At 63.1% G+C, this 56,899-nt stretch carries 56 protein-coding genes (2 of these 56 cut by a window edge); 18 read left to right on the forward strand and 38 right to left on the reverse strand.

From position 1 onward, the window contains the following. The 20 genes from BTHE68_RS12920 to BTHE68_RS13015 all read right to left on the reverse strand — a co-directional run. Positions 1–161 carry the 5' portion of an AMP-binding protein gene (locus BTHE68_RS12920; protein ID WP_162066624.1) on the reverse strand. Its footprint begins 1,570 nt before the window's first position, so the window shows 161 of its 1,731 coding nt (coding positions 1–161); its start codon is at positions 159–161; its stop codon lies beyond the left edge, outside the window. A 276-nt stretch (positions 162–437) separates the two neighbouring features. After that, positions 438–863: a F0F1 ATP synthase subunit epsilon gene (locus tag BTHE68_RS12925; RefSeq protein ID WP_029672474.1), complete on the reverse strand. Its 426-nt coding sequence runs from the start codon at positions 861–863 to the stop codon at positions 438–440. Between the two features lie 74 nt (positions 864–937). Then, a complete protein-coding gene (gene atpD, locus BTHE68_RS12930) occupies positions 938–2,332 on the reverse strand; it encodes a F0F1 ATP synthase subunit beta (RefSeq protein WP_162066625.1) in 1,395 nt (464 codons plus the stop codon). Between the two features lie 44 nt (positions 2,333–2,376). Then, positions 2,377–3,270 (reverse strand): F0F1 ATP synthase subunit gamma, encoded by an 894-nt coding sequence (gene atpG, locus BTHE68_RS12935; RefSeq protein WP_162066626.1) that lies wholly within the window; start codon positions 3,268–3,270, stop codon positions 2,377–2,379. 64 nt (positions 3,271–3,334) lie between these two features. Further along, positions 3,335–4,876, reverse strand: a complete 1,542-nt coding sequence (gene atpA, locus BTHE68_RS12940; RefSeq protein ID WP_162066627.1) for a F0F1 ATP synthase subunit alpha — start codon at positions 4,874–4,876, stop codon at positions 3,335–3,337. A 58-nt stretch (positions 4,877–4,934) separates the two neighbouring features. Further along, on the reverse strand, positions 4,935–5,477 hold the full coding sequence (locus tag BTHE68_RS12945; RefSeq protein WP_162066628.1) for a F0F1 ATP synthase subunit delta: 543 nt from the start codon (positions 5,475–5,477) through the stop codon (positions 4,935–4,937). Positions 5,478–5,479: 2 nt separating this feature from the next. Further along, a complete protein-coding gene (locus BTHE68_RS12950) occupies positions 5,480–5,950 on the reverse strand; it encodes a F0F1 ATP synthase subunit B (protein WP_162066629.1) in 471 nt (156 codons plus the stop codon). A gap of 133 nt (positions 5,951–6,083) precedes the next feature. Continuing rightward, the gene (gene atpE, locus BTHE68_RS12955; RefSeq protein ID WP_007180033.1) at positions 6,084–6,353 is read right to left on the reverse strand and encodes a F0F1 ATP synthase subunit C; all 270 of its coding nucleotides are present in this window, start codon (positions 6,351–6,353) and stop codon (positions 6,084–6,086) included. Positions 6,354–6,443: 90 nt separating this feature from the next. Next, positions 6,444–7,295: a F0F1 ATP synthase subunit A gene (gene atpB / locus BTHE68_RS12960; RefSeq protein WP_162066630.1), complete on the reverse strand. Its 852-nt coding sequence runs from the start codon at positions 7,293–7,295 to the stop codon at positions 6,444–6,446. Between the two features lie 177 nt (positions 7,296–7,472). Then, on the reverse strand, positions 7,473–8,006 hold the full coding sequence (locus BTHE68_RS12965; protein ID WP_232077882.1) for an ATP synthase subunit I: 534 nt from the start codon (positions 8,004–8,006) through the stop codon (positions 7,473–7,475). A gap of 222 nt (positions 8,007–8,228) precedes the next feature. After that, positions 8,229–9,365, reverse strand: coding sequence for an SLC13 family permease (locus tag BTHE68_RS12970; protein ID WP_162066632.1), 1,137 nt, complete (start codon positions 9,363–9,365; stop codon positions 8,229–8,231). A 13-nt stretch (positions 9,366–9,378) separates the two neighbouring features. Further along, complete coding sequence (locus BTHE68_RS12975) at positions 9,379–10,281, reverse strand: ParB/RepB/Spo0J family partition protein (RefSeq protein ID WP_162066633.1); 903 nt, start codon at positions 10,279–10,281, stop codon at positions 9,379–9,381. Between the two features lie 45 nt (positions 10,282–10,326). After that, positions 10,327–11,109 (reverse strand): ParA family protein, encoded by a 783-nt coding sequence (locus BTHE68_RS12980; RefSeq protein ID WP_162066634.1) that lies wholly within the window; start codon positions 11,107–11,109, stop codon positions 10,327–10,329. A 76-nt stretch (positions 11,110–11,185) separates the two neighbouring features. Further along, positions 11,186–11,851, reverse strand: coding sequence for a 16S rRNA (guanine(527)-N(7))-methyltransferase RsmG (gene rsmG, locus BTHE68_RS12985; RefSeq protein ID WP_162066635.1), 666 nt, complete (start codon positions 11,849–11,851; stop codon positions 11,186–11,188). Continuing rightward, positions 11,848–13,812 (reverse strand): tRNA uridine-5-carboxymethylaminomethyl(34) synthesis enzyme MnmG, encoded by a 1,965-nt coding sequence (gene mnmG / locus BTHE68_RS12990; protein WP_162066636.1) that lies wholly within the window; start codon positions 13,810–13,812, stop codon positions 11,848–11,850. The genes rsmG and mnmG overlap by 4 nt, the downstream gene beginning before the upstream one ends. 158 nt (positions 13,813–13,970) lie before the next feature. Further along, entirely contained in the window at positions 13,971–14,738 is a 768-nt protein-coding gene (locus BTHE68_RS12995; protein ID WP_162066880.1) for an ABC transporter ATP-binding protein, read from the reverse strand. Further along, a complete protein-coding gene (locus BTHE68_RS13000) occupies positions 14,738–16,510 on the reverse strand; it encodes a branched-chain amino acid ABC transporter ATP-binding protein/permease (RefSeq protein ID WP_162066637.1) in 1,773 nt (590 codons plus the stop codon). The genes BTHE68_RS12995 and BTHE68_RS13000 overlap by 1 nt, the downstream gene beginning before the upstream one ends. Before the next feature lie 4 nt (positions 16,511–16,514). Continuing rightward, the gene (locus tag BTHE68_RS13005) at positions 16,515–17,570 is read right to left on the reverse strand and encodes a branched-chain amino acid ABC transporter permease (protein ID WP_162066638.1); all 1,056 of its coding nucleotides are present in this window, start codon (positions 17,568–17,570) and stop codon (positions 16,515–16,517) included. 147 nt (positions 17,571–17,717) lie between these two features. Next, positions 17,718–18,890, reverse strand: coding sequence for an ABC transporter substrate-binding protein (locus BTHE68_RS13010; RefSeq protein ID WP_162066639.1), 1,173 nt, complete (start codon positions 18,888–18,890; stop codon positions 17,718–17,720). A gap of 263 nt (positions 18,891–19,153) precedes the next feature. Continuing rightward, entirely contained in the window at positions 19,154–20,332 is a 1,179-nt protein-coding gene (locus BTHE68_RS13015; RefSeq protein WP_162066640.1) for an ABC transporter substrate-binding protein, read from the reverse strand. On the opposite strand from BTHE68_RS13015, the gene BTHE68_RS13020 reads away from it, so the two are divergent. Further along, on the forward strand, positions 20,277–20,441 hold the full coding sequence (locus BTHE68_RS13020; protein WP_162064597.1) for a hypothetical protein: 165 nt from the start codon (positions 20,277–20,279) through the stop codon (positions 20,439–20,441). The two genes, BTHE68_RS13015 and BTHE68_RS13020, sit on opposite strands and share 56 nt — an antisense overlap. 410 nt (positions 20,442–20,851) lie before the next feature. Here the strand turns inward: BTHE68_RS13020 and BTHE68_RS13025 are convergent, their stop codons facing one another. The 6 genes from BTHE68_RS13025 to BTHE68_RS13050 form a co-directional block, all read right to left on the reverse strand. After that, positions 20,852–21,823, reverse strand: coding sequence for a branched-chain amino acid ABC transporter permease (locus BTHE68_RS13025; protein WP_162066881.1), 972 nt, complete (start codon positions 21,821–21,823; stop codon positions 20,852–20,854). After that, entirely contained in the window at positions 21,823–22,707 is an 885-nt protein-coding gene (locus BTHE68_RS13030; RefSeq protein ID WP_061174086.1) for a branched-chain amino acid ABC transporter permease, read from the reverse strand. The genes BTHE68_RS13025 and BTHE68_RS13030 overlap by 1 nt, the downstream gene beginning before the upstream one ends. Positions 22,708–22,803: 96 nt before the next feature. Next, positions 22,804–24,024, reverse strand: coding sequence for an ABC transporter substrate-binding protein (locus BTHE68_RS13035; protein WP_162066641.1), 1,221 nt, complete (start codon positions 24,022–24,024; stop codon positions 22,804–22,806). Positions 24,025–24,106: 82 nt separating this feature from the next. Further along, the gene (locus BTHE68_RS13040) at positions 24,107–24,868 is read right to left on the reverse strand and encodes an ABC transporter ATP-binding protein (protein ID WP_162066642.1); all 762 of its coding nucleotides are present in this window, start codon (positions 24,866–24,868) and stop codon (positions 24,107–24,109) included. Beyond that, positions 24,865–25,644, reverse strand: coding sequence for an ABC transporter ATP-binding protein (locus tag BTHE68_RS13045; protein ID WP_008352429.1), 780 nt, complete (start codon positions 25,642–25,644; stop codon positions 24,865–24,867). The genes BTHE68_RS13040 and BTHE68_RS13045 overlap by 4 nt, the downstream gene beginning before the upstream one ends. Before the next feature lie 370 nt (positions 25,645–26,014). Next, positions 26,015–27,691: a GMC family oxidoreductase gene (locus BTHE68_RS13050; protein WP_162066643.1), complete on the reverse strand. Its 1,677-nt coding sequence runs from the start codon at positions 27,689–27,691 to the stop codon at positions 26,015–26,017. Between the two features lie 124 nt (positions 27,692–27,815). Here BTHE68_RS13050 and BTHE68_RS13055 point away from each other — a divergent pair, with 124 nt between their 5' ends. Together BTHE68_RS13055 and BTHE68_RS13060 are read left to right on the forward strand one after the other, a co-directional pair. Then, positions 27,816–28,718 (forward strand): LysR family transcriptional regulator, encoded by a 903-nt coding sequence (locus BTHE68_RS13055; protein WP_162066644.1) that lies wholly within the window; start codon positions 27,816–27,818, stop codon positions 28,716–28,718. 116 nt (positions 28,719–28,834) lie between these two features. Next, a complete protein-coding gene (locus BTHE68_RS13060; RefSeq protein WP_162066645.1) occupies positions 28,835–29,365 on the forward strand; it encodes a class IV adenylate cyclase in 531 nt (176 codons plus the stop codon). Here the strand turns inward: BTHE68_RS13060 and BTHE68_RS13065 are convergent. After that, positions 29,323–29,826 (reverse strand): Lrp/AsnC family transcriptional regulator, encoded by a 504-nt coding sequence (locus BTHE68_RS13065; protein WP_061174092.1) that lies wholly within the window; start codon positions 29,824–29,826, stop codon positions 29,323–29,325. The genes BTHE68_RS13060 and BTHE68_RS13065 overlap by 43 nt on opposite strands. A 248-nt stretch (positions 29,827–30,074) precedes the next feature. After that, positions 30,075–30,305 (reverse strand): DUF3717 domain-containing protein, encoded by a 231-nt coding sequence (locus BTHE68_RS13070; protein WP_061174093.1) that lies wholly within the window; start codon positions 30,303–30,305, stop codon positions 30,075–30,077. A 169-nt stretch (positions 30,306–30,474) separates the two neighbouring features. Here BTHE68_RS13070 and BTHE68_RS13075 point away from each other — a divergent pair, with 169 nt between their 5' ends. Then, a complete protein-coding gene (locus BTHE68_RS13075; RefSeq protein ID WP_014192702.1) occupies positions 30,475–31,161 on the forward strand; it encodes a response regulator transcription factor in 687 nt (228 codons plus the stop codon). Positions 31,162–31,241: 80 nt separating this feature from the next. Beyond that, a complete protein-coding gene (locus BTHE68_RS13080) occupies positions 31,242–32,699 on the forward strand; it encodes a sensor histidine kinase (protein WP_162066882.1) in 1,458 nt (485 codons plus the stop codon). Positions 32,700–32,754: 55 nt separating this feature from the next. Here BTHE68_RS13080 and BTHE68_RS13085 read toward each other — a convergent pair whose 3' ends face one another. The 8 genes from BTHE68_RS13085 to BTHE68_RS13120 form a co-directional block, all read right to left on the reverse strand. After that, the gene (locus tag BTHE68_RS13085; protein ID WP_162066646.1) at positions 32,755–33,225 is read right to left on the reverse strand and encodes an SET domain-containing protein; all 471 of its coding nucleotides are present in this window, start codon (positions 33,223–33,225) and stop codon (positions 32,755–32,757) included. A 180-nt stretch (positions 33,226–33,405) separates the two neighbouring features. Then, complete coding sequence (locus BTHE68_RS13090) at positions 33,406–34,518, reverse strand: NADH:flavin oxidoreductase/NADH oxidase (RefSeq protein ID WP_162066647.1); 1,113 nt, start codon at positions 34,516–34,518, stop codon at positions 33,406–33,408. 96 nt (positions 34,519–34,614) lie between these two features. Beyond that, positions 34,615–35,337 (reverse strand): glutamine amidotransferase, encoded by a 723-nt coding sequence (locus BTHE68_RS13095; protein ID WP_162066648.1) that lies wholly within the window; start codon positions 35,335–35,337, stop codon positions 34,615–34,617. Between the two features lie 131 nt (positions 35,338–35,468). Continuing rightward, positions 35,469–36,113, reverse strand: a complete 645-nt coding sequence (locus BTHE68_RS13100) for a MarR family winged helix-turn-helix transcriptional regulator (RefSeq protein WP_162066649.1) — start codon at positions 36,111–36,113, stop codon at positions 35,469–35,471. A gap of 705 nt (positions 36,114–36,818) precedes the next feature. Next, positions 36,819–37,931 (reverse strand): YbdK family carboxylate-amine ligase, encoded by a 1,113-nt coding sequence (locus tag BTHE68_RS13105; protein ID WP_162066650.1) that lies wholly within the window; start codon positions 37,929–37,931, stop codon positions 36,819–36,821. Positions 37,932–37,972: 41 nt separating this feature from the next. Further along, a complete protein-coding gene (locus tag BTHE68_RS13110) occupies positions 37,973–39,175 on the reverse strand; it encodes a cation:proton antiporter (protein ID WP_162066651.1) in 1,203 nt (400 codons plus the stop codon). Between the two features lie 821 nt (positions 39,176–39,996). Next, positions 39,997–41,796, reverse strand: coding sequence for an FAD-dependent 5-carboxymethylaminomethyl-2-thiouridine(34) oxidoreductase MnmC1 (mnmC1, locus tag BTHE68_RS13115; protein ID WP_162066652.1), 1,800 nt, complete (start codon positions 41,794–41,796; stop codon positions 39,997–39,999). Between the two features lie 18 nt (positions 41,797–41,814). Further along, the gene (locus BTHE68_RS13120) at positions 41,815–42,861 is read right to left on the reverse strand and encodes a VTT domain-containing protein (RefSeq protein ID WP_162066653.1); all 1,047 of its coding nucleotides are present in this window, start codon (positions 42,859–42,861) and stop codon (positions 41,815–41,817) included. A 297-nt stretch (positions 42,862–43,158) separates the two neighbouring features. On the opposite strand from BTHE68_RS13120, the gene BTHE68_RS13125 reads away from it, so the two are divergent. After that, positions 43,159–43,437 carry an HU family DNA-binding protein gene (locus BTHE68_RS13125; RefSeq protein WP_008352404.1) on the forward strand — a complete coding sequence of 93 codons (279 nt, stop codon included), beginning with the start codon at positions 43,159–43,161 and terminating at the stop codon, positions 43,435–43,437. A gap of 90 nt (positions 43,438–43,527) precedes the next feature. Here BTHE68_RS13125 and BTHE68_RS13130 read toward each other — a convergent pair whose 3' ends face one another. Both BTHE68_RS13130 and BTHE68_RS13135 read right to left on the reverse strand, forming a co-directional pair. Then, complete coding sequence (locus tag BTHE68_RS13130; RefSeq protein WP_162066654.1) at positions 43,528–44,802, reverse strand: GTP-binding protein; 1,275 nt, start codon at positions 44,800–44,802, stop codon at positions 43,528–43,530. Positions 44,803–44,938: 136 nt separating this feature from the next. Beyond that, positions 44,939–45,382, reverse strand: coding sequence for a lytic transglycosylase domain-containing protein (locus BTHE68_RS13135; protein WP_061174317.1), 444 nt, complete (start codon positions 45,380–45,382; stop codon positions 44,939–44,941). 599 nt (positions 45,383–45,981) lie between these two features. Here BTHE68_RS13135 and gspD point away from each other — a divergent pair. The 12 genes from gspD to BTHE68_RS13195 all read left to right on the forward strand — a co-directional run. Continuing rightward, the gene (gspD, locus tag BTHE68_RS13140) at positions 45,982–48,348 is read left to right on the forward strand and encodes a type II secretion system secretin GspD (RefSeq protein ID WP_162066655.1); all 2,367 of its coding nucleotides are present in this window, start codon (positions 45,982–45,984) and stop codon (positions 48,346–48,348) included. Beyond that, a complete protein-coding gene (gspE, locus tag BTHE68_RS13145) occupies positions 48,345–49,832 on the forward strand; it encodes a type II secretion system ATPase GspE (RefSeq protein WP_162066656.1) in 1,488 nt (495 codons plus the stop codon). The genes gspD and gspE overlap by 4 nt, the downstream gene beginning before the upstream one ends. A 3-nt stretch (positions 49,833–49,835) precedes the next feature. Next, the gene (gene gspF, locus BTHE68_RS13150; RefSeq protein WP_162066657.1) at positions 49,836–51,053 is read left to right on the forward strand and encodes a type II secretion system inner membrane protein GspF; all 1,218 of its coding nucleotides are present in this window, start codon (positions 49,836–49,838) and stop codon (positions 51,051–51,053) included. Then, complete coding sequence (locus tag BTHE68_RS13155; protein WP_061174104.1) at positions 51,053–51,466, forward strand: hypothetical protein; 414 nt, start codon at positions 51,053–51,055, stop codon at positions 51,464–51,466. Before gspF ends, BTHE68_RS13155 begins: the two co-directional genes overlap by 1 nt. Positions 51,467–51,624: 158 nt before the next feature. Continuing rightward, positions 51,625–52,095: a type II secretion system major pseudopilin GspG gene (gene gspG / locus BTHE68_RS13160; RefSeq protein ID WP_162066658.1), complete on the forward strand. Its 471-nt coding sequence runs from the start codon at positions 51,625–51,627 to the stop codon at positions 52,093–52,095. Beyond that, positions 52,067–52,588: a GspH/FimT family pseudopilin gene (locus BTHE68_RS13165; protein ID WP_232077883.1), complete on the forward strand. Its 522-nt coding sequence runs from the start codon at positions 52,067–52,069 to the stop codon at positions 52,586–52,588. Before gspG ends, BTHE68_RS13165 begins: the two co-directional genes overlap by 29 nt. Continuing rightward, positions 52,585–52,977, forward strand: a complete 393-nt coding sequence (gspI, locus tag BTHE68_RS13170; protein WP_502710559.1) for a type II secretion system minor pseudopilin GspI — start codon at positions 52,585–52,587, stop codon at positions 52,975–52,977. The genes BTHE68_RS13165 and gspI overlap by 4 nt, the downstream gene beginning before the upstream one ends. Then, complete coding sequence (locus tag BTHE68_RS13175) at positions 52,955–53,614, forward strand: PulJ/GspJ family protein (protein WP_162066659.1); 660 nt, start codon at positions 52,955–52,957, stop codon at positions 53,612–53,614. The genes gspI and BTHE68_RS13175 overlap by 23 nt, the downstream gene beginning before the upstream one ends. Next, positions 53,611–54,723, forward strand: coding sequence for a type II secretion system minor pseudopilin GspK (gspK, locus tag BTHE68_RS13180; protein ID WP_162066660.1), 1,113 nt, complete (start codon positions 53,611–53,613; stop codon positions 54,721–54,723). Before BTHE68_RS13175 ends, gspK begins: the two co-directional genes overlap by 4 nt. Positions 54,724–54,759: 36 nt before the next feature. Further along, the gene (gene gspL, locus BTHE68_RS13185; RefSeq protein WP_162066661.1) at positions 54,760–56,097 is read left to right on the forward strand and encodes a type II secretion system protein GspL; all 1,338 of its coding nucleotides are present in this window, start codon (positions 54,760–54,762) and stop codon (positions 56,095–56,097) included. Continuing rightward, positions 56,094–56,597, forward strand: coding sequence for a type II secretion system protein M (locus BTHE68_RS13190; protein ID WP_162066662.1), 504 nt, complete (start codon positions 56,094–56,096; stop codon positions 56,595–56,597). Before gspL ends, BTHE68_RS13190 begins: the two co-directional genes overlap by 4 nt. Next, positions 56,594–56,899: the 5' portion of a type II secretion system protein N gene (locus BTHE68_RS13195; RefSeq protein ID WP_162066663.1), read on the forward strand. The gene runs 474 nt beyond the window's last position; only the first 306 of its 780 coding nucleotides appear in the window; its start codon is at positions 56,594–56,596; its stop codon lies beyond the right edge, outside the window. The genes BTHE68_RS13190 and BTHE68_RS13195 overlap by 4 nt, the downstream gene beginning before the upstream one ends.

A 56,899-nucleotide genomic window follows, 5' to 3' on the forward strand; every position in this document is an offset into this window, starting at 1 on the left:
CGGAACACGACGGCCGGGCGGTCGGGAAACCGGCTCACCGTTTCGAGAAAAAAGCGCGAAACGGTTGCGTTCGTCAACGGGATGTCGGTCGCGCCGCAAACGTGGGAAATGCCGTCGCGCGGTTCGATCTGCGCGCCGGCTTGCGTCGGTTCAATTGCCATCGATGGTCTCCGCCATGGTGAGTCGCCGCCCGATGAAGGCTAAATGGAGGCCATTGTGCATCGCAAAGACGCGCGCGGGCATTGAGTGTTTCCCCGCAATGCCGATTTGCCACCGGCCACAAAAATCGCGCTGAATCAGACACTTATCGACGAATCAAACGCGGTCTACATAACCGATATGCAGTTTTGCGCGCGCGATTTGCCGATTTGGAGCATAAAAAAAGCAGCCCGAAGGCTGCTTTTTTGTACTGCTGAACGCCGCGCGGCGCGTCACGCTCAGTGCTTCGCGTGCGCCTTGCGCAGACGCTGAATCGCTGCGAGCTGAGCCGTCGCGTAAGCGAGTTCCGCTTGCGCGGTCGCGTACTCGAGTTCCGAGGTGTTGTTCTGAATCGCTTCCTCGGCACGCTTCTTCGCCTGCTCCGCTTTCGCTTCGTCGAGATCGGCGCCGCGGATGGCGGTATCGGCGAGCACGGTCACGATGCCCGGCTGGATTTCGAGAATCCCGCCTGCAACGAACACGAACTCTTCCGAGCCGTCTTCCGCCTCGATGCGCACCGCGCCCGGACGAATACGCGTGATGAGCGGCGTGTGGCCGGGCAGAATGCCCAGTTCACCCGCTTCGCCCGGCAGCGCGACGAACTTCGCCTGGCCCGAGAAGATCTGCTCTTCCGCGCTGACGACGTCTACCTTGATGGTTGCCATTTATGTCGACTCCTGGTGAGTGTTGTTCGCGGACGCCAGCCGTCAGACTGACGCCCCAGAGACACACCCGACCTTTACTGGATCTTCTTGGCCTTTTCGAAGGCTTCGTCGATCGTGCCGACCATGTAGAACGCCTGCTCCGGCAGATGATCGCACTCACCTTCGACGATCATCTTGAAGCCGCGGATGGTTTCCTTCAGCGGCACGTACTTGCCCGGCGAGCCCGTGAACACTTCCGCAACGTGGAACGGCTGCGACAGGAAACGCTGGATCTTGCGCGCGCGCGCGACCGACAGCTTGTCTTCCGGCGACAGTTCGTCCATGCCCAGAATCGCGATGATGTCGCGCAGTTCCTTGTAGCGCTGCAGCGTTTGCTGCACGCCGCGCGTGATCGAGTAATGCTCTTCGCCGATCACGTTCGGGTCGATCTGACGCGAGGTCGAATCGAGCGGGTCCACTGCCGGATAGATACCCAGCGAAGCGATGTCACGAGACAACACGACGGTTGCGTCCAAGTGGCCGAAGGTCGTAGCCGGCGACGGGTCGGTCAAGTCATCCGCAGGGACGTACACGGCCTGAACCGACGTGATCGAGCCGGTCTTGGTCGACGTGATGCGCTCTTGCAGCTTGCCCATTTCTTCAGCCAGCGTCGGCTGATAGCCCACTGCCGAAGGCATACGACCGAGCAGTGCGGACACTTCCGTACCCGCCAGCGTGAAACGGTAGATGTTGTCGACGAAGAAGAGAACGTCGAGACCTTCGTCACGGAAGTGCTCGGCCATCGTCAGACCGGTCAGCGCGACGCGCAGACGGTTGCCCGGCGGCTCGTTCATCTGGCCGTACACCAGCGCCACTTTGTCCAGAACGTTCGAGTCCTTCATTTCGTGATAGAAGTCGTTCCCTTCACGGGTACGCTCACCCACGCCCGCGAACACGGAATAACCGCCGTGTTCCTTCGCGATGTTGTTGATGAGTTCCATCATGTTCACGGTCTTGCCCACGCCTGCACCGCCGAACAGACCGACCTTGCCGCCCTTCGCGAACGGGCAGATCAGGTCGATAACCTTGATGCCGGTTTCGAGCAGTTCCGTCGACGGCGACAGCTCGTCGAACTTCGGCGCTTGCTGGTGAATCGAGCGCACCGTGGTCGAATCGATCGGGCCCGCTTCGTCGATCGGACGGCCAAGCACGTCCATGATGCGGCCCAGCGTCGGCTTGCCGACCGGCACGCTGATGGGCTTGCCCGTGTTCTTGACCATCGTGCCGCGGCGCAGACCGTCGGATGCACCCAGACAGATGGTGCGCACCACGCCGTCGCCCAGCTGCTGCTGGACTTCGAGCGTCAGTTCGGTGCCTTCCAGAATGAGCGCGTCGTAGATCTTCGGCATGTGCGCACGCGGGAATTCCACGTCGATAACGGCGCCGATGCACTGTACGATCTTGCCTTCTACCAAAGCAGTAGTACTCATCGCATTTCCTTTAGATACTATGTTCTTTCACGCGGTCAGCAAAATCAGACCGCTGCGGCGCCGCCGACGATTTCCGACAGTTCTTTCGTAATCGCGGCCTGGCGGCTCTTGTTGTAGACGAGCTGCAGTTCGTTGATCACGGTCTTCGCATTGTCCGAAGCGGCCTTCATCGCGACCATCCGCGCCGATTGCTCCGACGCCATGTTTTCCGCGACTGCCTGATAGACGAGCGCTTCGACGTAGCGCACGAGCAGCTCGTCCACCACGGTTTGCGCGTCCGGCTCGTAGATGTAATCCCACGAGGTCTTCGGCGTCTCGCCTTCGGCTTGCTTGTCCGCTTCCTTGTGCAGGTCTTCCGCCGACAACGGCAGCAGCTGCTCGATCACCGCTTCCTGCTTCATCGTGTTGATGAAGCGCGTGTACGCCAGGTACACCGCGTTGATCTTGCCTTCCGAGTACAAGTCGAGCTGCACCTTGATCGCGCCGATCAGCTTTTCCAGATGCGGCGTGTCGCCCAGTTGCGTGACTTGCGACACGACACTGGCCTTCAGGCGATTCAGGAACCCGAGACCCTTGCTGCCGATCGCCGACGCCTCGATCTTGACACCGCTCTGATCGAGTTCCTTGATCTTGAGCAGCGACGCACGCAGCACGTTCGTGTTCATGCCGCCGCACAGACCCTTGTCGGTCGTGACGAGGATCAGGCCGGCCGTCTTCACGCCCTTGTTCTCGACCATGAACGGGTGGCGATACTCAGGGTTCGCCTTGCTCATGTGCGATGCGATTGCGCGGACCTTGTCGGCATACGGACGGGCGGAACGCATGCGTTCCTGGGCGCGGCGCATCTTCGATGCGGCGACCATTTCCATCGCTTTCGTGATCTTGCGCGTGTTCTGCACGCTCTTGATCTTGCCGCGAATTTCCTTCATTCCAGCCATTGCTTACTCCTTGATCGAAGCCGCGCGATGTTCAGGGACATCGCGCGTTGCTCCTCAGTCCCGATCAATAAGCGCCCGACTTCTTGAAGTCCTTCAGCGCGGCATGCAGTGCGCCTTCGTCGTCCTTCGACAAGTCTTTATTGTCTTCGATGCGCTTAATCAGATCGGCGTGGCTGGTCTTCAGGAATTCGCGCAGGCCCTTTTCGAAAGGCAGAACTTGCGAGACTTCGAGATCGTCCAGATAGCCGTTGTTGGCTGCGAACAGCGCAACCGACAGTTCCCACACTTGCAGCGGTTGATACTGCGGCTGCTTCAGCAGTTCCGTCACGCGGCGGCCGCGTTCGAGCTGCTTGCGGGTGGCTTCGTCCAGGTCCGATGCGAACTGCGCGAACGCAGCCAGTTCACGATACTGCGCGAGGTCGGTACGGATACCGCCCGACAGCTTCTTCACGACCTTGGTCTGAGCCGCACCACCGACGCGCGACACCGACACGCCCGCGTTGATCGCGGGACGGATACCGGCGTTGAACAGGTCGGTTTCCAGGAAGATCTGGCCGTCGGTAATCGAGATCACGTTCGTCGGAACGAACGCGGTCACGTCGCCGGCTTGCGTTTCGATGACGGGCAGTGCCGTCAGCGAGCCGCTCTTGCCCTTCACTTCGCCGTTCGTGAACTTCTCGACGTAGTCTTCCGAGACGCGAGCCGCACGCTCGAGCAGACGCGAGTGCAGATAGAACACGTCACCCGGGTACGCTTCACGGCCCGGCGGACGGCGCAGCAGCAGCGAAATCTGGCGATACGCCCACGCTTGCTTGGTCAAATCGTCATAGACGATGAGCGCGTCTTGCCCGCGATCGCGGAAGTATTCGCCCATCGTGCAGCCGGCGTACGGCGCGAGGTATTGCATCGCGGCCGATTCCGAAGCCGAAGCCGCCACGACAATGGTATAAGCCATCGCGCCGGTTTCTTCGAGCTTGCGCACCACGTTCATGATCGACGAAGCCTTCTGGCCGATCGCGACGTAGATGCAGAAAAGGTCCTTGCCCTTCTGGTTGATGATCGCGTCGACGGCCACCGCGGTCTTGCCGCACTGACGGTCGCCGATGATCAGCTCGCGCTGGCCACGGCCGATCGGCACCATCGAGTCGATCGACTTCAGACCCGTTTGCACCGGCTGCGACACCGACTTACGCCAGATCACGCCCGGCGCGATCTTTTCGATGGCGTCAGTGGCCTTCGCGTTGATCGGGCCCTTGCCGTCGATCGGGTTGCCGAGCGCATCGACCACGCGGCCGATGAGTTCCGGACCAACCGGCACTTCGAGAATGCGGCCCGTCGTCTTGACGATGTCGCCTTCCGAGATGTGCTCGTACTGACCGAGAATAACGGCGCCGACCGAGTCACGTTCGAGGTTCAGCGCAAGGCCGAAGGTGTTGCCCGGGAATTCGAGCATTTCGCCCTGCATCACTTCCGACAGGCCGTGGATACGCACGATGCCGTCGGTCACGGAGATCACGGTGCCCTGGTTGCGAACGTCCGCGCTCGCTTCAAGGCCCTGGATCCGGCTCTTGATCAGCTCGCTGATCTCAGAGGGATTGAGTTGCATTATTCGCTCCTGATAGTCAATTCTGTTGCGTGCCAGCTAAGGCGCTTCTTTGGAAGCGTCAGGCGGTCAGAGCCGTCTGCATGCTGGCGAGGCGCGCGCGGACCGAGGTATCGAGCACTTCGTCGCCAACCGTCACGCGAACGCCGCCGATCAGCGACTGATCGACTTCGACGATCGGTTTCAGCTTGCGCTGGAACTTGCGTTCGAGGCTTGCAACGAGGTCGTTCAACTGTTCGCCTTCGAGGGGGAACGCGCTCACGATGTGAGCATCGGCAGCACCTTCACGGGCGTTCTTCAGCTCGTCGAACTGGACGGCGATTTCCGGCAGCAGCGGCAGGCGATGGTTCTCCACCAGCATGCCGACGAAGTTCTTCGCTTGAGGCTGGCTCTGCGCGAGCGGCGAGTTCACTGCGGCGAGCAGGAGATCGACGATTTGCTGACGGCTCACCTTCGGGTTCGAAGCGACCGTTTCCACTTCGGGCAGACGCGCAACCTGTGCCAGCTCCTCGACGAAGGTGGACCAGCCCGCGAGATCGCCGCTTTCGGCCACGCGGAACAGCGCTTCTGCGTAAGGACGAGCGATGGTTGCAAGTTCGGCCATGATCAGAGCTCGGCTTTGAGTTGATTCAGCAGATCGGCGTGAGCCTTCTGATCGACTTCGCGCTTCAGAATCTGCTCGGCGCCTTTCACAGCCAGTGCCGCGACTTCAGCGCGCAGCGTCTCGCGCGCCTTCACGACCTGCTGGTCGGCGTCCGCCTTGGCTTGCGCGACGATGCGCGCGGCTTCGGCCTGGGCGTTCGCCTTGATTTCGTCCGCGACTGCGGCCGCGCGCTTTTCAGCGTCGGCGATGCGTTGCTGGCCGTCGTTGCGCGCTTGCGCGAGTTCCTGGTCCACGCGCTTGTGCGCGGCTTCGAGTTCCGCTTTGCCCTTGTCGGCGGCGGCGAGGCCGTCGGCAATCTTTTTCGAGCGCTCGTCGAGGGCGTTGATCAACGGGGGCCACACGAACTTCATCGTGAACCACGCGAGGATCAGAAACACGACCATTTGCGCAAACAGGGTTGCGTTGAGATTCACGGTGTTTCCTTAAACGTTGCTTGATCGGAGGTGAAACGGTTAAAAGGCGCTCATCGGCTTGTTGAGCTCGATCAGCGCCTCATCCGTTCCGTTCAGGCGTCTTTAAAAGTCAGACGCACAGTTCCGAGGAACCTCAGCCTGCGAGCTTCGAGAGCAGCGGGTTCGCGAACGCAAACAGCATTGCCACACCAACGCCGATCAGGAACGCCGCGTCGATCAGACCAGCCAGCAGGAACATCTTGGTCTGCAGCGGGTTCATCAGTTCCGGCTGGCGGGCGCATGCTTCAATGTACTTGCCGCCCATCAGACCGATACCGATACAGGCGCCGATTGCACCCAGGCCGATGATGATGCCGATACCGATGGCGGTCAGACCCTGGATGTTGGCGATGAAAGCTTGCATGATCACTCCTTTGATTTAAAGACTTTGGAACTGGATTTATAAAAAACGAAAACCTGAAAACTGAACGATTCCGGAACGTGCCGTCACGCGTCAGTGTGAGTCATGCGCCTGGCCGATGTACACCAGCGTCAGCATCATGAAAATGAACGCCTGCAACAACACGATCAGAATGTGGAAGATCGCCCAGACCGTGCCCGCGACCACATGGCCGAGGAAGCCGAGAACGGAGGTGTCCGCACCGAACGTCCACATGCTGCCCAGAAGGGCGATCAGCAGGAACAGCAGTTCGCCGGCGTACATGTTGCCGAAGAGCCGCATGCCGAGCGAAACCGTCTTGGCGACGAACTCGATGATGTTCAGCGCGAGGTTCGGAATCCACAGCAGCGGATGCGCGCCGAACGGAGCGGACAGGAGTTCGTGCACGAAGCCGCCTGCGCCCTTGATCTTGAAGTTGTAATAGATCATCAGCACGAACACGCCGAGCGCGATGCCGATGGTGCCGTTCAGGTCAGCCGTCGGCACGATGCGATGATGCGGCAGGACCTGTTCGAGACCCAGCCAGCCGATGACGCGGCCCGGCAAGTCGACGGGGATGAAGTCGAGCGAGTTCATCAGGGCGACCCAGACGAACACGGTCAGTGCGAGCGGAGCGATGAAGCGGCGGCTGCCGTGGATCATCGACTTCGACTGGTCTTCAACCATTTCGACCAGCATCTCGATGGCGCACTGGAAACGGCCGGGAACACCGGACGTCGCCTTGCGCGCTGCAAGACCGAGAATGAGAATGGTCACGAGACCGCACACAATCGACCAGAACAGCGTGTCGAGATTCCAGACGTGGATGTCGAAGATCGACGTCTGTGTCTGCGTGGAAAGATTCTGCAAGTGGTGCGCAATGTACTCGGACGGATCCAGAGCGTGCGTTCCTTCGCTAGCTGCCATATCGTTAAAGCCACCCAAATTGTCAAAAATCTTTCGCCGCCTGTCGCCGCCGAGCCGCCGCATCGCGTCGCGGCTCCGGTTCGAGAGGCCCGAGTGCGGAATGTGATCCGCACCTGTTCATATCCGATGCTACTTGCAACCCGTGCTGCAGGCACTTACCTGGGACGTCAAGAATCGTCACCGAAGCGCCATTGCAACCCAGTAAGTCTTCAGGGCGACGATGTACGTAACGAGCAAGGGCAGCCACAACGCGCTCTTGTACCAGTACGCGACCGCCACGAACATGGCAATCGTCGCTCCCATCTTGAGCGCCTCGCCGATCATCCAGCTCATGATCGTCTCGGCGCCGCTCCTCGCTTTCAGGCGCGAGGCGAACAAGGCGCTCGGCACCCAGCAGATTGCTCCCCCCAGAAATGCGGACAGCGCAGCATCGCCCGGCGGCTTGTAGAACAGCCACCACAACAGCGTCGCACCCAGGGACAAAACCATTTGCGCTGCCACAACTCTAAAAGGCGTGACACGCGATGGACGACTCACCTCAGGGCCAAACAGCTTCTCTGCCTGATCCCGCGTGAGCGGAACGATATTGTTTTCTTGCGCTTCGGCATCCCACGAGTCGTTCGACGAACCGCGCGGCTGATTTCCGGAGGCGTTCGCCTCGCCGGTTGCGTGAGCGTCCGGCGCTCGATTTTCCTCTCGCACCGTCTTCAAACCTTCAACCAAAAGTCCGGGAAATCACCCTGCGCTTTCGCAGCGCTTTCGAGGTGGCCTAGCTGATAAATCCGGGCGATTGTAAGCGATTGTTGTCGCGGATTCAATAGTTTAGGTGTGTCAAAAGCCAAGCAGACGAACCTTAAAAAACGGTCTCAAAAGTGAGACTTTCCTTGCAATTGCAAGGACATTATCAGTCGATGGAAGAGCTTCCGATCAGCGTCAAACGAGCACCCAACCGATGACCATCGCCACGATCCAGAACGGTATCGACACGATGTGAAATGGCATCCACATGCCTTTTTCGCCCGACAGTCTGACCGCGATCAAATTGGCCAGCGAGCCGATCGCCACGCCGAAGCCGCCGACGCTCACGCCGAAAGCGAGCGCGCGCCAATCCTTGGAGAACTCCGCGAGAACGATGGCGGCGGGTACATTGCTGATCGCCTGCGAAAGCACGGCGCCGGCCGCGTATGCGCGCACCGGCGTCCCGATGCCGAGATGCGCGATCGCCGCGTGAATCGACGGCAACGCGGCCGCGCTACGCAGCACGATGAACATCAACACGAAGATGAGCAGCAACAGCCAGTCGATCCGAAACACGACTTCGCGACGCCACAGCAGAAAGACGATCGCGAGCGCGGCGAGCGCGGGGCCGGCGTGATGCGCGTCGGCGAGAGCGACGAACGCGGCGAACGCAAGCACGCTGACGCCGCACAGCACGCGATCGACGCGATGTTCTTCGACATCGCCGGACAGATCGAGCGGTGCGGCGCGGAACATCGCGAAGGTGACGACGCCGAGCAGCGCCATCAACGCGGCGCACAGCGGCAACAGCGCCCATACGAACGCCGGAAAGCCGACGCCGCTCGTCTGCCATAGAAAGAGGTTCTGCGGGTTGCCTAGCGGCGTGAGGACCGATCCTGCATTGACCGCCAGTGCGATCACGATGACGAGCCGCTTGATCGGCAGCGGCGCGAGTTTGTGCAGCGACAACGCGAGCGGCACGACGGCGAAGAGCGCGACATCGTTGGTCAGTACCGTGGACAGACCCGCTGCCAGCGCGACGAGCAGCAGCGCGAGGGTTCGCTCGCCGTGAATGTGATGCACGAGCCGATGCGCCGCCCACATCAGGAATCCTGACAATTCGATCGCCTTTGTCAGGATCAGGAGACCGGCGAGCGTGAGCACCGTCTGCCAGTCGACGAGACCCGGCAGCGACATCAAGGGACGCGGATGCGCGATCTGCAGCGCGATCAGCGCGACGACGAGTATCGACAGAACCGGCTCTTTGGAGACGGCTCGCCAGATACGCGCGAAGAAATCGGACCGTGGACGGTCGGCGTTGTATTCGGACAAGTGGCGCGCGAAATCAGGCTGTGGGCGTGGTGGTTTCGATGCTGCCGCGCAGCTTCGTCAGGATGCCTTCGAGCGAGTCGAGATTGCCGAAGTCGATCGTGACCTTGCCACGCCCTCTTCCACCCAGCTTGATCTTCACATTCGCGGACAGCAGATCGGACAGCTCTTCTTCCAGACGGCGCGTATCACGTCCGCCGTCGTTCGCGGCGCGCGCTTTTGTCGCAGGCGCTTCTTTGGTCGTCGCGGCGACGAGGCGTTCGGTTTCACGCACCGACAGACGGCGGTTCACAACGTGATTGGCGAGCTGGATCTGCGTGGCGGCGTCGACTGCGAGCAGCGCGCGCGCGTGACCCATGTCGAGGTCGCCGGCGAGCAGCATCGTCTGCACGGGCGTCGCGAGGTTCAACAGGCGCAGCAGATTCGACACCGCGCTGCGCGACCGGCCGACCGACTCGGCGGCCTGTTCGTGCGTGAAGCGGAATTCGTCGAGCAGACGCTGGATGCCCTGCGCCTCTTCCAGCGGGTTCAGGTCCTCGCGCTGAATGTTCTCGATCAGGGCCATCGCAGCGGCCGCCTGATCTGGCACGTTTTTTACCAGAACCGGAACTTCATCGAGACCGGCCATGCGCGCGGCGCGAAAACGTCGCTCGCCCGCGATGATTTCGTAGTGATCGTCGCCGACCGAGCGCACGAGAATGGGTTGCATCAGCCCTTGCGCGCGAATGCTCGCGGCGAGCTCCTGGAGCGCGCCTTCGTCCATCCGGGTACGCGGCTGATACTTGCCGGCCTGCAGCTTGTCGAGCGGCAGCACCGTGGGCATGCCTTCGCCGCGCACGGCTTCCGTGATGTCGACGCTGCCGCCGAGCAATGCATCCAGGCCACGGCCCAACCCCTTCTTCTTCATCACAGCGCTCATTTCGGTTCCTCCGTCGGCGTTCTCTGCCGCATCGAATGGGTTTGCTTAGTTGACGACGTCGAGCGCGCGCACGCGCTCGATCATTTCCGTGCCGAACTGGATATACGCCTGCGCGCCACGCGAAGACTTGTCGAACACGACGCCCGGTAGCCCGTAGCTCGGCGCTTCGGCGAGGCGCACATTTCGCGGGATCACAACGTCGAACAATTTGCTGCCAAAGTGTTCCTTCAATTGATCCGACACTTGCTGCTGCAACGTAATTCGGGGATCGAACATTACGCGCAGAAGGCCGATGACCTTCAGATCGCGATTCAGATTCGCGTGGACCTGCTTGATGGTATTGACAAGATCGGATAGCCCTTCCAGCGCGAAGTACTCGCACTGCATCGGAATCACGACGCCGTGGGCCGCGCACAGCGCATTGAGCGTCAGCAAGGAAAGCGCCGGGGGGCAATCGATCAGCACAAAGTCATAGTCATCGACTACTTCGGCAATCGCGACGCGCAGAATACGTTCGCGATTCTCCATATCCACGAGTTCGACTTCGGCGCCCGCCAGTTCGCGATTGGCCGGCAGCACGTCGTAATTGACGGCGGGTGGACGCACGCGCGCCTCACGAAGCGTGACGCCATCGACCAGCACTTCATAGACGGTGTTCTCGCACGCTGCCTTGTCGATGCCGCTGCCCATTGTCGCGTTGCCCTGCGGATCGAGGTCGATCAGCAGCACGCGCTGATCGAGCCCTGCGAGGCTTGCCGCGAGATTGACCGCTGTCGTGGTCTTTCCAACGCCGCCCTTCTGATTTGCGACGCAGAAGATTTTTGCCATCGTTTAGAGTCCTCGTTTCTTCGCTGTCAGAAGATCAGCGTGGCTGGAATGCCGAATGGAACCGCACGGCGGACCGTTATTCTGGCTCGACGGCAATCTCGACCAGATGCCGCTCCGCATCGAGCATCGGAACGATCAGGCGCTCGATACCGAGCACCTTGGCGCCTGCCGGGAGACGCGTGGCTTCGGCATCGGGCCTCACACCCTTCATTGCCAGAATCCGCCCATCATCGGCTACCAGATGACGCGAAAGTGTAACGAAATCGGAGAGCTCTGCGAATGCGCGCGACACGATTACGTCAAATTTTTCCGGCACTTCGATACCCGGACGCAAACTTTCGACGCGCCCCGTCACAACCGACAGATTGCTCAGACCTAACTGCACCTTCACTTGCGACTGAAATGCCGTTTTCTTGTGAACGATGTCGTTCAACGTGACACGCAATTCCGGCAAGGCGATCGCCAGCACGATACCAGGCAAACCGCCACCCGAACCAACGTCAAGCACTGCCGCAGGTTTACGCGCTGACACAGCCGGCATGATGGCAAGCGAGTCCAGGATGTGCTGGATCACCATCTGCTGCAGATCGCGGATCGCCGTCAAGTTATACACGGCATTCCACTTGCCGAGGAGCGCAACGTAATTGAGCAGTGTCTGTTTTTGCGATGACGACAGCGCAAGGCCAAGTGCGGCGACGCCCTTTTCGAGCGTCGTCGCCAAGATTAGATTGCCTTCCGTCATTGAACCGCCGTCGGGTTCGCGGATGCGGAATCGTCGCCGGCCGAATTGCGGCCACGACGGCCAGCGCCGCGCTTCAGATGAACCATCAACAGCGATATTGCGGCCGGAGTGATGCCGGAGATGCGTGACGCCTGCCCGATCGTCTCTGGGCGGTGCTGCAACAGCTTTTGACGCGCTTCAAAGGACAAGCCACGGACATCGTTATAGTCGAGGCCTTCGGGCAAGCGCGTATTCTCCTGCGCGCCGTTGCGGACGATTTCGTCGGCTTGGCGATCGATGTAGCCCTGATACTTCACGCCGATTTCGATCTGTTCCTTGATCTGGGCGGCGAGCACCAGGTCTTCGGCAAGCGCCGCTTCGGGACCACATGTGCCATCGCGGAGCGCGCAGACACCGTCATAGGAAACGCCCGGGCGGCGCAGAAGATCCGCCAGGCTATATTCGTGATCGATCGGCTTGCCCAACAAGGCGGTGGCCTCCTCCGCTGACAATGTCTTCGGATTAACCCACGTCGAACGAAGCCGCTGTGTTTCACGTGAAACAGCGTCGCGTTTGCGGCTGAATGCATCCCAGCGGATGTCGTCGACAACACCCAACTCGCGCCCAATCTCGGTGAGACGCATGTCCGCGTTGTCCTCACGCAGCGAGAGACGATATTCGGCACGGCTAGTGAACATCCGATACGGCTCCGACACGCCACGCGTGACGAGATCGTCGACGAGAACGCCCAGATAGGCCTGATCGCGGCGCGGAGACCACGCCTCTTTCCCCTGCACTTGCAGTCCGGCATTGATGCCCGCGAGCAAGCCCTGCGCAGCAGCTTCTTCGTACCCTGTCGTGCCATTGATCTGTCCGGCGAAGAACAAGCCCCCGATGGCCTTGGTTTCCAGCGAAGCCTTCAGCGCGCGTGGATCGAAATAGTCGTATTCGATCGCATAGCCAGGACGCAGGATGTGCGCGTGCTCCAGACCGCGCATCGACCGGACGAGATTGAGCTGGACATCGAACGGCAGGCTGGTCGAAATGCCATTCGGATAGAACTCGTTCGTCGTCAGCCCTTCCGGTTCCAGGAAGATCTGGTGCGCGTCTTTCGAAGCAAAACGATGAATCTTGTCCTCGATCGACGGGCAATAGCGCGGTCCGACGCCTTCGATGACGCCCGTATACATCGGTGAGCGGTCGAGACCGGAGCGGATTATGTCGTGCGTTTGCGAGTTCGTATGTGTGACCCAGCACGGCATCTGCTGCGGATGCTGCTCCACCCGTCCGAGAAACGAAAACACCGGAATTGGATCAAGGTCACCAGGCTGCTCTTCGAGTTTCGAAAAATCGATCGTACGACCGTCGATACGCGGCGGCGTGCCGGTCTTGAGCCGGCCTTGCGGGAGCTTCAACTCCTTCAAGCGTGCCGACAAGGAAACCGCTGCCGGATCGCCCGCGCGTCCACCGACATAATTGTTCAACCCGACGTGAATCTTCCCATCGAGGAAGGTGCCGGCCGTCAGCACCACGGCTCGGGAGCGGAAACGAAGGCCAACCTGCGTCACTGCGCCGACCACGCGATCGCCTTCGACCATGAGATCGTCGACGGCCTGCTGAAAGAGCCACAAATTCGCCTGATTTTCGAGCCGATGACGGATCGCCTGCTTGTAGAGGAGACGATCAGCCTGGGCGCGCGTCGCCCGCACCGCCGGACCTTTCGACGAGTTGAGGATGCGAAACTGGATGCCCGATTCGTCCGTCGCGGCAGCCATGGCGCCGCCAAGCGCGTCGACTTCCTTGACGAGATGGCCTTTGCCGATCCCGCCGATCGACGGATTGCAGCTCATTTGGCCCAACGTCTCGATGTTGTGGGTCAAAAGTAGCGTTTTGCAGCCCATGCGCGCCGAAGCGAGCGCGGCCTCAGTGCCTGCGTGACCGCCGCCAACGACGATCACATCAAATTCTGTGGGATAAAGCATCGGAGATCTCGTGTACGAACGACACGAACCTGAAGAAGGAATAGCTTCGAATTATAACGGCTTCCTTCCTGCCTCGAATTCGATCGACCGTCCACAGGCGAAAAAAATGGCGTGTTTCACGTGAAACACGCCATCTCCGGGCACTATGTGTGTCGCGTTTAGGCGACTTTTTTCGTCAGGCCAAGGTAGGTTTCGATGACTTGCGGATCGTGTTGGAGAACGTCGGCCTTTCCTTCAAGTGCGAATTCACCGGTCTCGAGCACGTAACCATAGTCAGAAATCTGCAGCGCGGCGCGCGCGTTCTGCTCGATCAACAGGGTCGCGACACCCGTTTGACGCAGCACGCTGATGATATGGAAGATCTCCTTAACGATCAACGGCGCGAGACCGAGGCTCGGCTCATCCAACATAAGCAGCTGAGGCTTTCCCATCAAAGCGCGCCCGACCGCAAGCATCTGGCGCTCTCCGCCCGACAGTGTTCCTGCCGCCTGTTTCCTTCGTTCCTTCAAACGAGGGAACAGCTCGAAGACGTGCTCGAGTTGGTCAAGAAAGTTACGCTCTCCCGCCCGCTTGCGCCGATATGCACCTAGCACGAGATTGTCTTCCACAGCCATCGTGGCGAACAATTCGCGTTTTTCGGGCACGAGGCACATGCCACGAGCGACACGGCGCTCGATCGGCAGGACCGACACCTCTTCGCCGAGGTAGCGCACGCTGCCTTTCGAATGACCCGTTTGCGGCAACGCGCCCATGATCGCGTTGAGAAGCGTCGACTTGCCGGCACCATTCGGCCCGATCACGGAGACGATCTGCCCCGGTCCGACCGTGAGCTTGCCGCCGTGCAACGCCTCCACCTTGCCGTAGCGCACGGACAAGCCATCCACCTGCAGGATCGCGTTTTCCACCGCGTTCGAATCCTTCGCCATCATTCCACCCCGCCCAGGTACGCTTCGAGCACCGCCGGATCTTTCTGCACGTCCTTCGGCAGACCTTCCGCTATCTTCGTGCCGAACTCCATTACTACGAGTCGATCCGTCAGATTCATCACGAAGTCCATGTCGTGTTCGACCAGAAGAATGCTCATGCCTTCGGCGCGCAGTTTTCGCAGCAACTCGGCGAGTTGCAGTTTCTCCTGATAACGCAAACCCGCAGCTGGTTCGTCCAGCAGCAGCAGCGTCGGATCGCAGCAGAGCGCCCGCGCGATTTCGAGAATCCGCTGCTGACCGAGCGCCAGACTGCCCGCCTCACTGTAAATATGTTTCTCCAGCCCGACGCGCGCGATCTGCTTCGCGGCCTCGGCCATCAATCGCGCCTCCTCCGCCGCATTCAAGCGCACGACGCTGCGCCACACACCTGTATTGCCACGCAAGTGCGCGCCGATCGCCACGTTCTCCAGAACAGTCATCCCTGGCAGCATCTTGACGTGCTGGAACGTCCGTCCGATGCCGCGCTTGACGATTTCACGTGAAGTGAGTTTCTCGATCCGCTCGCCGTGGAAACTGATCGCGCCGCTGGTCGCCTGAAGCACGCCGGTGACGAGATTGAAGGTCGTGGATTTGCCTGCGCCATTCGGTCCGATCAAACCGATGATCTCGCCCGCCTTCACTTCGAAGCTGACATCGTTGACCGCGACCAGCCCGCCGAACTGCTTGCGCGCCTTCTCGACCACGAGCAATCGCTCTCCCGCCGCCGGTTTGCTGCGCTGCGGCAATGCATCGCCGTGATCGGGTACATGAGCACGCGGTCCGCGTGGAAACAGCCGTGCGACGAACGGCCAGACACCCTGTCTCGCGTACTGCAGCAGCAACACCATCACAACGCCAAAGACGATGATCTCAAAATTGCCGTTCGCCCCGAGCAGCTTGGGCAGCAGCGTCTGAAGATAGTCCTGCAGAACGGTGAGGATCGTCGCGCCGAGAATCGCACCCCAGACATGCGAGACGCCACCAACCACCGCCATGAACAGGAACTCGATGCCGTGATTCAACCCGAACGGCGTCGGGTTCACGGCGCGCTGCAAGTGGGCGTACAGGAAGCCCGATACGGCCGCCAGAACCGCCGCGTAGATGAAGATAACCACGCGCATCCAGGCGGTGTTGACGCCCATCGCTTCGGCCATGGTGCCACCGCCGCGCAGCGCGCGAATCGCACGGCCGGGCCGGCTATTAAGCAAATTCTGAACGGAGATCACCGCGAGCAGCACGACGACCCAGATCAGGTAGTAGATGCTGCGGCCCGACTCCAATTGCCATCCGAACAGATTCAGCACGGGAATGCCGTTGATGCCGTCGTACTTGCCGAGCAGTTCCATATTGCCGAACAGATAGAACAGCGACAGCCCCCACGCAATCGTCCCGAGCGGCAGAAAATGCCCGGAAAGGCGCATCGTGATAAGCCCGAGCAGCAGCGCGATGAACGCCGTCAGCACCACGCCCGCGATCAGCGCCAGCCACGGCGACACGCCGTAACGCGTCGTCAGGAAAGCCGTCGCATACGCGCCCACGCCGACGAACGCGGCCTGTCCGAAGCTCGTCATCCCGCCGATGCCCGTCAGCAGCACCAGCCCGATCGCGACGATCGAATACAGCCCGATGTAGTTCAGCAGCGTGATCCAGTATTCGGGCACGGCGACCGGCCCCGGCAGGACTGGCAGCGCGAAGACGATCAACAAAAAGATCCAAAAAGAACGGAATTTCATCGGCTTACTCCTCGTCTTCATCCGAATGCGGGCTCGCCAGGCTTCGCCACAGCAGGACCGGAATAATCAAAGTGAAGACGATCACCTCCTTGTACGCGCTCGCCCAGAACGACGAATACGATTCGAGCAGCCCCACGAGCAGCGAACCCGCCGCCGCGAGCGGATAGCTCACCAGACCGCCCACGATGGCGCCCACGAAGCCCTTCAGACCGATCAGGAAGCCCGAGTCGTAGTAGATCGTGGTAATCGGCGCGACGAGCACGCCGCACAGCGCGCCGAGGCCCGCCGCGAGCGTGAACGCGAGGCGCCCCGCCTGCGTCGTGCCGATGCCCACCAGCCGAGCGCCCAGCCGGTTCACCGACGTCGCGCGCAGCGCCTTGCCGGAAATCGTGCGGTCGAAATAGAAGTACAGCGCGACGATCAGCACCACGGCGGTCCCGACGACCCACAGGCTCTGCCCGGAGACCGAAACGCTGCCGAGATTGAACGTGGCGTCGGAGAACGCGGTCGTGCGCGAGCCTTCCGCGCCGAACATGACGAGGCCGAGTCCCACCATCGCGAAGTGCACCGCCACCGCGACGATCAGAAGCAACAGCGTGCTCGCCTCCGCGATCGGTTCATACGCGAGTCGGTAGACGAACGGGCCCATCGGCACGACGATCAGGAGCGTCAGTGCGATCTGCGCGATCATCGGCAACGGCTGCGCAAAGGCGGCCTGCGTGATGCCCCAGACCGCCACGGGAAACAGCACGTACTTGGCCGCCAGAACGGCGAGCAAACGGCCGATCTGGTGATATCGCGCAGGATGCCTGACGATCCCGGCGACTTCGGCGACGAAGCAGCCAATGCCCATCGCGATGAGCAAATAGCAGGTGGCGGGCAGCTTCTGCGTCTGCAGCGCGGCCAGCGTGAGCGCGCCGTACGCGACGAACTCCCCCTGCGGAATGAAAATGACGCGTGTCACGGAGAAAACGAGCACCAGAGCGAGCGCGAGCAACGCGTAGATCGCACCCGTGGTGATCCCGTCCTGCGCGAGGATCGCCGCAATCGATAAGTCCATACTTCCTCTTCGGAGCTGCTTCCGAAACAGGCGGTTAAAAGAACCGCCGCCGGAACATGTTCAAAGCGGCGCGCCGTTGCCGGTGCGCCGCCCGTTCATCCTGAAATTAAGAAACACGAACGCGCCATGAAGCGCGCCCGGTCGAGCTCAGTCGTTCAGCAACTTCCACTTGCCGTCGACGATCTGCACCATCACACGCGCGCGGTTGTCGAAGCCGTTGTGATCGGTCGGCGTGGTGTTCATGATGCCGTGCGACACCGGCAGGTCTTTCAGGTTTTCCAGCGCCGCGCGCAGCGCTTCGCGGAATTCCGGCGTGCCCGGCTGACCTTTCTTCAACGCCTCGGGAATCGCGCGCTGAAGCATCTGGCCCGCGTCCCACGCGTGACCGCCGAAGGTCGACAGCGAGCCCGCGCCGTACGCCTTCTCATACGCGTCCTTGTAGGCCGCCGACGACTTCTTCACCGGATTGCTGTCCGGCAATTGCTCGGTCACGAGCACCGGCCCGGCGGGCAGGATCTCGCCTTCGCAATCCTTGCCGCACACGCGCAGGAAGTCGTTATTGGCGACGCCATGCGTCTGATAGACCTTGCCCTTGTAGCCGCGCTCCTTCAGCGCCTTCGCCGGCAGCGCGGACGGCGTGCCCGCGCCCGCGATCAGCACCGCGTCGGGGTTCGCGCCCATCGTCTTCAACACCTGGCCGGTCACGGAGGTGTCGGTGCGGTTGAAGCGTTCGTTCGTGACGATCTTCAGCTTGTGCGCCGCCGCTGCCGTGTTGAACACGTTGTACCAGCCGTCGCCGTAGGCATCCGCGAAGCCGATGAAGCCCACCGTCTTCACGCCGTGCTTCTCCATGTAGCTCGCGATCGCATTGGCCATCAAGGCGTCGTTCTGCGGCGTCTTGAATACCCATGCCTTCTTCGCGTCCATCGGCGAGATGATTGCGGCCGACGCGGCCATCGAGATCATCGGCGTCTTGCCGGTGGCGGCCGGGTCGATCATCGCGAGCGAATTCGGCGTTACCGTGGAACCGACGATCGCATCGACGTGATCTTCATCAATCAGCTTGCGCGTGTTCTGCACGGCGCGGCTCGTGTCGGAACCGTCATCGAGCACGATCCATTCGACCGACTTCCCGCCGATCTCCTTCGGCAACAAGGCGACGGTGTTTTTCTCGGGAATCCCGAGCGATGCAGCCGGGCCCGTCGCCGAGAGCGTCACGCCGATTTTCACCTGGGCGAACGCCGCGCCCGCGCCTGCGAGCACGCTGCCCGCGATGGCGAGCGCAATGCCCGTCTTGATCCATGCCTTCTTCGTTTTCATTGTTCGTCTCCAAACGCGCACACTGGCGGTGCTTGCTGCGAGTTGTTATCGATGCGACTTTTGAGGCTAACCAAAGAGCCGCCCCAATCTATTTACCGCGTTACTGCGTGCCAAGGCGAGTTTTCCCTGACCGTTGCGCCGCTGCATGCGAGGCTTTGCGCCCTCTTCTTTCGCTGCGGCTTTTCACTGCCCAGCGCAGAAAAAAAGGCGCGTTGTGTAGCTAACGCGCCTTTTTCTCCGGATCAGTCCATATGCGATTCTCGTCAGTTGCCCGAGAGCTTCCACTTGCCGCCGACGATCTCCACCATCACGCGTGCGCGCTGGTCCAGTCCGGAGTGATCGTTGGGGCTCATGTTGAAGATGCCGTGTGAAGCAGGCAGGTTCTTCGTCTCTTCGATGGCCGCGCGCAACGCTTCGCGAAACGCCGGCGTGCCGGGCTGACCCTTCTTCAGCGCGACGGGAATCGCGCGCTGCAGAATGAGGCCCGCGTCCCACGCGTGGCCGCCGAACGTCGACACTGAACCCGCGCCGTACGCGCCTTCATAGGCCTTCTTGTATGTGAGCGCGGCCTGCTTGACGGGATTGCTGTCGGGCAACTGCTCCGCGACGAGCAGCGGGCCCGCCGGCAGGAACGTGCCTTCACAATCCTTGCCGCATACACGCAGGAAGTCGTTATTGGCGACGCCGTGCGTCTGGTAGATCTTGCCCTTGTAGCCGCGCTCCTTGAGCGTCTTCTGCGGCAGAGCGGCCGGGGTGCCCGCGCCCGCGATCAGCACCGCGTCCGCGTTCTGCGACATCATCTTGAGCACTTGCCCCGTCACCGACGCATCGTTGCGCGCGAAGCGCTCGTTCGCGACGACCTTCAGCTTCGCGAGATCGGCCGCCTTGGAAAACTCCTTGAACCAGCTTTCGCCGTAGGCATCGGAAAAGCCGATGAACGCCACCGTCTTCACGCCGTGATTCGACATGTGCTGCGCGATCGCGGTGGCCATCAGGATGTCGTTCTGCGGCGTCTTGAAGACCCACGCCTTTTTCGCATCCATCGGCTCGACGATGCTCGCGGCCGCGGCCATCGAAATCATCGGCGTGTGCGTTTCAGCGGCGATGTCGGTCATCGCGAGCGAATTGGGCACGACCGTGGAACCGACGAGCGCATCGACGTGATCCTCGCTCGTCAGCTTGCGCGCGTTCTTCACCGCCTGGGTGGAATCGGTGGCGTCGTCGAGGACGATGTATTCCACCTTCTGCCCCGCGACTTCCTTCGGCAGGAGCGCGACCGTGTTCTTTTCCGGAATGCCGAGCGAAGCCGCCGGACCGGTCGCCGAGACCGTCACGCCGATTTTCACGTCTGCCAAAACCTGACTGCTGAATACTGCCGAGAAACTAATGGACATTGCCGCGACGGTCATTGCGACCGTCTTGCCGCGTAAAGCCAACTTCATTGATTTGCGCCCCGTAAATCGTGTTTTGCGTGAAGAATCGCCTGCCGATATGCCCGAATTTAGCGCCCGCTTCGAATCGCCGACCAGTGGGTCGGGAAATGCAGTTTAGCGGACGAAAGCGCCGTGCAGCAAGCGATTTGAAGGGTTTCCGCTGCGCTTTAGCATCGTTTTTTCAGCGCATTTGCAACGCGGCAGCGCAAAGCGGAAAACCTCGGGAAAACCCCCGCTTAAAATCACCTGGCGGGATTATTCGTATTATCGACGGGCAAATAAAAAAGCGCTGTTGGACTCATCCAACAGCGCTTTTCGGTCGGGCACTTTGTGCCTCATGTCTCCTCGTTCTCCACCTCAAAAATCTGGGTGCAACAGAACTAGGACGCATGTTAAAGAACGCAACACTGCCCGACAACCTAGCATTTACCCTAGTGGTGCACAAAAGCACCTCATCGGGGCGTATTTCTTGCAATACAGGTGCTTCTCGCAATTGCACTATTGGTTCGGATCGCGAACCAAATACTTTCATCCTTGCAGCGGCCGAACCCGCGCGACGATCTCCCCGACGATCCCGCGACGGAACGCCAGCACGCACGCGATGAAGATGACACCTGTCACGATCGTCACCGATTCGCCGAGCGAGTTGAACCACGCCACGCCCGTGATGCGCGCGATGCCGCTGCCGATATCCCCGAGCCGGTCCTCCAGCGCGACGATGATCGCCGCGCCGAGCAGCGGCCCGAACATCGTGCTCATGCCGCCGACGAGCGTCATCAGCACGACGAGGCCGGACATGGTCCAGTAGGCGTCGCCGAGCGTTTCGAAGCCGAGCACGACCGTCTTGAGCGAACCGGCGAAACCGGCGAGCCCCGCCGACAGCACGAACGCGAGCAGCTTGTAGCGCGAGGTGTCGTAGCCGAGCGAAATCGCGCGCGGCTCGTTTTCCTTGATCGCGATCAGCACTTGCCCGAACGGCGAATGCACGATCCGCACGATCAGCGCGAACGCGAACAGCATCACGACGAGCACGACGTAATAGAGCGTGATGTCGTTGCCGAGATCCACGACGTTGAAGAGCTTGCCGCGTGGCACGCCTTGCAGGCCGTCCTCGCCGTGCGTGAACGGCGCCTGCAGAAAGACGAAGTACACCATTTGCGCGAGGGCGAGCGTGACCATCGCGAAGTAGATGCCCTGACGCCGGATCGCCAGCAGGCCGGCGACGAGCCCGAGCAGCGTCGCCGCCGCCGTGCCCGCGATCACGCCGAGTTCCGGCGTGAAGTTGAGCGACTGGATGGCGTAGCCCGTGACATAACCTGCCGTCGCGAGGAACATCGCGTGCCCGAACGACAGCAGCCCCGTATAGCCGATCAGCAAGTTGAACGCCGCCGCGAACAGCGCGAAACACAGCACCTTCGCCATGAACAACGGATACACGCCGACGAACGGCGCCAGGGCCAAGCCGATCAGCAACAGGGCGTAGAGCGCTTTTCTCTGCATCATTTTTCCTTGCCGAAGAGTCCTGCCGGGCGAATCATCAACACGATCGCCATGATGACGAAGACGACCGTCGCGGACGCTTCCGGATAGAACACGCGCGTGAAGCCCTCGATCACGCCGAGCAGCAGGCCGGTGAGAATCGAACCCATGATCGAACCCATGCCGCCGATCACGACGACCGCGAACACGGTGATGATCATCGACTGGCCCATCAGCGGCGAGACCTGAATGACCGGCGCGGCCAGCACGCCCGCGAACGCCGCGAGCGCGACGCCGAAGCCGTAGGTGAGCGTGATCATCATCGGCACGTTGATGCCGAATGCCTCGACGAGCTTCGGGTTCTCCGTGCCCGCGCGCAGATATGCGCCGATACGTGTCTTCTCGATCACGAACCACGTCGCGAAACACACCGCGAGCGAAGCGACGACCACCCACGCGCGATAGTTCGGCAGGAACATGAAGCCGAGATTGGTCGCGCCCGACAGCAGCGACGGCACGTCATACGGCTGGCCCGACGAACCGTAGATGGAGCGGAACACGCCTTCGACCACGAGCGTGAGGCCGAAGGTGAGCAAGAGCCCGTAGAGATGGTCGAGCTTGTAGAGCCAGCGCAGCATCGAGCGCTCGACGAGCACGCCGAACAGCCCGACGACGAGCGGCGCGAGCACGAGCATCGCCCAGTATGGAATGCTGAGATACGAGTAGCCCATCCACGCGAGCATCGCGCCCAGCATGAAGAGCGCGCCGTGCGCGAAGTTGATGACGTTGAGCAGGCCGAAGATCACCGCGAGCCCGAGGCTCAGGATCGCGTAGAACGAGCCGTTCACCAGCCCGAGCAGCAGCTGGCTCATCATTGCGGCGAGTGGAATGCCGAATATTTCCATTGAACCTGCCGTCAGAAACGTGTTGACGCGGGTGCGACGGCGAAGCGGCCCTTTCGGCCGCCCGCCGCGCGAACGCGCTAAAGCACTACCGAACGCTTACTTCCAGAGCTTGCAGCGCGACTCCGCCTTCGTGCCGAACGCCTGATCGCCAGGAATCGTCGCGGTGATCTTGTAGTAGTCCCACGGCTCCTTCGATTCCGACGGCTTCTTCACTTCCATCAGGTACATGTCGTGGATCATCGCGCCGTCTTCGCGGATCGTGCCCTTCGCATAGAAGTCGTCGATCTTGGTCTTGCGAAGCTGCGCCATCACCTTGTCGCTGTCGGTCGTGCCGGCTGCCTGCACGGCCTTCAGGTACGTCGTCACGGCAGAGTAGTCCGCGGCCTGCAGGCTCGACGGCATCTTCTTCATCTTGCCGAAGTAACGCTGCGCCCACTTGCGCGTGGTTTCGTCCTTGTTCCAGTACCAGCTGTCTGTCGCGACGAGGCCTTGCGTCGTCTCCAGTCCGAGGCTGTGGATATCGTTGATGAAGATGAGCAGCGCGGCGATCTTCATCGACTTGGTGATGCCGAATTCCTTCGCGGCCTTGATCGAGTTGATCGTGTCGCCGCCCGCGTTCGCGAGGCCGAGCACCTGTGCCTTCGATCCCTGCGCCTGCAACAGGAACGACGAGAAGTCCGACGCGGACAGCGGATGGCGCACCTCGCCCAGCACCTGGCCGCCGTTGGCCTTCACGACATCCGACGTGTTCTTTTCCAGCGCCTTGCCGAACGCATAGTCGGCGGTCAGGAAGTACCACGTCTTGCCGCCCTGCTTGGTCACCGCGGAACCGGTGCCCTTCGCGAGCGCCATCGTGTCGTACGCGTAGTGGACCGTGTACGGCGAGCATTGCTCGTTGGTCAGGTTGTCCGCGCCCGCACCGATGTTGATGTACGGCGTCTTCTTTTCCGCCGCGACTTGCGCGGTGGACAGCGCCGTCGCCGAGTTCGTGCCGCCGATGATCACGTTCACGCCATCGCGGTCGATCCATTCGCGTGCGCGCGATGCGGCGATATCGGCCTTGTTCTGGTGATCCGCATAGACGAGCTCGATCGGCTTGCCGTTGACCTTGCCGCCGAAATCGGCGATCGCCATGCGAATGGCTTCGAGGCCTCCGGGGCCATCGATATCGGCATACAGGCCCGACAGATCGGTGACGAAACCGATCTTCACGCTATTGCCGTCGGCGGCGCTGGCGCTCGTGCTCATCACCGCCACACTCGCCGCCGCAGCCGCAAAGCACAGAGTAGAGAGGCGCGCGAGGGTCTTCTTTTTCATTCCAGTCTCCATGAGTTTTGATTCGATGCGTGTTACTGGTATTGCCCTGCTGATGTCCTGCGATGTGCTGCGCTGAAGAGAACTACACCCCGAGCAATTCGTGCAGCACTGGCATCTTCGCTTCGAGTTCCCCCGCGCCGAAATGCTCGACGATGTTTCCGTGCTCCATCACGTAAAAGCGGTCCGCGAGTGGGGCCGCGAAACGAAAATTCTGCTCGACCATGACGATGGTGTAGCCGCGCGACTTCAGCATGAGAATCATGCGCGCGAGTGTCTGCACGATGACCGGCGCGAGGCCTTCCGAAATTTCATCGAGCAGAAGCAGATTCGCGCCCGTGCGCAGAATGCGCGCGACAGCCAGCATCTGCTGCTCGCCGCCCGAAAGACGCGTGCCCTGGCTGGCGCGGCGCTCCTTCAGGTTCGGGAACATCGAGTAGATCTCGTCGAGCGACATCGCGTCCTTGGCGGGGCCGATGAGCGGCGGCAGAAGCAGGTTCTCCTCGCACGACAGGCTCGAAAAAATGCCGCGCTCCTCCGGACAATAGCCGACCCCGTAATGCGCGATCCGGTGCGTGGCAAGCCCGATGGTTTCGTTTCCCGCGACGCGAATCGAGCCCGTCCTCCGTCCCGTCAATCCCATGATGGCGCGCAGCGTCGTCGTGCGGCCCGCGCCGTTGCGGCCGAGCAGCGTCACCACTTCGCCGCGATTCACCTTGAGGTCCACGCCGTGCAGGATGTGCGATTCCCCGTACCACGCCTGCATACCCGAAATTTCCAGCGCGGGCACATTGCCCGCCGCGCCGTTCGCCTCGCGCGAGCGGCGCTCCTCCACGGTCGTACTCATGCATGCGCTCCGGTGAGCGCCGCGTCGGCGCTGCCCATGTAGGCTTCCATCACGAGCGGATTCTTCGACACTTCCGCATAGCTGCCTTCGGCCAGCACTTCGCCGCGCTGAAGTACGGTGATGGTGTCGGAGATGCCCGCGATCACGTTCATGTTGTGCTCGACCATCAGGATGGTGCGGCCCGCCGACACTTTCTTGATCAGCGCCGTCACGCGATCGACGTCCTCGTGGCCCATGCCTTGCGTGGGTTCGTCGAGGAGCATGAGCTCGGGCTCCATCGACAGGGTGGTCGCGATTTCCAGCGCGCGCTTGCGGCCATACGAAAGCTCGACAGTCTTCGTATCGGCGAAATCGGTGAGGCCGACTTGCGTGAGCAGGTCCATCGCGCGATCGTTGAGCGCATCGAGCGAACGTTCGCTGCGCCAGAAATGGAACGACGTGCCCAATTGCCGCTGCAGGCCGATCCGCACGTTCTGCAAGACCGTCAGATGCGGAAACACGGCGGAAATCTGAAACGAGCGGATGATGCCGCGCCGCGCGATATGCGCAGGCCGTTCGCGCGTGATGTCCGTGCCGTTGAAAACGATCTGACCCGCAGTGGGTTCGAGGAACTTGGTGAGCAGATTGAAGCAGGTGGTCTTGCCTGCGCCGTTTGGTCCGATCAGCGCGTGGATCGATCCGCGGCGCACGCGCAGGTTCACGCCATTCACGGCCGTGAAGCCTTTGAATTCCTTGGTGAGCCCGCGCGTTTCAAGAATGGTGTCGCCGAGAATCATGTCCCCTTCCATGCGAAGTGAGACGCTGGGCAAACTGTGTTCGCCTGCGCCTTATTATTTCTTTCCGCGCGCACCGAACGTTGTCCCCATTCCGGTACTGCTTCGCTTCGCGCACCGCTGTTGCGGCCGCACAAAGTGTGCACGTGGCATGCCGAGCATCACTAATTCCGGGGCCATTGTCGCGCCAATGATGCAGCGCAATCATTGGGATTTGCACTAACTAACGAAATGCTTGGAGCCTTCAGCCATGCACGCAATAAGGGCATGACGAATGCTTATTCCCTGCGCGGGTAAGCATTGCACCGTGCACGTCATGCGCGCGCCATGCACATGTCATCCCGACATGTGAAGCACGGTTTTCATCGACCTGTCACGCAAGCGCCGTTGCGATCACTTCCTGCGCCTCGATGCCGCGCCGGTCCTCGCGAATCATGGCGCTTGCGCGCTCGGCGATCATCAGCGTCGGCGAGTTGGTGTTGCCCGACGTGATCGTCGGCATCACCGATGCGTCGACCACGCGCAGCCCGCGCACGCCGATCACGCGCAAGCGGCTGTCGACGACCGCGCCCGGATCGTTGTCCGTGCCCATGCGGCACGTGCCGACCGGATGGAAGATCGTCGTGCCGACCTTGCCCGCGGCTTCGGCGAGTTCTTCCTGCGTCTGATACTGGATGCCCGGAAGAATCTCTTCGGGCGCGTATTGCGCCAGCGCGGGCGCGCCGACGATGCGCCGTGTGAGCCGCAACGAATTCGCGGCGACTTCGCGGTCGCGCTCCGTCGACAGATAGTTCGGTGCGATCAACGGCGCCGCATGTGCATCCGGCGATTCGATATGCACGCTGCCGCGCGATGTCGGCCGCAGATTGCACACCGATGCCGTGAAGGCGTTGAACGCATGCAGCGGCTCGCCGAAGCGTTCGAGCGACAAAGGCTGAACGTGGTATTCGACATCGGCCCGCTTGATCGATGCGTCATCGGGATTCGACTTCGCGAACGCGCCGAGCTGCGACGGCGCCATCGACATCGGGCCGCTTCGCATCAACGCGTATTGCATGCCGATGAACAGCTTGCCCCACCAGTGCGCCGACAACGTGTTGAGCGTACGCACACCATTGACTTTGTACGCCATGCGCAATTGCAAGTGGTCCTGCAGATTTTCGCCGACGCCGCGCAGGCTCTTCACGACATCGATGCCGAGCCGTTGCAGACGCTCGCCATTGCCGATGCCCGACAGTTCGAGAATCTGCGGCGAATTCACCGCGCCCGCGCTGAGGATGACTTCGCGACGCGCACGCGCGATGTAATCGACATCGCCGCCGCGATACTCGACGCCGACACAGCGCGTGCCTTCGAACACGAGACGCTGTGTATGCGCACCGGTGATCGTCGTGAGATTGGGACGCTTCATCGCTGCGCGCAGGAAGGCTTTCGCCGCGTTCCAGCGAATCCCGCCGCGCTGGTTCACTTCGAAATAACCAACACCCGTGTTGTCGCCGCGATTGAAATCGTCCGTCGCGGGAATGCCGCTTTGTTGCGCGGCTTGCGCGAAGGTTTCGAGAATCTTCCACTTGAGGCGCTGCTTCTCCACGCGCCATTCGCCGCCCGCGCCATGCCATGAATTGCCGCCGCCGTGATGATCTTCGCTGCGCATGAACACGGGCAGCACCGAATCCCACGACCAGTTCGGATCGCCGCTGACGTGCGCCCACTCGTCGTAGTCTTCGCGCTGGCCCCGCATGTAGATCATGCCGTTGATCGACGAGCATCCGCCGAGCACGCGTCCGCGCGGATACGCCAGCGTGCGGCCGTTCAGACCCGCTTCGGCCTGCGTCTTGTAGAGCCAGTCCGTGCGCGGATTGCCGATGCAATACAGATAGCCGACCGGAATGTGAATCCAGTGATAGTCGTCCTTGCCGCCGGCTTCGAGCAGCAGCACGTTCACGTCCGGATCTTCGGTGAGCCGATTCGCAAGCACGCATCCCGCCGTGCCCGCGCCGACGATGATGTAGTCGAATTCACCTTCCAGCTTGCGCGCGTTCTGTTTCATGGATGTCTCCTGGTGCGCCGTCTATTGCCGTCTATTGCGACTCAACCCGAGCGTACTGCCGGATGCGCCCCCGAATCCAATCAGATATGTTCAATTGAGATATAAGAAGCTTTAATATCAGCCGATGGACTACACCTTATTGCGCGCATTTATCGCCGTCGCACGCGAGGGCAATCTGACGCGTGCCGCCGCGCAACTGCATCTCACGCAGCCAGCCGTCAGCCTGCAGATCAAGAACCTGCAGGAGATGCTGGGCGTCGTGCTGTTCTCGCGCACGTCTCACGGTCTTCTGCTGACGCGCGATGGCGAAGCGCTGCTGCCGCACGCCGAACGCGCGCTCACCGCCGCCGCCGACGTGCAGCGCGCGGCGGCCGCGCTGCGTCATGAAGTGAGCGGCACGCTGCGCATCGGCACGATTCTCGATCCCGAGTTTCTGCGCCTCGGCGGCTTTCTGCGGCAACTGGTGGAGACGCATCCGCGCATCGAGACCTCCCTGCGACACGGCATGTCGGGCTGGATGCTGGAGCGCGTGCGGGCGCGCGAGCTGGACGTGGGCTATTACATCGGCGATCCGGCCATCGACGGCACGCGCGACGGTGAACGCTTTCACGTTATCAGGCTCACGCCGTTTCTGTATCGCGTGCTGGCGCCGGCGGGCTGGCACAACCGCGTCAACAAGGGCAAACGGAGCTGGGCGGCGCTCGCCAAGCTGCCGTGGATCTGGACGCCGCCCGAATCCGCGCACAACCGGCTCCTGTCGCGCATTTTTCGCGAGGCCGGCGCGATGCCGGTGATCGTCGCGGAGGTGGATCAGGAGCCGTCGATGCTTGATCTCGTGAAATCGGGCGTCGGTCTCTCGCTCGCGCGCGATTCGATCGCGCTGGCGCAGGCGCATGCGCACGCGCTGACGATCGTCGAAGGCGTCACCGTGCCGACGCAGTTGTCCTTCGTCACGCTCGCGGAGCGCCGCGAGGAACCCGCGATCGCGGCGGCGCTGCGGCTGATCGACGCACAATGGGCGGTTTGACAAGACATCTCGGTGGAAATACCGGGTCGGCGCGCAGGTACATTCAAGCGGGTTTCATCGATTATTTGCTAGGCTGAACCCTCGCTCATCCATCCCATTGTGTTCGAGGAGCCTTCATGGCACGCAACATCGAAATCAAGGCGCGCGCGCATCGATTCGAGCAACTCCGCGAGCGCGCGGCCGCGCTCGCCCCCGACGCACCGCTGGTTTTCCGCCAACAGGACTTCTTCTACGACGTGCCCACCGGCCGCCTCAAGCTGCGCCAGTTCGACGACGGCACGCCGTCCGAGCTGATCTTCTATCAGCGCGACGACCGCGACGGCCCGAAAGTCTCGTACTACTCGCGCAGCCCGGTCACGAATCCGGAAGCGATGCACGCGCTGCTCGCGCAGGCGCTGACCACGCGCGGCATCGTCTCGAAGGAGCGACACGTGTATCTGGTCGGGCGCACGCGCATTCATCTGGATCGGGTGGACGGCCTCGGCGATTTCATCGAGCTGGAAGTGGTGCTCGGCCAGGACGACGACGAAGCCGGCGGCGAACAGGAAGCGCACGCGATGTTCGCGCGTCTCGGCGTCGCGCAGACGGACCTCGTGCCGCTCGCTTACGTGGATTTGCTCAGTCCCGGGTCATCCTCGGCCAGATGAGTGAGCGGCAAAGGGCCGTTGCGCTTGAACGTCGTCAGCACGATGTTCGAGCGCACGCTGTCGACGCCCGGCACGCGCATCAGCTTCTTCATGACGAAGCCTGAGAGCGCGTTCAGATCCGGCGCGACGATGCGCAGCAGATAGTCCGCATCGCCGACGGTCGCGTGACATTCGAGCACTTCGGGCAGCATCTCGATCTGCTGCTGAAACTGCTCGATGATCGAATCGCCGTGATGCTTCAGTTTCAGGCTCGTGAATGCCGTCACGCCTAACCCGAGCTTCTCGGGCCGCAATACCACCCGATACCCTTCGATGACCCCCGTCGCTTCCAGCCGCTGCAGACGCCGCCCGATCTGCGACGGCGAGAGCGGCACTTGCTCGCCCAGTTGCTGATGGGTGGCGCGCCCGAAGCGCTGAAGGACGTCGAGCAGGGCAAGGTCGAAATGATCGAGTTCGAGCATGAGGCGGATGCGCACAGAAACCGTGGTGAATGCGACTTTATCGCATTAACGCGCTATCGCTCACAAACCCTTTGCGCAAAAGGGCCGTTTCGCGCACACTTTACGAAGTCATTACGGCGGCAAACAAGGTAACACGCGTGTTACCAACCATGACATAGCTGAAAGGCGAATAAGCGCGGATTTTCGACGAATCGACGCAAATGCAAGCATTCAGGCATTAAACAGAAAGCTTGAACGTCAAATACCTTTCAGTTTCGAATGCCATTCTTGAAGCACGCGTAAGCTTCCCACGCGGCGCGCGCCTCGTCGTCGAGTTGCTCGGGCGTCGTGCTGGACTGACGCTGTACAATCAGCAGCGCATAGGGCCTGGACAGCGCGCTCGCCTCCTTGCAGAGGCTGAGTTCGTCGCCGCTCGACGGGGAGCGGCCGCGCCAGTAGTTGATCGCGGCTTCGAGTTCGTGGATCGGGATGACAGCCATGTCCGGGCAGAAATTCAAAGGTATACGGCCGCACGCGGCTTCCGGGATACGGTCGCGCAACGCCGCATGAGATGTGAGTTTTAACCGGCTCGAGCCCGCGCCGCCTCGTCGTGCAAGTCACCGACCGCCCCGCCCGCCCGAGCTCAACCCATTGTACTTGAGCGACTCCATGCGAATCCTTCTGATCGAAGACGACCGCCCCATCGCGCGCGGCATTCAAAGCAGCCTCGAACAATCCGGCTTCACGGTCGACATGGTGCACGACGGCATCTTCGCCGAGCAGGCGCTCGCGCAGAACCGCCATGAACTCGTCATTCTCGATCTCGGCTTGCCCGGCATCGACGGCATGACGCTGCTCTCGCGTTTCCGCCAGAGCAACCGTCACACGCCGGTGATCATCCTCACCGCGCGCGACGAACTGCACGACCGCGTGCAGGGCCTGAACAGCGGCGCTGACGACTACATGCTCAAGCCGTTCGAGCCGCAGGAACTCGAAGCGCGCATCCGCGCCGTGATGCGCCGCAGCGGCCCGCACGGCGACGTGCCGCGCCCCGAGGTGTCGCTGGGCGGCTTGCGCCTGTCGGGTGTCGATCGCCGCATCTTCAACGACGAACGTCCGCTCGAACTCTCGCCGCGCGAATTCGCGGTGCTCGAAATGCTCTTGCTGCGTCATGGCCGCGTCGTCAGCAAGGCGCAGCTGCAGGATCACCTGACGCACTTCGGCGGCGATCTCGGCGATACGGCTATCGAAGTCTATGTGCATCGCGTGCGCAAAAAGCTCGAAAACACGCGCGTGGAGATCGTGACGGTTCGCGGCTTCGGCTATCTGCTGCAGGAGATCCGGCAAGCGGCGTAATGCTTCTGCCGTAGACCGCCTTGCGATTTCCCACCCGCCGCGCGGGCGATCAGCGTTTCGCCCGCGAAGACTGGCTCGATCTGGCGCGCTCGAAAGCCGCCGAGACGCCGGTGCCGCCGAGTCTGCGGCGCACGCTGCTGCGCCGCCTCGCCGCGCCGCTGTCCCTGCTCGCGCTGATGAGCGGTCTCATGGCGTACTGGCTCGCCTGGCAGTACACGCAACATGTGGTCGACCGCTCTCTCGCGGATCTCGCCACCGCCATCTCCAAGCAGATCCAGCTCGCGGGCGTCGATGCTCCCGTCACCGTGCCGCCGCTCGCGCAGGCGATGTTCTCCGATCCTGTCGAGCAGCTCATCTACCGCATCAGCACGGGCGACGAGGAGATCGCCGGCGAGCCCGATCTGCCGCTCACCGGCACCAGCGTGCGGCGCATTCACTACGCGTACGTCTTCGAGACGCACTTTCAGGGCGTGTCCGTGCGCGCGGCGCAAGTGCGCGTGCCGCAGCCGACGGGCAATCCGATCGTCGTCGAGGTGGCGCAGCGCGTGGGCTCGCGATATCGCATCGCGGTGGAATTCCTGATCGCGATCATGATGCCGCTGCTGTTGCTGCTGCTCGCCGGCTGGGTGATCGTCTGGCGCGTCGTGAATCAGCAATTGAATCCCCTCACCGATCTCGCGGACACGCTCAATCAGCAGACCCACATCTCGCTCGAACCGGTCGATGAAACCTACGTGCCGAGCGAAATCCGCCCGCTCACCAGCGCGATGAACGGCCTGCTCGTGCGCCTGCAAGCGGCGCTCGATGCACAGCGCAAATTCATCGCCGACGCCGCGCATCAATTGCGCACGCCGCTGACCGCCGTCAAGCTGCACGCGGAGCAGGCGCTCAGCTCGCGCGATCCGGCGAAAGCGATCGAAGCGGTGAAGGAGTTGCGCGCATCGGCGGATCGTGCGGTGCGTCTGTCGAACCAGTTGCTCTCGCTCGCGCGCGCGGAGCCGGGCGAACAGGCCGCGCGCTTCGCCGATTTCGACCTCGCCGCGCTCGCCTTCGAAACCGGCGCGGAATGGGTGCCGCGAGCGCTCGCCGCGCGCGTGGACCTCGGCTTCCAGCGTCTGGACGATCCCGACAACGAGCATCCGCTGATCGTGCGCGGCAATATCGTGCTCAGCCGCGAAGTGCTCGCCAATCTGATCGACAACGCACTCAAGTACATTCCGCCGTTTCGCGCCGAGGGCGCGCGCATCACGCTGACCGTCACGGAATGGCGCGACGCGAACGACCGCCGCTTCGGCGAAGTCGTCGTGGAGGACAACGGCCCTGGCGTGCCGCCGGATCAGCAGCCAGATCTCTTCAAGCGCTTCTTCCGCGGCGACGGGCAAAGCGTGGAAGGCGGCGCGGGCCTCGGGCTCGCGATCGTTCACGACATCATGGTGCTGCACGGCGGCACCGTGCATTACGAAGACGCGCCTGAAGGCGGTGCGCGCTTCATCGTACGCATGCCGCTGAAGGAACCGAAGCCGGCGGACGCGCAATGAAAAGAGCCACGCGCTTGCGTGGCTCGTTCGAATCGATGCAGCGCGTGCACGCGGCCTACTTTTTCTTCTTTTCCTTTTCCTTCTTCACCGCGAGCATCGTGCCGCGGCACTTCTTCGCGCCGCATCGGCACTCGTATTCCTTCTTGAGCTTCTTCGTGATGCGGCCGTCGATGACGAGTCCGTAGTCGTAGTTCAACTCTTCGTCCGGTTCGATGGCGCGCAGCGCGTGAATGAACACGCGGCCTTCGACTTCCTCGGCCTCGCAGTTCGGCGCGCACGAGTGATTGATGTACTTCGCGCTGTTGCCGTCGATCTTGCCGTCGATCACGTGGCCATCGTCGAGCGCGAAGTAGAACGTGTGATTCGGCTCTTCGGGATTGTGGGGATGGCGGCGCAGCGCTTCCTTCCACGAAATGCGCTCGCCTTTGTATTCCATCACCTGCTCGCCCGCGGCAATCCGCTTCACGGCAAACACGCCCTTGCCATGCACGCCGGAGCGGCGAACGGTGACCCTGCGTGAACTCATCGAACGAATCCTTAAATAACGCTTCGCTCCCGCGCGATCGGGATGAACATCGGGATGAAAAAAAACGCGGTGACCTCGAAGGCGCCGCGTTCGCTCGGTTGAACGCTCGCGCTCAACACACCGGTATCCTACACTCCCGGCGCGCGATAGCTCAACCGTCTGGATGATGTTCGAAGCTTTTCAGCGTTGCCCGATAGTGATCTCTCCAAAGAGATTCTTCTGATCGCGCGGCTGCGAACGCCAGTACTGCGGCGGCGCAGTGACGGTCGCGCCGAGCTCGGCCGCCGCGTGCCACGGCCAGCGCGGATCGTAGAGCATCGCGCGCGCCATCGCGACGTAATCGGCCTGGCCGCTCGCAACGATTTCTTCCGCTTCCTTCGCCTCGGTGATCAGACCCACTGCGACGGTGTTCACGCCCGTCGCTTCCTTCACGGCCTGCGCGAACGGCACCTGATAACCCGACGACAACGGAATCTTCTGCAACGGCGATACGCCGCCCGACGACACATCGACCCAGTCGACGCCGCGCTTCTTCAGTTCCGACGCGAACGCGATCGTGTCTTCGATGCCCCATCCGCCTTCGACCCAATCGGTCGCGGAGACGCGCACGCCGACGGGCTTGTCGGCGGGAAACGCAGCGCGAACGGCATCGAAGATTTCGAGCGGGAAACGCATGCGGTTCTCGCGCGAGCCGCCGTATTCGTCGGTGCGTTGATTGGCGAGCGGAGACAGGAACTGATGCAGCAGATAACCGTGCGCGCAATGCACCTCGATACCGTCGATGCCGAGTCGCGCCGCACGCTTCGCCGACGCGACGAACGCTTCCTTCACGCGAATCAGGCCGGCGGCGTCGAGCGCGAGCGGCGGCGTTTCTTCCGGCTTGTGCGGCACGGCGGAGGGCGCGAAGGTCATCCAGCCGCCATCGGCGACGGAGATCAGCTGCCCGCCTTCCCACGGCTTGCGGCTCGATGCCTTGCGGCCCGCGTGCGACAACTGCATCGTCACCGCGATCTTCGAATACTGGCGGATCGCGGCGAGCACCGGGCGCAGCGCGGCTTCGGTGACGTCATCCCACAGCCCGAGATCGCCTGGCGTGATGCGGCCGTCCGGCTCGACGGCCGTCGCCTCGATGAACAGCATGCCCGCGCCCGACAGCGCGAGCTGGCCGAGATGGATCATGTGCCATGCCGTGGCTTCGCCGCGCTCGGCGGAGTACTGACACATCGGCGACACGAAGACGCGATTGGGGATCTGAAGACTGCGGAGGGTCGTGGGAGTGAACAGCGCGCTCATGGCGGTGGCTCGTCGCAAGAGAGAAGCGATCGAGGATAGCACCGCGAATCGCGGCGTGCAGAACGCCCGCCGCCCGATGCTTCATACCATCACACGTCAGCGCGTCTCCACGGTGAAGCGGTCGAGCCATTCGCCGAACATCGCGCGCGCCGCGCGTTCGAGATTCGCGCCGTGACGCGCGGTTTCCTCGCGTAGCGCGGGGACCGTCGTGCCGCTCCTCGCGATATCGCCGGGATAGGCGACCAGCCAGCTCTCGAAGCGCTCCGTGAGCACTTCCGGATGGCACTGCAGCGCGAGCACGTGATCGCCCCAGGCGAACGCCTGATGCGCGCAGACATCGGTGGATGCGAGCAGCGTCGCGTCCTTGGGAAGGTCGAAGGTGTCGCCGTGCCAGTGAAAGACGGGCACTGCCGCGCTGTCGGCTTCGAGATGACGCAGCGCGGACGCACGGCCCGCGTCGGTCAGCGTGAGCGGCGACCAGCCGAGCTCGAACTGGCCCGACGGATACACCCGCGCGCCGAGCGCCCGCGCGATCAGCTGCGAGCCCAGACAGATGCCGATGGTCGGCAAGCCCGCCGCGATGCGCTTTTCGAGCATCGACAGCAGCGGCGCGAGATGCGGATAGTGCGCGTCCTCGTAGGCGCCGATCGGGCCGCCGAGCACGACGAGCAGCGAGGGATCGAGAGGATTGGGCGCGTCGATGCGGCCGCGCCCGACGTCCAGATAGCGCACCAGGTGGCCGCGATCGCCGAGTACGTGTTCGAGGCTGCCCAGATCTTCGAAATAGACGTGGCGAATCGCCAGGACTTCATGTTTCATCGGCGGCATTCTCGGAACGGGGTTGTGACGAGCCGCGCCTCGCGGTGAGGCGCGACGGGCACAGTCTAACCGACTCGCCGCGGCCTCACAGCGCCGGATGACGCCAAATGCATGCTACCGACCGACCGCGTTCAGGCGAGCTGGGCGAAGATTTTCCAGCTCTTCTTCTGCGTGGCGACGTCGGCTTCTTCGTATACCGAACAGTCGAGACGCAGATCGGTATCCGCCATGTCGAGGTGCAGAAGCGCGCAGTGATGCGGCGTCTTCTTCGGATTCTTGCTCGCTTCGAAGTGCGAGCAGGTAAGGCACATGCGATGCGCCGGAATCTGCTCCTGTGATTCGAGCTGACGGATCGTCTTCAGGAGCGTGCGATAGAACGCCACCTGCTCGTCCTGGCGCAGCGTGCCGACCGCCTTCGCGAGGAAGTCCGGCCATTGCAGCGCCTTCTTCGCAGCCGTGCGGCCACGCGCCGTCAGACGCACCGCGAGCGCGCGGCCGTCGTCGAGCGCGCGACGTTTCTCGACGAGACCCTTGCCTTCGAGCGTGCTCACCGCGTCGCTCGTCGTGGCGGCGGTCAACGCCGTTTCACGCGCGATCTCGCCGAGGCGCATCGGCCCCTTGCGCTGCATCAGCAGAACGAGAATTTCACCCTGGGTCGGCGTCAGCCCCGCGCCTTCCGCCCATTCCCATGCCTGGCTGCGCATCGCCGTGCTCAGCCGCAGCAGGCCGTGGGTCACCCGCCCCGTCGCCTGCTCTCCGTAAACGCCTTCACTCATAGTCTTTCGCTTGTTGTTCCGCTTATGTGTTCTGACGGCCCGTTCGCGCAACCGCCGCGAACACCTCGTTCGAAATGCCGCCCGCAGAATGTACTCCGAACCCCTTGCGAGCTGCCCTTCGTTCTCGGTCCCCGCCGTCTCAAAATTCAGGCGTGCCAACCCAATTAGCGGTGCCTGAATGGGGACGTTGCTACCCTCTTCGTTACGCGCCGTCTTATGTTGCTGCCAGTGGCGCTGTTTTCCTGCCGACTATAACGCCCTATCAGCAGAGTCGCCATTCTAAGCGACATAGAACAAACGTACACCTTAATTATCCACGCAGAACTGTGGATAACCCGTGGAAAAGCGTGTTCTTTGTATGTGGACGTATTCTTGATAACACATAAGGTCTCGTCAAGCGGCTTTCCGTTGTCCCGAATGTCATCTCGCGACGCACAAAGAGCCCGCATGGTTATCGTCCTGTTAGCTAGTTGACTCAGCACAGATTTTTGACGTTTTCCACAGCGAGGCACGGGACTTGTTAACTACTATTACGGATGTATACGGATTTTCTGAAGTAAACCGTAGCGACACCGAATCAGTTCTCCTTTCGACGGTGCGCGTCATGCAAATGTTTCATACGGACCAGAGAAAAAGGCCGCTTCGATTCGCGTCGAAGCGGCCTTTCGTCATGATTCGCCGAACTTTCTCAGCGTAAGCGCGGCGTTATCGGCGCCATTCCAGACATTGCTGCCTGACTGCCTCATGCAGCGATTTTTCCTTGTCCACCACTCCGCGCAGCCATGTCGCATCGTTCGTGCCGCGCGCGATGTCGGCCACCTGCGCGAGCGCGGCCTGCGAGCCGAGCGCCTCGGCGTGCGGGCCGAGCAGATCGAGCGTCGCGAGAATGTCCTCGCCGATGGTCCGGCGCTCGCCCGTCTGCGGATGGATGCAGGTGCCTTCCAGCCCGAAGCGGCACGCCTCGAAGCGGTTGAAGGTGTAGACGAGGTAATCGTCCTCGCGCGGCGTGAGCGGCTTGTCGAGCAGCAGATAGCGCGACAGCGTCTGGATGTAGCAGGCGATCGCGGCGGCCCTGTCGACCGACAGCGGCGTATCCATCACGCGCACTTCGATCGTGCCGAAACCGGGCTTCGGCCGGATATCCCAGTAGAAGTCCTTCATGCTGTTGACGACGCCCGTTTTGACCATCTTCGAGAAGTATTCCTCGAAGCCGTCCCAGGTCAGCACGAACGGCGCGCGCCCCGACAGCGGGAACGCGAAAACCGAATTCAGACGCGCCGAGTGGAACCCCGTATCGACGCCCTGAATGTACGGCGACGACGCCGAAAGCGCGATGAAATGCGGGATATAGCGCGACATCGAATGCAGCAGGAACAGCGCGCTGTTCGGGTCGGGACAGCCGATATGGACATGCTGGCCGAACACCGTGAACTGTTTGGCGAGGTAGCCGTACAGTTCGGAGATGTACTGGAAGCGCGGCGCGTCGTAAATCTGGCGATCGCTCCATTGCTGGAACGCGTGCGTGCCGCCGCCGGCCAGGCCTACGTTGAGCTGGTCCGCCGCGGCGACGAGCGTATCGCGGATCTTGCGAAGGTCGGTGACGGCCTGCTCGTGCGTCGTGCAGATGCCGGTCGACAGCTCGATCATGCTTTCGGTGATTTCGGGCGTGATGTTGCCCGGAATCTTTTCGTCCTTGATGAGACGCATGAGGTCCGACGCGGCGCGGGTCAGATCGTAGTCGTGCGTATTGACGACCTGGATCTCAAGCTCGACGCCGAACGTGAACGGTTCTGAGTTGATGAAGGGTTCGAGTGCCATGGCGCCTCTTGAATGATCAATGCCTGAGCGGAGGGGCGCGCTTACTCGCGCCGCTCGCCCACCGCCGACAGGCTACGGTACACCACGAAAGGCGAGACGATCTGCAGCACGACGATCGAGCACATGATGATCGCGCGCAGCGTCGGATCGTAGTCCGGATAGAGCACGTACATGTCGTCGACGAGCACGTACGCGAGCGCCGACATCGGCGTGAGCGCGAGGCCGAGCGCCGCGCCCTGCTTCCAGTCCAGTCCGCTCGGCTTCGCGAAGATCAGCACGCCCGCGAGCTTGCCGATGAAGCGCGCGACGATCAGCCCGAGCGCCGCGACGCCGCCAAGCGCGATGTCGCGCCACTGGAACGACGTCAGTGTCAGCGCGAAAAGAATGACGGTGAGCAGCCAGCCGGCGGAACCGAAGTGCGACGGCCAGAGCTGCGGCCGCTCATCCGCGTTCTTCACGATGATGCCGGCGGCGAGCAGCGCGAGAATCGTCGACAGCTTGAAGAGGTGCGCCACCGCGATGGCCAGCAGTACGAGCCCGAACAGCGCGACGAACGAATGCTCGTCGTTCGCGGGCAGACGCCGGACCAGCAGATTGCACGCGCGCGCCAGCAGGAACGCGAGCACGAGCGAGCCGATCAGCAGATAGAGCGGCTGAAGAATCGTCGCGAGCGCGTTGCCGTAGATTTCCTGGTGCAGCACGCCGGCCGCGAGCTTCTCGACGATCACCGCATACATGCTGTTGAGCGCGGTGAGCGTCAAGAGACGCTGCGTCACCTGGCCTTCCGCGCGCAACTCTGTCTTCAGCTGGATGACCATCGCGGGCGACGTCGCCATGGCGATCGCGGCGATCACGACCGAGGGCATCGTCGGCACGTTGAGCAGCATCAGCGCGATCAGCACGAGGCCGAACGTGAGCGTCGCTTCGGCGATGCTGGAAAGCACCAGATACGGATTGCGGCGGATCCATCGCAAATCGAGCCGCCCGCCCAGTTCGAACAGCAGCAAGCCGAGCGCGACATCGAGCAACGGCCGCGACAAACCGCCCGCGCTGGAGTCGATGACGCCCAGCCCCGCGTTGCCGGCGATCAGCCCGATCACCGCGAACCCGGTGATGCGCGGCAGGCGCCACGCGCGCCATAGCAGCTCTCCGGCGAGTCCCGCCGTGACGAGCGCGAGACCGGCCCACAAAATGGCGTCGGGTTCGAGCGGCCACGCGGGCAAAAATGAAAATGCCGAATTCATCGTATTGGCTTCTCCTTCGTTGCTGCAGCAGAGCGTGCACGTTCCGTTACGAGACTCGCATCGACGGCGCGCGCTCGCGGGCGAGGCGCATCCGCCGGGTCAAGGCGAGCGCGGTTCATTCAGGCGAAACGAAAAGCGAACGAACACGGCGTCACGGACAGGCCGTGCACGAATTAGACGACGTATTCGGCTGGCAGCGATGCGCCGTGCATGTTCTCAATGTCGCACCGGAGATCCCGGATTCGTGTGACAGGAGTCGTACATGCGGCGCCCACTTGATTGCCGGGCCGAACACAGCAAACGACGGTGCGGCTTCGTTGATCAGATTCTTGGCGCGCAACCATCGTTCCATTGAAGCGGTCGCCGTCTGAACGGCGCGACGCAGGAAGAAGCGCGATTGTGCCATACCTCGGAGCCCCTGACAGAAAGTCCAAGCTCATGATTCTTATGAAGTAAAAGCGACTGCCTTGCTCGGACCGAAATGGAAAGGCTGACCGGTTGCCGTGATCGACGGCGTCCGGATGATCTGTTTACGGCCGGCCGATAGCCTCGCCGTCAGGTGTTTACAGGTTTACTTTATATATACGTAGTAGCAGTTAACAAGCATCCGCATGTTCTGTGGATAACACGGCTTTCGTCTTTTCATTCAATCATTTGAGAGAAGCAAAAGCGCGCGGTAAACATGTTGGCGCTGCGCGGTCAACGTGGAACAACTTTCGGCCGATTCAAAGTGGCTTCGAGTTGTCCCGTTTACGTGCACAACGCGTGCACATGTCATTCGCATGCATTCCGACGGGTTATCCACAGCACGCCGGGGACAACTACGCCGGGCCGATTTCTCCATGCCGCAAAGCGCGCAGCAAAAAGCGGGCTGGATCGATCGCTTCGGCTAGTTCGCGTTCGATGGGCCACGGCTCGCCTTCGATCTGCGCGGCGATCAGCTCGGCCGCGAGCGTCGCCCAGACAAGACCGCGCGAGCCGAACGCGAACGCGCCGTAGAGGCCCGGCATGCGCGGCAGATCGAGCGGCCACGCGCCCGACAGCCGGTGCGCCTCGCGGCGCGCGGCGGTTTCGTCGGCGAGCTGGCCGATCATCGGCATGCGGTCGCTCGTCACGCAGCGAAACGCGACCCGGCCCGCGCGCACGGTTTTCGGAGTGAGCGCGAGACCCGGCAACATGCCCGCGACGCGCTCGATATTCTCCCGATGCCCGGCGTCGCGGATGTCACGGTCGGGGTTGTCGATATCGTAGGTCGCGCCGATCAGCGTTCGCTGCGCGCCGAGCGGCACCGCATAACCTTCGCCGATCACAGGCATGCGCAATGCATCGAGCGCGCCCGCATCGAGCACGGTGAGCTGGCCGCGCACGCTGCGTGTCGGTGCGCCGTACAGCCCGGCGAGCCGCGCCGCATCGTGAGCATTCGCGAGCACGATGACCGGCGCGCGCGCGATCTCATCGCCGCTGGCGTCGAAGGCGCGCCAGAACTGGCCATCGTGCGCGATGCGGATGCCTTCGGTCTGCATGCGCGTCGTGATGTGCGCGGACGCATCGGCGAGTTGCGCCGCGCAGACCGCGGCCGGCGAGATCGCACCGCCGCGCGGAAAGAACCAGCCGCCGCGCGCGACCTCGATGCCGGCGAGGCGCGCTGCATCGTCGCGCGTGATCGGCTGCACATAGTCCGATGGATACGCGAAACGCGCGATGGCGGCGGCAAGGGCGTCGGCATCGTCGGCGGTGTCGGCGATCTGAAGCAGGCCGGCGCCGCTGCGCAAGAGGTCGTGCCGCGCATCTTCGAGCGACTGCCAGCGGCGTAACGCGTAGAGAAAGCCCGCGCGCGTGAGGCGTGCGGCGACGCTGTCGTCGCGCCAGACGATCGGATGAAACACGCCCGCCGGATTGCCCGATGCATCGCGCGCGGGCAACGCGTGGCGATCGATCAACGTGACGCGCCAGCCGCGCGCGGCGAGCCGCGAACTCATCGCGCAACCCGCGAGGCCCGCGCCGATCACGATGGCTTCGCGCACGTTCGCAGCGCAGGGAAGCGGCGGCTCGTGACGGCGCACGCGCCAGCGCGGCGCGAAGCGCGCGATGAGCCGCGCGTCCGTAGACGCCGATGAACACGCGAATCCCGACGCTTCCAGCGCCTGTCGCAATGGCGCATGAAGCGCGTCGGCTGCGCTCGCGCTGAGCGTCGCGCCGTCGCCAGCGAAGCGTGCGAGCGTCTTGCACAACGTGCGCGCGTCGCCGGTTGCATCGACATGGAATGCGTCGGCGCGCAGCCAGAGTTTCGACAGCAGCGCTTGCGTGTCGTCGCCGATGGCGAGCGTCAGCACCACGCGACCTTCGTCGAATTCGAGCCGATGCACACCCGGCACGCGCATCGGCCATGCGCGCGCGAGTTCGGCGGTGAGCGCTGGATCATCGGCGCAAGGCGGATCGTCCAGCGCGGCAAGCGGCGCGACAGCGACGACATGCAGCCGGTCGCACCGTTGCTCGTCGGCGCGCCAGCGCTGCCAGAGCGAGGGAAAGACGCTGAATGTCGTATCGACGAAAGTGAAGACGCGTCGATGCCGCCAGCGCGCGGGAAGATCGTGCGAAGCGAGAAGCAGGGATTCGGTCATGCTAAAGGTGAAGACACATCAGGCGGAAGACGACTTGGCGATAGCGCGCGCCGCGCCGTTCGCGGCGTCTTCGATCATCAGCGGTTCGAGTGCGTAGCCCGCGGCGCGCCATGCCGCGAGTCCGCCGAGCAGCGGCGCGACATCGGTGAAGCCATGCGCGGCCAGTTCCTTCGCGGCGAGCGCGGCGGAGACTTCGCTCGGACAATCGCAGTAGGTCACGAGCTTGCGGTCGCGCGCGATGCCGGCGAGTTGCGACGCGGCGTCGTCATGCAGGAGCAGGGCGCCGGGGATGGCATACGGATCCATCGCGCGACGTTCATGGCGGCGCACGTCGATGACGAGCGGCGGCGGCTCGCGCTCGAGCAGCGCACGCAACATCGCGATATCGATGCGCGCCATGCGCAGCCTGCGCAACAGCGACACGCGCTGCCACCAGCGCATGGCGAGATAGAGCGCGAGCGCGATGACTGCGAGCACCATCACGCCGCGCCCGAACAGGTCGAGCCAGGCGAGCGCGCTATCGACGAGATCCGCGAACATCGCGCCGAACGCGACGCCGATGCCTGACCACAGGATCGCGCCGAGCGCGTCATAAAAAAGAAAGCTGCCGAAGCCGATGCCGGTCGCGCCCGCGACGGGAATCGCGAGCGTCGACAAGCCGGGTATGAACTTCGATACGGCGAGAATGCGAACCCCGAAGCGTCCGAAGAAGTCGAGGCTGCGGTTCACGCAGGTATCGCGCGAGATGGAGAGCTTGCACAGGAAGCCGAGCACGCGGCCGCCGTGGCGGCGTCCGAGCCAGAACCAGAGCGTATCGCCGATGAGCGCGGCGATGCTGGCCGTGATGACGATCGCCGCGAGCGGCCCTGTTGCAGCCGATGGAAAGAGCTGCGGCAAGCCCGCTGCAAGGCCCGCCACATCGCCCGATGCAAAGCTCACCGAGACCGTGATGGCACCCGTCAAAACCAATGTGGGCAAGGCTGGGAGCGGCAAGCCGAGGCACTCGAGCAGAACGTTGGCAAAAACCAACGGCAGGCCATATTCGATGATCAGCTCGCGTAGCATGGATCGGACCCAGATGTGCTGCGCCAAAAAAACCGCCGGGAGCCCCAAAAATATAAGGGTAAATCTTTGAAACCCTTGTCCTGATTGGGTTTGCGCTGCGCTATCATACCAAGCGCCGCGTATAGAGGCGGCGAGAAGGCGACGAAGTGGAGCAACGCCGGTGTGATGGCGCGATAGAACGCCGATTCGTCGGGCGGGCATGCCAGAAGGCCGTCCCTACTCGACTGCACGGCTTGCGCACGTATAATCGGCGCGTTCGCGCTGTTCGTGTCAACCTAAACTGATAAAGGAACCTTAATGAACAAACAGGAATTGATCGACGCCGTAGCCGCTCAGACCGGCGCCAGCAAGGCTCAAACCGGCGAAACGCTGGACACGTTGCTCGAAGTGATCAAGAAGGCTGTCTCGAAAGGTGACGCAGTGCAGTTGATCGGCTTCGGCAGCTTCGGCTCGGGAAAGCGCGCAGCGCGCACCGGCCGCAATCCGAAGACCGGCGAGTCCATCAAGATTCCGGCCGCAAAGACGGTCAAGTTTACGGCTGGCAAGGCATTCAAGGACGCAGTGAACAAGCGGTAAGCTTCTTGCCGATTGTGCGGCTACCCAAGGTAGCCAGTTGGTCATAACCCGCCTTCGGCGGGTTTTTTTTCGGCTGCGGTTTGTGTCTGCTCAATGCCGATGATCGTCGCAATCGCAATCGGGACCATGATCGTGGTCGTGCTCATGGTCATGCTCATGGTCGTGATCCTCGACGTCCCATGCGGGGAACGGATCGGCGAAGCGTTGCCAGCCATCGGGGCCGAGCGCCCACTCGTCGTCGGTGAGAAGGCATGCATCGAACCGGTCTTGCCACGCGGCGGGATCGAGATTCAGGCCGATCAGCACCAGCTCCTGCCGTCGATCGCCGATGCTGTTGTCGTCCGGATCGCCATACCATTCCGCGACGATTTCCGCTTCCAGCTCGGGATCGTCCGTCGGCCATTCGCTGCGATCCTGCGCCGCCCACCACACGCCCGCCGGACCATGCCGCAGTGTGCCGCCCGCTTGCGATAGCGAACCGCCGACTTCGCTGCGCGTCGCGAGCCAGAAGAAGCCTTTTGCGCGCAGCACGTCCGGCCATTCCTCATGCAGCAGGTTCCACAGGCGCTCGGGATGAAACGGCCGGCGCGCGCGATACACGAAATGGCCGACGCCGAATGCATCCGGTTCATCGCTCGTCGGATGTTCGCCGTTGAGAATCGCGAGCCAGCCGGGCGCGCTCGCGGTCGCATCGAAATCGAAGCGGCTGGTGTTCAGCACGTCGGCGGGTGTGACGTTGCCCGACTGCGCGCGCAACTGAAGCGCGCGGGGATTCAGACCGTGCAGGATGCGCTCGACCTTTTCGACTTCGTCCGCGCTGGCGAGATCGACCTTGTTGATGACGATGACATCGCAGAATTCGATCTGCTCGACGAGCGTTTCGACCACCGTCTTGCCGTCTTCCTCATCGTGGCCTTCGTGATGCAGGCCGCGCTCGGCGAGCGAATCGGAGGAAGCGTAGTCGCGCATAAAGCTCGCGGCATCGATCATGGTGACGAAGGTGTCGAGATGTGCGCGGCCGGCGAGCGTCGCGTCGTCGTCGTCGCCGAAAGCGAGATGCTCGGCGATGCTCATCGGATCGGCGATGCCCGACCCTTCGACCACGATCGCATCGAAACGCTGCTGTTGCGCGATCCATGTAATCGCGCTTTCGAGCGCTTCCATCGACCGGTCGGCGAGCGTCAGCAGCAGGCAGCCGTTCGGCAGTTCCGTGGTTTCGCGATCCGCGCCGGACGCGGCCTTGCCGCAGGTCACGGCGCCGATGCGTACATCCGCGGCGTTGGCGAGCAGGGCATCGACGAGTGTGGTCTTACCCGCGCCGGTGAATCCCGATAGCACGGTAATGGGCAATGGCGTCTGGTTCATCGCAGTGGAGCGTAGCGGGGAAGGGAGCGCGCGAGCGCGAGCCCGCGCTGCCGTTCGGACGGCGCGGGCGATCGAATAGGGGATTTTGCATCAAATGCGCGCGGGCCGTGGCGCGCGCGAGGGGTGCGCCGCTGCGTCAGCGGGTGGCCTGAACCAGCTTCCAGCGGCGCAGGATCTCGATGATCTGTGCCGAATACTTGTCGCGTAGCGCGGGTGTTTCGGAATGGTAAGCACCGACCGCCTGCCACGAATTGCCATACTTGTTCATTTTCTGGCGCAGATGCCATGCGGCGACATACACGCTCTTGCACGGTTCCATCAGCGTGCCGCTCGAGATGCCGTACTGCGCCAGGGTATTGAGATGGATCGAGTTGATCTGCATCAGCCCGTAGTCGGTCGAGCCGTTGGCGTTCTTGTTGATGGCGTCGGGCTTGTTGTGCGATTCCTGCCACGCGATCGCGCGCAGGATGAGCGGATTGACCTTCTGGTATTTCGCCGCTTCGTCGAAGCAGTCTGCGTGTGCGGAGGCGGCCGCCAGCAGCGGCCCGCATATCGCAAATAGTCGCACGATTCTCTTCATCTTCTTTCTACTCCATCCGCACGCGCGGAACGCCATGCCGCCGTCGCGGCGCCTTGGCGCCACCGCCAACAAATCAACGCCCGCGGCCGGGTGGCATGGGGAAAACCCGCCCTTTCTGCAACCGCCCGGAATGCGGAACCGACCGTATCATACCGGCTGATGATTCGAGCCAAAAGTTGGCTATCAGACATACGTCCATGGCAACGACCGAGAAACCGCTTGCGCGCGAGCGCACCGGCAGATCCATCGGACTTGTTCTAAATGTATGAATAATAAGACTTCTGGACGGGTTACAATTCGGCTCCCGCGTGCATCGGCCCAACTCTGGAACAGCCCAGATACGGTCTATCGGCAAGTTATTCGAAAGCTTGAGAGCGCTGGAGCGGGTAATCGCACGAGCAGCGGAAGAGCGACCTGGTGCCACATGAATTGGCACAATTCCGTTACATGAAACTGTTATCGTCATATTTTTTAAAATGATCGCGGTGGCCGGGTCTGCCTGTCCTGCCGCGGTTGGCGGCGCGTTCGGCTGACGAACTGCCGCCTCAGCCGGCTCATGAAACACCGGCTCTGACATCACATCCATGAGAAGACAACCTATGGCACTGCGTCGCACGGCGACGGCACTGCTGGCGGCGGGACTTATCGTCGCGCAAGCCGCTCAGGCGCAAGTGACGTTGAATTTCGTCAACGCGGACATCGACCAGGTCGCGAAAGCGATCGGCGCCGCCACCGGCAAAACGATCATCGTCGATCCCCGCGTCAAGGGGCAGCTCAACCTCGTCTCAGAGAACTCGGTTCCCGAGGATCAGGCGCTGAAGACGCTCCAGTCGTCGCTGCGCATGCAGGGCTTCGCGCTGGTGCAGGATCACGGCGTGCTGAAGGTCGTGCCCGAAGCCGACGCCAAGCTCCAGGGCGTGCCGACCTACGTCGGCAACGCGCCGGCCGCGCGCGGCGATCAGGTGATCACGCAGGTCTTTCAGTTGCATAACGAATCGGCGAACAATCTTCTGCCGGTGCTGCGCCCGCTGATCTCGCCGAACAACACGATCGCTGCCTATCCGGCGAACAACACGCTCGTCGTCACCGATTACGCCGACAACGTGCGCCGCATCGCGGGCATTATCGCGGGCGTGGATACTGCCGCGGGCCGCTCGGTCGACATCGTCACGCTGAAGAATGCCAACGCGATCGACGTGGCCGAGCAGATGAACAAGCTGCTCGATCCCGGCGCCATCGGCAGCACCGATGCGACGCTGAAGGTCACCGTCACGCCCGATGCGCGCACCAACTCGCTGATGTTCCGCGCATCCAGCAGCTCGCGCCTCGCCGCGGCGAAGCAACTGGCGCAGAAGCTCGACGCACCCACGACGCAGCCCGGCAACATGCACGTCGTGCCGCTGCGCAACGCCGACGCGACGCGCCTCGCCAAGACGCTGCGCGCCATGCTAGGCAAGGGTAACAATAGCTCGGACAACACTTCGGGTTCGAACTCGAATACGTTCGGCCAGAGCGGCGGCGGCCTCAGCAATTCGTCGACGTCCACCGGTCAGTCGGGCATGCCGCCGCTGCCTGGCGGTCTCGGCGGCAGTTCGGGCACCAGCAACAATCCGATGACGGGCGGCTCGGGCAATCGCGATTCGAGCTTTTCGTCGAACAAGGACAACGAGTCCGGCAACGACCAGGGCGGCGGCATGATCCAGGCCGATTCCGCGACCAACTCGCTGATCATCACCGCGGCCGATCCGGTCTACCGCAACCTGCGCTCCGTGATCGATCAGCTCGACGCGCGCCGCGCGCAGGTCTACATCGAGGCGCTGATCGTGGAGCTTTCCGCGACCACCGGCGCGAACCTCGGCATCCAGTGGCAGGGGCTGTTGCTGTCGAACGGCGGCAATAACGCGGTGTACGGCAGCACGAGCTTCGGCAGCGGCAACACGAACATCGTCGATCTGACCTTGCAGGGCAACGCGATCGCGCAGAATCCGTCGGCGATCACGTCGACCAGCGGTCTGCTCGCGCAAGGCCTGAACATCGGTCTGCTGCACCGCTTCGGCAATCTGTTCGGGCTCGGCGGCCTGTTGCAGGCGCTGTCGACATCGGCGGATGCGAATATTCTCTCGACGCCTAACCTCATCACGCTCGACAACGAGGAAGCGAAGATCGTGGTCGGCCAGAACGTTCCGGTCGTGACGGGTTCCTACGCGACGCCGACCGCCAACGCCGCGACCTCGGTCACCGCGTTCAACACGTTCGACCGCCGCGATGTCGGCGTGACGCTGCACGTGAAGCCGCAGATCACCGACGGCGGCGTGCTCAAGATGCAGATCTATCAGGAAGATTCGAGCGTCGATCAAACCACGAAGACCGATCCCGGCGGCGTGACGATCAACACGCGTTCGGTGCAGTCGACCATCCTCGCGGACGACGGCGAAATCGTCGTGCTCGGCGGCTTGATGCAGGATCAGTACAACAACAACAACAGCAAGATTCCGCTGCTCGGCGACATCCCCTTCATCGGCAGCCTGTTCAGAAGCGAGAGCAAGACGCGCACGAAGACCAACCTGATGGTGTTCCTGCGCCCGGTGATCGTGCGCGATCAGGCCACTTCCACGCAGATCGCCAATACGCGCTACGACTATCTGCGTCAGCAACAATACGGCTCGACGACGGACAACCGTCTCATCAAGGATCAGAATGTGCCGGTGATGCCGCCGAAGCCGCTCGGTCCGAGCGAGGGCGGCGGCGCGCCGGCGCAGAATCTGCTGGACTGGAGCAACACGACGCGCGGCCCCGGCCCGAGCACGACGCTGCCGCAGAATCCGGACGCAGGCCAGGCGCCGCAGAACGGCGCGACCTATCCGGCGCCCGCGAACGGCGCGACGAACACCATGCCGTCCAACGGCGCGACCAACGCGCTGCCGGGCAACGCGGCGACGAACAGCCAACAAGGAGTGCGGCCGTGACCACGGTCAACGATGCAGCCGAGAGCGCGAACAGCGCGGCGTCGCCGCTGGCGGCCCGGCTCGTGCCCTACGGCTTCGCGCGCACTGGGCAGATCCTGCTCGCGCATCAGCACGCGGACGGCATCGAAGTGTGGATCAGCGAGCGCACCACCGACGCGGCGCTTGCCGAAGTCGCGCGCAATTTCGGCGCGCTGTCGATCGTGCGCAAGCCCGCCGACGAACTCGCCGCCGCGATCAACTCGGCGTACGCGCGCAACGACGGCAGCGCGGCGCAAGTGGTCGGCGAAGTGGAAGGTGAAGTCGATCTGTCGCGCCTGATGCAGGACATCCCGGAAGTCGAGGACCTGCTCGAATCCGAGGACGACGCGCCGATCATCCGCATGATCAATGCGCTGCTCACGCAGGCGGCACGCGAACAGGCGTCGGACATTCATATCGAGCCGTTCGAGAACGCGTCGGTCGTGCGCTTTCGCGTCGACGGCACGCTGCGCGATGTCGTGCGCCCAAAGAAGGCGCTGCACGGCGCGCTGATCTCGCGCATCAAGATCATGGCGCAGCTCGATATTGCCGAAAAGCGTTTGCCGCAGGACGGCCGCATCACGCTGCGCGTGGGCGGACGTCCGGTCGACGTGCGTGTGTCCACGCTGCCGACGGGCCACGGCGAGCGCGCGGTGCTGCGTCTGCTGGAAAAGGATGCGCAGCGCCTGAATCTCGAGAGGCTCGGCATGGCGCGCGACACGCTCGTCAACTTCGACAAGCTGATCGGCCGCCCGCACGGCATCGTGCTCGTGACCGGGCCGACCGGTTCCGGCAAGACGACTACGCTGTACGCGGCGATGTCGCGGCTGGAGACCACCACCACCAACATCATGACGGTGGAAGATCCGATCGAATACGATCTGTCGGGCATCGGTCAGACGCAGGTGAACGAGCGCATCGGCATGACCTTCGCGCGCGCGCTGCGTTCGATTCTTCGTCAGGATCCGGACATCATCATGATCGGTGAAATCCGCGATCTCGAAACCGCGCAGATCGCGGTGCAGGCTTCGCTCACGGGCCACCTGGTGCTCGCGACGCTGCACACGAACGATGCCGCGTCCGCCGTCACGCGTCTCACCGACATGGGCGTCGAACCGTATCTGCTGGCGTCGTCGCTGCTCGGCGTGCTGGCGCAGCGGCTCGTGCGGCAACTGTGTCCGGTGTGCAAGGAAGAGCGCACCGAAGACGACGGCACCAAGCGTTACCATCCGGTCGGCTGCGAGCGATGCGGCCAGTCGGGCTATGTCGGCCGTCGCGGCGTCTATGAACTGCTGCTGATCGATGACATCATTCGCCCGCTGATTCACCGCAACGCGGCGGACGCGGAGATTCTCGACGCGGGCCGCAAGCAGGGCATGCGTACGCTGCGCGACGACGGCGACCGCTGGCTCGCCGCGGGCGTGACGTCGCTGGAAGAAGTGCTGCGCGTGACGGGCGGGGAATAACGTATGCCGGCTTTTCGTTTCGAAGCGATCGATCACGCGGGCAAGACGCAAAAAGGCGTACTCGATGCCGACAGCGCGCGCGCCGCGCGCAGCCAGTTGCGCACGCAGGGGCTGACGCCGCTCATCGTCGAGGCGGCGGGCTCGCGCACGCGCGGCGAGCGTCAGCAACGGCTGTCGCTCGGGCGGCGTCTGTCGCAGCGCGAGCAGGCGATTCTCACGCGCCAGCTCGCGAGTCTCTTGATCGCGGGCCTGCCGCTCGGCGAAACGCTCGCGGTGCTGACCGAGCAGTCGGAGCGCGATTACATCCGCGAACTGATGGCCGCGATCCGCGCCGAAGTGCTCGGCGGCCATTCGTTCGCCAACGCGCTCGCGCAGCATCCGAAGGACTTTCCGGAAATCTATCGCGCGCTCGTGGCGGCGGGCGAGCACACCGGCAAGCTCGGGCTCGTGCTGTCGCGGCTCGCCGACTACATCGAGCAGCGCAACGCGCTCAAGCAGAAGATCATTCTGGCGTTCACGTATCCGGGCATCGTCACGCTCATCGCGTTCGGCATTGTCACGTTCCTGTTGAGCTATGTCGTGCCGCAGGTCGTGAACGTGTTCGCGAGCACGAAGCAGCAGCTGCCTTTCCTCACCGTCATGATGATGGCGCTCTCCGCCTTCGTGCGGAGTTACTGGTGGACGATGCTGATCGGCGTCGTGATCTTCGCATGGCTCGTGAAACGCATTCTCTCGCGGCCCGGGCCGCGCATGTCGTTCGACCGCTGGCTGCTCGGTGCGCCGCTCATCGGCAAGCTGGTGCGCGGCTATAACACGGTGCGCTTCGCCAGCACGCTCGCGATCCTCACCGCCGCCGGCGTGCCGATCCTGCGCGCGCTGCAGGCGGCCGGCGAAACGCTCAGCAACACGGCGATGCGCGAGAACGTCGACGACGCCATCATCCGGGTGCGTGAGGGCTCGTCGCTGTCGCGCGCGCTCGGCAACACAAAGACGTTTCCGCCCGTGCTGGTCCACCTGATCCGCTCGGGCGAAGCGACCGGCGACGTCACCACGATGCTCGACCGCGCCTCCGAAGGCGAAGCGCGCGAGCTCGAACGCCGCACGATGTTCCTGACGAGCCTGCTCGAACCGTTGCTGATTCTCGCGATGGGCGGCGTCGTGCTGGTGATCGTGCTCGCGGTGATGTTGCCGATCATCGAACTGAATAATCTGGTGCAGTGATGAACGCCCTTCAAACTCGTTTGCTCACGCTCGCCGCGCTCGCGCTCTTTTGCGTGACGTTGACGTACTGGGTCGTCACGCTGACCTCGCGGCAGACCGCGCCGCTGCCCGCCGCGGCGGCGACGCGCGCGCCGTCGGTCGAGCAGGCCGCGACCATCTTCGGCGGGCGGCTGGAGCGTCAGGCCAACTCGGACGTGCATCTGTTCGGCATTCTCGCGTTGCAGGGGGGAGCCGCGGCCATCGTGAGCTACGGCGGCGAGGCGGCGAAAGCCGTGTCGCTGGGCGGCCCGCTCACACAGGGCGTGAAGCTCTCTGAAGTGCGCGCGCGCTCGATCATCATCGATCGCAACGGCGTGAAGTCGGAGATCTTCCTGCCGCAGAATCCGCCCGGCCCGACGATCTGGGTGCGCTGAGCGTGACGCGATGCCTTGCGTGAATCCGAATCACGCGACGAAAGCGGATCGATAGAATGTGCGGCGGCTTCGGCAAGACAGGAAGCCGCGCGATTTTTTTCAATCATCACCGGGCATGAGGCCCGGAAACGATATTTTCAATTCAAGAGGTAGCAGTCATGCAAATGTGGACACAACGCCGCATGCGAATTCAACAGGCTCAGGCGCAAGGGCGTCGCCAGCGCGGTTTCACGCTGATCGAAATCATGGTCGTGATCGCGATTCTCGGCATTCTCGCCGCGCTGATCGTGCCGAAGATCATGAGCCGCCCGGACGAGGCGCGCCGCGTCGCCGCGAAGCAGGACATCGGCACCATCATGCAGGCGATGAAGCTCTATCGCCTCGATAACGGCCGTTATCCTACGCAGGAGCAAGGCTTGCGCGCGCTGATCGAAAAGCCGTCGACCGAGCCGGTGCCGAACAACTGGAAGGACGGCGGCTATCTCGAGCGCCTGCCGAACGATCCGTGGGGCGGCCAGTATCAGTATCTGAATCCGGGCGTGCACGGCGAAGTCGACGTGTTCAGCTACGGCGCGGACAACAAGGCGGGCGGCGAAGGCAATGACGCCGACGTCGGGTCGTGGCAGTAAGCCGTCGGCGCAAGACATCGTGAACGGGCATTCGCCGGCGCGTCGTCAGGCCGGCTTCACGCTGCTCGAAATGCTCGTCGTGCTGGTGATCGCGGGGCTGCTGGTGTCGCTCGCGTCGCTGCAACTGACGCGCAACCCGCGCACCGATCTCAACGAGGAAGCGCAGCGTCTCGCGCTGCTGTTCGAATCGGCGGGCGACGAAGCGCAGGTGCGCGCGCGGCCGATCGCGTGGCAGCCGCTCGACGGCGGCTTTCGCTTCGACATCCGCACGGAAGACGGCTGGCGCCCGCTGCGCGACGATCTGCTGCGCCCGCGCCGCTGGGAAGGCGGCGTGACCGGCGTGACGATCAATTTCCTCGATTCGGACAAGTCGGTGAACCGGCTCGTGTTCGGCACCGAAGCCATCGACGCGCCGATGGAAATCACGCTGATTTCGCCGGCGGGCCGCGTGACGATCGTCGGCAGCGGCAGCGGCCGTTTTCAGGTGCGATGATGCGCAAGGCTCGTCGACATCAGCGCGGTTTCACGATGATCGAAGTGCTCGTCGCGCTGGCGATCATCGCGGTGGCGCTGGCCGCGTCGGTGCGCGCGGTCGGCTCGCTCGCGACGGGCGAAGCGGACCTGCACCGGCGGCTGCTCGCGGGCTGGAGCGCGGACAACGAACTCGCGCAGTTGAGGCTTTCGCATCAGTTTCCGGCGATCGGCTCGCGCAGCTTCGACTGCTCGCAGGGCAATCTGAAACTCACCTGCACGCAGCGCGTGAGCCAGACGCCCAATCCGATTTTCCGGCGCGTCGAGATGTTCGTCGCGACGCCGGGCCGCTCCGGTTATCTGGCGCAACTGGTCACGGTGGTGGCGAATGAAACGAACCGCTCGCTCTGAGCGCGGCTTCACGCTGCTCGAAATGCTGATCGCGATCGCGATTCTCGCGGTGCTCGCGGTGTTGTCGTGGCGCGGGCTCGATTCCGTGATCCGCGGCCGCGCGACCATCGAGAACGCGATGCAGGACGAACGCATCGTCGCGCAATTGTTCGACCAGATGCGCATCGACGCGCGTCAGGCCGCCACCGACGACGAAGCGGGCCAGCCCGCCGTGCAGATCGGCAACGGCTCGCTGCAGATCGTGCGTGGCGTGTTCGCGCCGGGCACGGCGCCGCGCCTGCAGGTGGTGCGTTACCGGCTCTCGAACAGCCGGATCGTGCGCTATGCGTCGCCGCCGCTCGAGAACGTCGGCGAAGTGCGGCGCGCGTTGTCGTCGGCCGATACGGCGGACGGCTGGAGCTCGATTCCCTTGATGGGCGGCGTGGCCTCGCTCGCGACGCGCGTCTACATTCCGGAAAAAGGCTGGACGACGAGAATGACCGACGTGTTCTCGCAGATCAACCAGAACGACAACAACCTGAAAGTGCCGCAACTGGGCAACGCGCCGCTGGCGCGCGCGGTGTCGGGTGTTCAGGTCGCGGTCGGCGCGCGCACGCTGGCGACGCCGCTCACGCGCGTGTTTCTGGTCGGAGAATGAGCATGCGCGCGATGAACCGGAAAAAGCAGCGCGGCGTTGCGATCATCAGCGCGTTGCTGGTCGTATCGCTGGCGGCCATTCTCGTGTCGGGCATGCTGTGGCGTCAGCAGGTGCAGATTCGTCGCATCGAGAATCAGCGGCTGCTCGCGCAGGCGCAATGGATTTCGCGCAGCGCGCTCGACTGGACGCGTCTCATCCTGCGCTCGGAAGCCGATACCTCGCCGACGGTCACATACCTCGGCGGCGTGTGGGGCGTGCCGATCGCGAAAACGAAGCTGTCGGACTTTCTCGGGCAGATCGGCGAAGTGCGCGCGCAACAGGGCGCGTCCACGTATCTGTCTGGCTCGATCGAGGACGCGCAGGCGAAGTTCAATCTGCGCAACCTCGTTTCGACGCCGACGCCCGGCGTGCTGACGATCAACGTCGCGCAGATTCAGGCGTTCCAGCGGCTGCTCGCGATGCTCGGCATCAACGGCTCGCTCGCGAAAACCGTGGCGCTGCAGATGCGCGCGGGCCTTGCGCGCTCCGCGACGCGTTTCCAGACGCAGACCGGCAACAGCGCGACTTCGGCCACCGGCACGAGCACGGAAGCGACGATCGCGGCGCTCGCGCAAGGCGGCACGGGCGGCGGCAACTTCACCGACGATCCCGGCCTGAAGGATGCCGACAACAACGCGCCCGTCGCGCCCTTGCAGATGATCAGCGTCGATTCGCTGCTCGACGTGCCGGGCTTTTCGGCGGAAGCGGTCGCGAAGCTCCGGCCGTTCGTCACCGTGCTGCCGACGACGGCCGCCGTAAATATGAACACCGCGCCCGCCGAAGTGATCGCGGCCGTGGTGCCCGGCATGAATCTGTCGCAGGCGCAGGCGTTCGTCGCGCGCCGCGAGACGGTGTTTTTTCACGATATCGGCAACGTGCAGCTCGCGCTGACCGGCGCGGGCGTCAAGACCGTGTCGACCGATCCGAGCGAAATGGACGTCACCACGAAGTATTTCGTGATCCACGGGCGCGTCGAGCACGAACGCGCGCAACTGGAACGCACGACGCTCGTGTATCGCGATCCGACGACGCATACGACGCGCATCGTCTACACACGCGACTCGCTGTGAAGACATGCCGTTGTCATTGATGAGAGGAAGTGGCCTTTGAGCACACTGATCGTTCTATTACCGCCGCGCGATCCCGCGGTGCGCTCGGAAGAGTGGCATCTGCCGGATCTGCCGTTTCTGCTGCTCGACAAGCGCGGCGAGCCGCAACGCATCGGCCGCGCGGCGCTCGGGCTGCTGCCGCGCGCGAGCGCGACGGTGCTGATCGTCGCCGCGCGCGACACGCTGTTGCTCGCCGCCGCCGTGCCGCCGCTCAAGGGGCCGCGCTTGCGGCAGGCGCTGCCGAACGTCGTCGAGGATCAGCTGATCCAGGACCCGCAGACGTGCCACGTCGCCGTCGATCCGGTCGAGCTCGCCGATGGCAAGCGCGTGGTCGCCGTGATCGATCGCGGCTGGTTCCGCTTCGTGGTGGGCGCGTTCTCGGGCGCGGGGCACCGCAACGTGAAGGCGGTGCCCGCGATGCGCTGCCTGCCGGCTCCGGTTCCGGCAGCGAGCGTCGAAGGCGAGGAAACGGCAGTGCTGCCGACGCCGTTCGTCGCGGGCCTGCTCGGTCATGTGGTGTCGACCGCGCCGGCGCTGATCGGCGAGCTGGCCGCGCCTTCGCCCGCATCGCTGGGCGCGCCGCGCATCGAGATCGCGATCGCGCGTGGCGAACGCTCGGCGCTCGGCGAAGGTCTCGCGCTGCCCGCCGAGTCGATCGAGGCGACGCTCGCCGCGCTCGCGGGCGATCATCCGGTGACGCTGTATTCGCTCGTCGATCTGCCCGGCGACGAGCCGCGCCTGTCCGGCTCGCGCAATGCCGCCGCGGCCGTCGCGGGCGCGTTGCCGGTCGGCTTCGAAGCGCTCGCGCGCAATGCGCTCGCGAGCCGCTTCGACCTGTGCCAGTTCGAATTCGCCGCGCAGCCGTGGCGTCTCGACCGCGCGACGATGCGGCGCCTGCGCGTGCCGATCGCGCTCGTGGCGGCGTCGATCGTCGTGTCGATCATCGGTATCAACGTGCAATGGCTGCAGCTTGCGCGTCAGCGCGACGCGATCAGCGCGCAGGAAACCGAACTGCTGCTCAACGCGTTCCCGAAGACGACCGTCGTGCTCGACGCGCCCGATCAGATGGCGCGCAATCTCGATCGGCTGCGGGTGGCGTCGGGCGAGCTTTCGCCGTCGGATTTCCTGTCGCTGGCAGACGGACTCGCGCGCTCGCTCGCTCCGGTGCCGGTGAATGGCGTCGCGGGACTCGATTATCGCGATCGTCATCTGGAAGTGACCTTCAAGCCGGAAACCAAGGTCGATCCCGACCTTTCGAAGCGCCTCGCCGCCAATGGCCTGAACGGTTCGATCGATAGCAACACCGGCAAATGGACCATCAGGAGCGCCCAATGAAAGCGGAAATCGGACGTTCACTGTCGGAATTCTGGGAAGCGCGCACGCCGCGCGAGAAGACGCTCCTCATGTGGGGCGGCCTCGCGCTTGGGCTCGTGCTCGTGTATCTCGTGCTGTGGGCGCCTGCTTACGAAGGCCGCGCGCGGCTGCGCGACAGCTTGCCGACGATGCAGCGCCAGCTCGCGACGATGACCGCGCAGGCCAATGACGCGCGTTCGCTCGCGCCCGCCACCGAAGGCGTGATGCCGACGGGCGGCGCGTTGCGCGATGCACTCGCGAAGTCTCTAGCGGACAACGGCATGCAGCCGACACAGGTTCAGGTGATCGGCGCGGCCGTGCAGATTCAGTTGAAGAACGCGTCGTTCCCCAACTGGACGATGTGGCTCGACGACGCGCGCAAGCAGTTCAAGGTGCAGGTATCGGAGGCGCACGTCACGGCGCTGAAGCCGGATGGCCAGGTGGATCTGACGGCGTCGCTGCAACCGGCCGGCACGAAATGAGTTACTGGACGCGACGTATCCGGCTCGCATTGCCGGCGCTTTTCGTGATGGTGATATCGATCGCCGGCACGCTGCTCGTGATGCTGCCTGCCGCGTGGATCGTGCCGCAGTTCTCGAAGTCGACGGGCGGCCACGTCAATCTGGTCGATCCGGCGGGGTCGCTGTGGCGCGGTTCGGCCACGCTGATGCTCGCCGCGGGCAGCGACGGCGCGGGCGCTACGTTGTTGCCGGGGCGCGTCGAATGGACGACATCGTTCCTGCCGTTGTTCACCGGGCGCGTGCACATGACGATGCGCCAGACC

Origin of the sequence: Burkholderia sp. THE68, from assembly GCF_009938265.1 — a bacterium.
In the GTDB taxonomy this organism is placed as follows: Bacteria; Pseudomonadota; Gammaproteobacteria; order Burkholderiales; family Burkholderiaceae; genus Caballeronia.

Coding starts and splice junctions, on each gene's coding strand:
- BTHE68_RS12925 (WP_029672474.1), bottom strand. CDS start 863: ATGGCAACCATCAAGGTAGACGTCGTCAGCGCGGAAGAGCAGATCTTC.
- atpD (WP_162066625.1), bottom strand. CDS start 2,332: ATGAGTACTACTGCTTTGGTAGAAGGCAAGATCGTACAGTGCATCGGC.
- atpG (WP_162066626.1), bottom strand. CDS start 3,270: ATGGCTGGAATGAAGGAAATTCGCGGCAAGATCAAGAGCGTGCAGAAC.
- atpA (WP_162066627.1), bottom strand. CDS start 4,876: ATGCAACTCAATCCCTCTGAGATCAGCGAGCTGATCAAGAGCCGGATC.
- BTHE68_RS12945 (WP_162066628.1), bottom strand. CDS start 5,477: ATGGCCGAACTTGCAACCATCGCTCGTCCTTACGCAGAAGCGCTGTTC.
- atpE (WP_007180033.1), bottom strand. CDS start 6,353: ATGCAAGCTTTCATCGCCAACATCCAGGGTCTGACCGCCATCGGTATC.
- atpB (WP_162066630.1), bottom strand. CDS start 7,295: ATGGCAGCTAGCGAAGGAACGCACGCTCTGGATCCGTCCGAGTACATT.
- BTHE68_RS12975 (WP_162066633.1), bottom strand. CDS start 10,281: ATGAGCGCTGTGATGAAGAAGAAGGGGTTGGGCCGTGGCCTGGATGCA.
- BTHE68_RS12980 (WP_162066634.1), bottom strand. CDS start 11,109: ATGGCAAAAATCTTCTGCGTCGCAAATCAGAAGGGCGGCGTTGGAAAG.
- rsmG (WP_162066635.1), bottom strand. CDS start 11,851: ATGACGGAAGGCAATCTAATCTTGGCGACGACGCTCGAAAAGGGCGTC.
- mnmG (WP_162066636.1), bottom strand. CDS start 13,812: ATGCTTTATCCCACAGAATTTGATGTGATCGTCGTTGGCGGCGGTCAC.
- BTHE68_RS12995 (WP_162066880.1), bottom strand. CDS start 14,738: ATGGCGAAGGATTCGAACGCGGTGGAAAACGCGATCCTGCAGGTGGAT.
- BTHE68_RS13000 (WP_162066637.1), bottom strand. CDS start 16,510: ATGAAATTCCGTTCTTTTTGGATCTTTTTGTTGATCGTCTTCGCGCTG.
- BTHE68_RS13005 (WP_162066638.1), bottom strand. CDS start 17,570: ATGGACTTATCGATTGCGGCGATCCTCGCGCAGGACGGGATCACCACG.
- BTHE68_RS13010 (WP_162066639.1), bottom strand. CDS start 18,890: ATGAAAACGAAGAAGGCATGGATCAAGACGGGCATTGCGCTCGCCATC.
- BTHE68_RS13020 (WP_162064597.1), top strand. CDS start 20,277: ATGGACATTGCCGCGACGGTCATTGCGACCGTCTTGCCGCGTAAAGCC.
- BTHE68_RS13015 (WP_162066640.1), bottom strand. CDS start 20,332: ATGAAGTTGGCTTTACGCGGCAAGACGGTCGCAATGACCGTCGCGGCA.
- BTHE68_RS13025 (WP_162066881.1), bottom strand. CDS start 21,823: ATGCAGAGAAAAGCGCTCTACGCCCTGTTGCTGATCGGCTTGGCCCTG.
- BTHE68_RS13030 (WP_061174086.1), bottom strand. CDS start 22,707: ATGGAAATATTCGGCATTCCACTCGCCGCAATGATGAGCCAGCTGCTG.
- BTHE68_RS13035 (WP_162066641.1), bottom strand. CDS start 24,024: ATGAAAAAGAAGACCCTCGCGCGCCTCTCTACTCTGTGCTTTGCGGCT.
- BTHE68_RS13040 (WP_162066642.1), bottom strand. CDS start 24,868: ATGAGTACGACCGTGGAGGAGCGCCGCTCGCGCGAGGCGAACGGCGCG.
- BTHE68_RS13045 (WP_008352429.1), bottom strand. CDS start 25,644: ATGATTCTCGGCGACACCATTCTTGAAACGCGCGGGCTCACCAAGGAA.
- BTHE68_RS13050 (WP_162066643.1), bottom strand. CDS start 27,691: ATGAAACAGAACGCGCGCAAGCTGGAAGGTGAATTCGACTACATCATC.
- BTHE68_RS13055 (WP_162066644.1), top strand. CDS start 27,816: ATGGACTACACCTTATTGCGCGCATTTATCGCCGTCGCACGCGAGGGC.
- BTHE68_RS13060 (WP_162066645.1), top strand. CDS start 28,835: ATGGCACGCAACATCGAAATCAAGGCGCGCGCGCATCGATTCGAGCAA.
- BTHE68_RS13065 (WP_061174092.1), bottom strand. CDS start 29,826: ATGCTCGAACTCGATCATTTCGACCTTGCCCTGCTCGACGTCCTTCAG.
- BTHE68_RS13070 (WP_061174093.1), bottom strand. CDS start 30,305: ATGGCTGTCATCCCGATCCACGAACTCGAAGCCGCGATCAACTACTGG.
- BTHE68_RS13075 (WP_014192702.1), top strand. CDS start 30,475: ATGCGAATCCTTCTGATCGAAGACGACCGCCCCATCGCGCGCGGCATT.
- BTHE68_RS13085 (WP_162066646.1), bottom strand. CDS start 33,225: ATGAGTTCACGCAGGGTCACCGTTCGCCGCTCCGGCGTGCATGGCAAG.
- BTHE68_RS13090 (WP_162066647.1), bottom strand. CDS start 34,518: ATGAGCGCGCTGTTCACTCCCACGACCCTCCGCAGTCTTCAGATCCCC.
- BTHE68_RS13095 (WP_162066648.1), bottom strand. CDS start 35,337: ATGAAACATGAAGTCCTGGCGATTCGCCACGTCTATTTCGAAGATCTG.
- BTHE68_RS13100 (WP_162066649.1), bottom strand. CDS start 36,113: ATGAGTGAAGGCGTTTACGGAGAGCAGGCGACGGGGCGGGTGACCCAC.
- BTHE68_RS13105 (WP_162066650.1), bottom strand. CDS start 37,931: ATGGCACTCGAACCCTTCATCAACTCAGAACCGTTCACGTTCGGCGTC.
- BTHE68_RS13110 (WP_162066651.1), bottom strand. CDS start 39,175: ATGAATTCGGCATTTTCATTTTTGCCCGCGTGGCCGCTCGAACCCGAC.
- mnmC1 (WP_162066652.1), bottom strand. CDS start 41,796: ATGACCGAATCCCTGCTTCTCGCTTCGCACGATCTTCCCGCGCGCTGG.
- BTHE68_RS13120 (WP_162066653.1), bottom strand. CDS start 42,861: ATGCTACGCGAGCTGATCATCGAATATGGCCTGCCGTTGGTTTTTGCC.
- BTHE68_RS13125 (WP_008352404.1), top strand. CDS start 43,159: ATGAACAAACAGGAATTGATCGACGCCGTAGCCGCTCAGACCGGCGCC.
- BTHE68_RS13130 (WP_162066654.1), bottom strand. CDS start 44,802: ATGAACCAGACGCCATTGCCCATTACCGTGCTATCGGGATTCACCGGC.
- BTHE68_RS13135 (WP_061174317.1), bottom strand. CDS start 45,382: ATGAAGAGAATCGTGCGACTATTTGCGATATGCGGGCCGCTGCTGGCG.
- gspD (WP_162066655.1), top strand. CDS start 45,982: ATGGCACTGCGTCGCACGGCGACGGCACTGCTGGCGGCGGGACTTATC.
- gspF (WP_162066657.1), top strand. CDS start 49,836: ATGCCGGCTTTTCGTTTCGAAGCGATCGATCACGCGGGCAAGACGCAA.
- BTHE68_RS13155 (WP_061174104.1), top strand. CDS start 51,053: ATGAACGCCCTTCAAACTCGTTTGCTCACGCTCGCCGCGCTCGCGCTC.
- gspG (WP_162066658.1), top strand. CDS start 51,625: ATGCAAATGTGGACACAACGCCGCATGCGAATTCAACAGGCTCAGGCG.
- BTHE68_RS13165 (WP_232077883.1), top strand. CDS start 52,067: ATGACGCCGACGTCGGGTCGTGGCAGTAAGCCGTCGGCGCAAGACATC.
- gspI (WP_502710559.1), top strand. CDS start 52,585: ATGATGCGCAAGGCTCGTCGACATCAGCGCGGTTTCACGATGATCGAA.
- BTHE68_RS13175 (WP_162066659.1), top strand. CDS start 52,955: ATGAAACGAACCGCTCGCTCTGAGCGCGGCTTCACGCTGCTCGAAATG.
- gspK (WP_162066660.1), top strand. CDS start 53,611: ATGAGCATGCGCGCGATGAACCGGAAAAAGCAGCGCGGCGTTGCGATC.
- BTHE68_RS13190 (WP_162066662.1), top strand. CDS start 56,094: ATGAAAGCGGAAATCGGACGTTCACTGTCGGAATTCTGGGAAGCGCGC.